The following is a 47,708-nucleotide window of genomic DNA, read 5'->3' as shown; positions in this document are numbered from 1 at the left end:
ATATAAGAGAGTTAAATAATCAAATAAAAAATCCCACTTAAGTGGGAAATGCAGGAGCACAAAAGTTTGACTTAATTCTCTTTTCTTTCAACGGTTTTTCTAACATTATATACAGAAGAAAAGTGTTGAATACCATTAAAAATATCAAATCAATGATGCATCATAATTCAAAATTCATCTTCACTCTACATAATATGTTTTCTACAAAAGAATATACGCAATTTTGAATGAGAAAACATATATATAAATTACCCTTATTTTCAAAAGAGAAAATATTAACTAACATTCATTATGACACTAAAATTAAAAATCGTTTTTATACTCCCGATGATATTAAAACCTTAATGAATCAAAATGGATTTATAATTAACGAATTATTTAACAGAGATGATAGATTAGAACCGAGATGGGTTTTAAATATATCAACAAATTGTACATTCTATATCTGCTCATTATCTTATGAACAAACAACAAATCCAATCCTTATTTGATAAGCATTTTAAATCAATTGGTAGTTATTTTACATCAAAAATAACTACCAATCAGATAAAACAAGATATTTATCATTGTCCAAATGATATTTATGAATATGTTTATGGATGTATAAGTAATACTAAAAACATCAGATATGGGTATTTTCTTGAAGATGTTATCAATTTTTTCTTATTTGAAAATGGAGCAACTTTAAACAAAAATGATCAAACATCAAATATTGATTTAGTCTTTGAGATGAATAATACTATTTATATCGGTGAAATCAAAATCAGAGATAATCATGATAGCACCAAAAAACGTGGACAAATTCAAAATTTAATGTCAAAAGTAACTAATTATTCAAGTTCTTATTCAAACATTGTTGTTTTGCTTTATTTTATAGATCCAAGTCAGAACAAAAATTATAATTTTTATAAAAATGAACTAAATAAACTCCAAGATCATTTAAATCTTAAAGATGCAAAGGTTTTATACGGTGATCAATTATTTGAATATTTAAACTTATCAAAACATTGAAATACTTTAAAGCAACAAATTGTTGAATTTAATCATGAAATAGTGAGCAATAACTATATAAACACTCTTATCTTTGAACACATTATCAATACAGGTGATTTAGTTAAAAAAATCGATCAAAGAATTTTAAAAATTTTAAAATATAGACAAGATTAATTTTCTTGTCTATATTTTTCGCGAAGCGAAGATAATTTTTCTCCTTGATAACTTATATTCTCTCATGCATTTGTTGGTTTATTAAACAACTTTTTACAAAGCGCATTTGGGGTATATCAAACATTATTATATAAAATTTGTCCTTGGTTATTAAAATATAAATCCTGTTGGAAATTATAAATTCTTATCGGAATTTTTATATCAAGATAACCATTTGAAATTAACTCTTTAAAAGTAACTTTGTTAGGTTTATGATCATATATTGCAAATTTTAAATCATTGTGATCATTATCTTCTGTTACAGATGCAAGTCTATCGACACTTGCTTGATAATATTTTGGATCTTGCTCAAAAGCAATATAATTTCTACCAAGTTTTTTGGCAGCATGTGCTGTGGTCCCGGTTCCCGAAAAAGGATCTAAAATAACATCACCCACATTAGAAGTGGCTAAAATAATTCGTTCTAATAACACAAGTGGTTTTTGAGTCGAATGAATTTTTTTACCATTTACATCTTTTAAGCGTTCATTACCATTACATATTGGAAAACGTCATATGGATTTCATCTGTAAATTACCATTTAGATGTTTCATTGTTTTATAATTAAAGGTATACTTAGCATTTTTAGTTTTAGTAACTCATAATAAAGTTTCTTGTGCATTAACAAATCTTGTTCCAGCAAAGTTTGGTACAGGATTACTTTTTTCTCAAACAATTTCTTTAATTATTCATGCCCCTAAATCTTGTAATAAGTATCCTAAACGATGAATATTTTGATATGAACCAATAACTCATAGAGAACCACTATCTTTTAAAACTCTTAAACTTTCTATTAGTCATTTTTTAGTTTCAGTATCATAATGTTCTAATGACTCATATTTATCTCAAGCATCATTAACTCCATCAAAAACACTTCCATCATATCGATATAATTGTTTTTGCAAATTCATATTATAAGGAGGATCAGCAAAGATTAAGTCAATACTTTTATCTGGTATTTGTTTAAACAAGTCAAGGTTATTTCCTAGATGAATTTTATTTATAATTTTTTCTAATGAATTCATATTTATATATTATAAACTATAAATAATGAATAAATAATTAACTTATTAAATGTCTGAAAAAATTAAAAATTTATATGAAAAATTATTATTTTCTTGTTTTTGATTTGATATTGTTATAATAAAAATATAGTGATAAGAAATTATAAAGCAGAAAAAAAGATTAACATAATTAGTTGTTAATCTTTTATTCCTACTTTAAAACGGTATTAATGTTATTTCATTATTCTACTGAAACTTCTGCACCAGCAGCAACTAATGTTGCTTTAATTGATTCAGCTTCATCTGAGTTAACATTTTCTTTAACTACAGCAGGAAGTGCATCAACAACTTTTTTAGCATCCATAAGTCCAACACCTAAAACTGATTGAACAGCTTTAATAACTTGAACTTTCTTTCCACCATCTGATTTTAATACAACTTTGAAACTTGTTTTTTCTTCAACTGCAGCTTCTGCTGGGGCAGCAGCTACTGCCATAGCGGCCATTGGATCAATTCCGAATGCTTCTTTCATTGCTTCTACAAGTTCCATTACTTCTTTAATAGACATTTCTTTTAATGATTCTACAAATGTTTCTTTAGTTAATTTTGCCATAATATATTCCTTTCGTTTATTTGATATTTTATTTATTATATTATTCTGTAGCAGGTAAATTTTCTGCATACATTTTAAGTGCCATACCTAGTTGTTGTAATGGTGACATCAATGATCTTGCAAGAATAGCAAGTGCTTCATCGTATGTAGGTAATGTCGCAACATCTTTAACACCTTTAGCATCAACAACTTTACCATCGAAGGTTCCGGCTTTAATTACCATTAATTTATGTTTTTTAGCAAATGCTGTAAGTAATTTTGCTGCTGACATTTCATCGTTTTTTGAAAAAACAAAGATGTTTGGACCTACAAGAAATTGGTCTAAATCACCTAAACCTGCTGCTTTTGCTGCAAGTTTAAATAAGCGATTTTTATATACTTTAACTTCAACACCTAATTTAGTAGCTTCATTTCTTAAATTTTCTAATTCAGAAACTGACAAACCACGGTATTCAGCAAAAGCAAGTGCTTGTGATTCTTGAATCTTTTGTGAGATTTCTAGAACAACTTCTCTTTTAGCTAACTTAAATTTTGATTCTGACATAATGCCCCCTTTCGCATAATTAAGCAATACAAGAGCAATCTTAAGGATACACTCGGTAACATAATTAAGCAATTTTGCCGTTACTGTCTTGATGTATTGCTAAGTAATTATATTAAAATAGTAAAATTATGTAAATTTTTTTATTTTCTTTTTTTTGCTTATATATAGTATAAAAAATTAATATTTTAAAAATCACCCAATTGATGATTTTAAAATTGACTTATTTTGCTTTATTTTGAGTTGTTTCATTTGCTTTCTTATTAGGATCTCAAGTAAATGGTTTTAAAGCTTCATAAATAGCTTTTTGAGCATCATTTGGTTTTGTTGCAACATTTTTATAGTAATCTTTCATTATACCACTTTCAAAACCTCCATATGATGAATTACCACCGATTAAAACATATGACTCTGATCATGCTTCATTTGATGCAACCGGATTTCCATTGTCGTCTTTGGTAAACATAACACCTTTAACATTTGCATCAAAGTTACCAAATAATTTACCTGTTTGTTCTAAAACACCTTTACGATCTTGTTTTTTATCATTTTCTTTATTTTGATTGATGTTTAAAAGTCCATGACTAGCAATATCGTTAAAATCATCAAAGTTATCCCCAATACGCATTACAGTTTTTAAAGCAACATTATTTCCGAAACTACCATTATCAGAGTTTTCACCTGATAAATCTCATCCTTTACTATTTACAAGGTTCATTCTTGCTTCTTTATTAGAGTTAACAACTTTTTCTTTATCAACTTCTTTTTCAACTGTTTTTTCACTTCCGTCTGCTTGTTTTTCAGTAACAGTTACTTTTTCTTTTACAACATTACCTTTTGAATCTTTAACTTTAGTTTTGTCAATTGCTGTTCAAGGTTTAGCATTAGATAAGTCTACCCCTTGCATTCAGAATGCTCATTTAGGTAGGTATTTAGCATCTAATCCTGCTTTTTCAAGATTTGAAATAGTTGCATCTAATTCAGTTGCTTGGTCACGATTAGAATTATACATTACAACTCCACCGTGATTTCATACATATTTAATAAAATCAATTGCGCCAGCAATTGCTGTTGATACTTCATCAGTAACAAATTGATGTCATGTTTTAGGACTAAATGAAAGTCCATTAGCAGTTAAATAATTTTGATATCCAAAATTATTTAAAATGGTTTCATCGATATCCATAAATACAACCGGAATTGCTTTACCTGTTTCTGGATTAGTAACAGTTACTGATTTATCTGTTACCTTTACTTTATCAGTATCAAATAATGTTTTTTGTCCTTGCACCATAGCATCAAATTGTTTTTGTGCCGAACGGTATTGTCCTAATGTCATTGCATCTTTTTCAGCCGAAATGCTATTTCAAATGTTTGAATTTACTCTGATGCTTTTAAAATCAATTTTAGCATTTTCGTGAGTTTCTGGATGACAAGCAACAGCAACAGTTACTGATGCAACCGTTGCTGAAACTGCTCCTAAACTTAAGAATATTTTTTTAAATTTCATTAAATCTCCTTTTAATGTTAATATTCTTAATTATATTATTTTTTTATAAAAAACACAGCTGTTTGCTGTATTTTATTGGGATATTATATTATTTTGATAAATTACGTGTGCGAACGATTGTATAAGGCATTAAGGCCATAAATCTGGCTCTTTTAATTGCATTAGCAACCTTTCTTTGGTGTTTTGCACAAGTTCCGGTCATTGATTTTGATTTAATTGATCCAGTTCCAGAAATATATTTGAATAATAATTCAACATTTTTAAAATCTACATAATTAACTTTTTCTTCACAGAAAGCACATACTTTTTTTCTATTTGAGAAGTTCTTTTTACGTTTAATGTAAGCCATAAATCTCCTTGGTTTAACTAAAATATATCAATATCATCATTAACATCTGATTCTAAATCACCTAAATCGTGTAATTTTTCTTCAATTGGTTTTTTATTTGGGTACTCTTCAACTACAGGATTTGGTGAAAATGACTGTGATGATATTGGTTCAACTTTTTCCGGTGAATAAGTATTTTTTGGATATGAACTGGTACCAGTAAATGGACTAGTGCCAATAAAATCATCAGAAGAACGATTTTTAGCACGTTCATCAGTAACACGTTTTGATTCTAAGAAGTAAAAAGTATCTAAATGCACATCCAAACTTCTGATTGTTTGATTCGATGTACGTGACTGATAAGAACTTGATTGTAAATTACCTTCTACAGCAATTAAGGTTCCTTTTGGAACTGAATTTTTTAACAAAATTGCTGAATGTGAAAATGCAACAATAGGAATAAAATCAGTTATTTCATTGCGACTTTGGCTTCTGCGTGTTACTGCAAGTGTAAATCTTACTCAAGCAACACCTGATGATGTAGTATTTAATTCAATATTTGTAGTTGTTCTTCCGATTAAAATTACTCTGTTCATAATTACCTTTTACTTATTTATAGATGTTTCAGCTGGTTTACTAACTCTTGGACGTCTTCTAGGTTTTTCACTTTCCTCGTTAACTTTAACTTCTCTTTTTACATATGTTCTTTTTGGTTTAGATTGTTTTACTTCTTTTTTTGGATGCATCCCTCTTTCAGTATCTAAGTTAATTAACAATGTTCTTCAAATATCTTTAATAATATTTGCCCGACGGGTAAATTCTGCAGGTGCTTTGGCATCTGCCTCTACATGTGCTAAAACATATTGTGCATGTTTTGATTTATTGATTTCATATGCTAATTCGTGTCTTTCTAGTTTTTCAGCTTTTTTTATACCCTTGCCGAAAACTTCTGAAAGCAAGTCAAAAGCAACTTTTACATCCGCTTTTGGATTCACGATCATCATAATTTCGTATTTAAACATTTTTCTCCTTATGGTCTTTACTGGGCTAAATTTGCCAAGGAGTATCTAATATAATACTCATAATTAATTTTATCATTTTCTTGTGTTTTGTTACTATAATATAAATTAAATTTATAGACAGGTTGCTTTATACTTTATATTCTTATAATCCTGTATCAAAGGGATAAAAGTTCTGTAATTTAGTGTTATTTGTAAATTTAAATTTTACTCAAATAAAAAATTTACAAATAATTGTCATTAAAATATTAAATTGTAATATTTATTATTGCATAAATCAACAAAAATTTATAGAAAGTGATTATATAAATTTCTATAAATTTTTAAATTTTTCTTGCAAAATATTGTATTATTATTGAATATGAAAAATTTAGTAATAGTCGAGTCCCCTAATAAAGTTCAAACCATCCAAAAATATTTGGGTGATGAATATAAAGTAGTTGCTTCAGTTGGACATTTTTTGAAAATGAAAACCGAAGGTATTTATGGACTTGGAATTGATTTTGAAAATTGAGAACCAAAATATTCATTAGATTCAACTAAGAAAAAGGTAGTAAAAGATATTAACGAGTTAGTTAAGCAAGCAGAACATATTTATATTGCAACTGACCCAGACCGCGAAGGAGAAGCAATCGGAAGTCATTTGATTTCCTATTTTAAACTTGAAAACAAATATTCAAGAATAAAATATAATGAAATTACCAAGGATGCTATAAAACATGCGATTCAAAAACCAAACTCACTTGATAATGATTTAGTTGCTGCACAAAAATCACGTCGTATGCTTGATCGCATTATCGGTTTTAGAGTAACTAATTTAATTAAAAATAAGTTTAAAAATTCTCCCGGCACACCTACTGCAGGACGTGTGCAGTCAATTGCTCTAAAATTAGTTGTAGACCGTGAACGAGAAATACAAGCTTTTATCCCTGAAAAATACTATAAATTAAATGCAAAACTTGTTAATAATGAAGTTTTAGCAAATTATTTCAATCCAAAAAATGATTCAGAACATCGTGATTGAATTTATCCGAGTCAAATTGATCAATATAAAGCTGATATTAAAAAAACTAAGAAAATTTTAACGGTTACTGATATTAATGTTTCCAAACGTAAAATCGGTGCTATTACCCCACTAAAACAATCTGTTTTATATAAAAAGAGTCCGTTTAGTGCTGCAACAACCCAGGCTATTGTGCAAAGATTATATGAAGGTTTTGGTGACGGTGGATTAATTTCTTATCCAAGAACCGATTCAACCCGTATGTCTGCTTCATTTGTATCAAATGCACAAAGTTATATAACTACAAAATGAAGCAAAGACTATGTAGCTAGTGAAATAAAAGGATTTAGTGGTGACCAAGATGCTCATGAAGCGATTCGACCAACTGATGTATCTATGACACCGCAACTACTAAAACAAACATATCCTAATATCAGTGAATCGGAGTTAAGAATTTATAAGTTGATTTACGAAACCACCTTGCAGGCACTAATAAAACAACCAATTCGTGAATCAAAAGCATATACATTTGATAACAACGGATATCAATTTCGACAAACTTATTCAAAAGTTATTTTCGATGGATATTATGTAGTTTCTGGTTATGAAAATGATAACAAAGATCCAAATTATAAACTTCATCAGCAAGTAGATGTTGAAAGTTTTAATTTTGAAGATCATGAAACTAAGCCTGCTCCGAGATATAATGATGGTAGTTTAATTGAAATGCTTGATATTATCAAAGTTGGGCGACCTTCAACATTTGCTTCAACTGTTAATATTATTAAAGATCGTGGATTTGTTGAAACAAATTCAACACAACTTATCCCGACTGATTTTGGAATGAAAGTCAATGATACATTAATTAAAGCTTTTCCAGATATTTTTAACGAAAAATACACCGCAGCAATTGAAGAAGATCTTGATAAGGTAGCCGAATCACAACTAAACAAGAATCAATTAATGCAATCTTTTTGAGATAATTTTCAAAAAGAAATTGTTAAAGCAGAGGGTAAAATTGATGTTGTGCAATTTAAATTAGAAGAACTAAAACGTCCTTGTCCACTTTGCAGCGGAACCTTGCTGATTCGTAATAATAAAAAAGGTCAAAAATTCATCGGTTGCAAAAACTTCCCTAAATGCAAACATGCAGAAAGTTGCACCGATGAATGTAATCCTATCGAACAATCACAGTAATGTGATTTTTTTATCCCGGGACCAAAGGGATAAAAAAAACTAACTTTCGTTAGTTTATGCTTTATTGTTTGAACCAAATTCATAAATTTTATCACGAACTGTTTGACACATTGCATCATAACCTGGTTTGTATAATTTACGTGGATCAAAGTTTTTACCTTTTAAATCTTCTCCAGATATGATGAATTCACGAATTGCTTTATGATTTGCTTGTTGTAGTTCGGTATTAACATTAATTTTAGTTACACCTAAAGAAATAGCTTTTTTAATTTGTTCACTTGGAATTCCACTGCCTCCATGTAATACAATCCCTATTCCTGCTGCTGATGAAATTTTAGTTAAAGTTTCAAAACTAAGTGATTTTCAACTTGCTGGATATGGTCCGTGAATATTTCCGATTCCGGCTGCTAAGACATCGATTCCGAGTGTTGCCATCTTACGAGCTTGTTCAGGATCAGCGAATTCTCCGTTTCCTACAATCCCATCTTCTTCACCCCCGATGGTTCCTACTTCAGCTTCAAATGACATATTTTTTTCTTTTGCTAATTCAACTAATTCCTTGGTTTTTGAGTAGTTTTCTTCAAAATCAAGATGCGATCCATCAAACATTAATGAAGTGTATGCTTCGGTAGCAATTGCTTTTTTTGCTCCTTCAAATGTTCCATGATCTAAATGTAATGCGACTGGAACACTAATATTTAAATCCTGAACCAATCCTAACATCATTCCTGAAACAACATTAAATCCACCCATATATTTAATTGCTCCTTCAGAAGTTGCAATAATCACTGGTGATTTTTCAGCCTCAGCTGTTAAAAGCACAGCTTTTGCTCATTCAAGGTTGTTAATATTTATATGTGGAATCGCATATTTTCCTTCTTTTGCTTTATGTAGCATTTCCTTTGCATTTACTAATGGCATAATTCTCCTTAATTTGCAGCTCTTCAGCTACCATCTATGTTTCTGTGAAATCTTTTATCTACTGTTAACAAACGATAAAGCTCACCCATTTTGGTTTCACGAACTTTTTCATAAGGTAAATTAGGTTCACCTTTGACAAATCTAAAGTATCAGTTATCCTTTAATTCTTTTTCAACTGCATCAAAAAGTTCTGCGAATGTGAATGAATAAAGTGGATTAGAGTTAACTTTTTCAATCGCTACTTCTAACATTGTAGTATTTTTCATAATTTCTCCTTTTTTATTTTATATATTTATTTGTTTTTTTTAAATATTTAATCACTTTGATTATAACAAAATATGGAATCAATTACATTTGCTCAGGTGCATTTACACCCATTAAATCTAAAGCAATTTTCATTACAATTCTTATTGATTCAATCATTGCTGCATATGATTCTTCTTGTTCATTTGTTTGAATATATGTTTGTTCATAAAAACTGTTAAATAATTTTACCAAATTAAGCAAATATTGACTTAATAAATTTACTTTTGATGTCACAGAAATCGTTTTAATTAAATCTGAAAATAAATCAAGTGTTATAATGATTTTTTTAGCCTTATCAGTAAATTTGGCAGTGTTATTTAAATGTGGTTTTTTAATCTTCTTAAGTAACGAAACAATGCGTGAATAAGTGTATTGGACTAAAAATACAGGGTTATTTGTATCATTTGAATTAGCATAATCTATATCAAAATCAAATTTATTTGATATTTCTCTAGTTAGCATCATAAAACGAATCGCATCAGATGAACTTACATCTAAAAGGTCTGCTAAAGTAACTGATGTCCCTGCTCTTTTAGACATTTTAAATTCACTACCATCTTTTATCAATCTAACTAGTTGAATAATTAGCACTTCTAGATTTTTCGGATTATATCCTAAACACTGAAAAGCGATTTTCATCCGAGCAACATAACCAGAATGATCTGCACCTCAGATGTTTATTAAACGACTTGCTTTTTTTATTTTAGTCAAATGATATGCAATATCAGGTAATAAATAAGTATTACTTGCATCTGATTTAACTAACACACGATCTTTATCATCACCAAAATCACTAGTTTTTAAAAATAATGCACCATCTTTTAAATATGTATATGAAGCTAATTTTTCCAATACTGGTTTAATCATATCTTGCTCATATAGAGAATTTTCAGATGTAAAAGTATCAATATGAATGTTAAGTTTTGCTAAATCATCTTTTATTTTATTCAACAATATCTCAACAGCAAGGTTTTCAAGTTCACTACGTTTATTTGTATTAAGATCCAAAAAGTAATCATTATAACTTTCTTTAACCTGCTGTGCTACTCATATGATATCATTACCTTGATAGCATTCATCTGAGATTTTAAGATTTTTACCAAACAATGCTGCATAACGCACATATAATGAATCAACTAAGATATTAATTTGATTTCCGGCATCATTTATATAATATTCAGATTCAACATTATATCCAATATGCCTTAAAACATTAATTAAAGTACTTCCAAAAACCGCACCACGCACATGACCAACATGCAAAAAACCTGTCGGGTTAGCAGAGACATATTCTACATTTATCTTTTGTCCATCTACTTGATTTTTTGCATACAAAGATTTTTGCTCTAAGATATTTGATATTATATAAATAAAAGCAGAATCATTTAAAACAATATTTAAAAAACCTGGTGGAGCTATATCAACTTGATAAATAAATTTAAATGAATTTGCTAACTTTTCAACGAGACATTCTGCTATTTTCATTGGATTTATTTTTTTATATGCTTTTAAAACAAATGCTAAATTAGTTGATAAATCATATCTTTTTGCAACCGAACTTGTTTTTACAGGTAAATTAGGTTCACCTAAGATAAAATTTAAATCATCTGCATTAAAATCTACATCAAAATAATGTGATTCTTGTAGTTTTTTAACAATATTAATTAATTCTGCTTTTATAAGTTGTGTTAATGTCATTTATTTTCCTTTATATATTTAAATTTTAACAAATAAAATTATTTTTATATGGATTTGGTAAAATATTTAGATATTAGAAATTATTGATGTTATGAATTCTGTATGAATAATGTTGCTTATATAATTAAAAAAGATTTTTATATTATCTAAAGACTCTAATGACTGTGTACACCTTAATAAAAATGGTTCTGCAAAATTTCCATATTATTTATATTTTCTTTTTGTGCTATATACTAGGTAAATATGTTATTTTAAGAATATTAACTTAATTTATTATTATATATTATTAAAACTTATTTATCTATATCATAGGTATAAAAATTTTTATACATTTTTATAAACAAGTTATCTAATTAACCAAAAATCAAAAAATATAATAAATAAATAACAGAATTTATTTTATATATATAATATTAAAACACTATTTTATTAAAAGGAGAATGATGAGAAAACATACCATAGTTTTAATTAACGGAAAAAGAAGAAGTGGAAAAGGATTGCTAACACAAGCATTATCTAAAAAGTTAGCTAAAAAATTTGATAACAATGTACATATTTTATCCTTTGCAGAACCTATAAAAAGTATTACTAAACCGATTTTAGATGAAATAAAATGAGATGGAATAAATAAAGAAATTGTACGTCCGTTATGAATTGCAATGGGTGAAGTAGGTCGAAACATCGATAGCAACATCTGATGCGCACGTGTCTTCGATAAAATAAAAGCAACTGTGAAACAATCAATTAAGGGCAGCAAAAGCACCTTATTTATAATAGATGATTTGCGCTTTCCAAACGAATTAGACTTCTTTAAAAAGAATGTTAAGGATTTAGAAGCAACTTTGAAAAAAAGTGATGACGAATGTCGTGTGATATCAATTCGAATTGAAAAGTTTATGGATGCTAATAAGTTTGTGGTGGGTGTTGATGATAATTCAACAGAAACAAGTTTTGATAAATTGGTAAATATATGTTTTGACCATATTGTCCCACAAAACACTATGATTAATGAAGAATGGGAAGCAGATTTTAAAGGAGTAGAAATTTCAGCAAATACTATTGTGAAAAATTTCTTTAAATAAATGGCAAGAAAATATTTTAACAAACAACATTATATTATCGATAAGGAAAATAGGGTAATTAAGTTGCTACCCGAATTTTATTCAGAATTAAAAACTTTTGATAAATTCAGAGGGTATAAAAAGATTGGAGGAAGCAGTGTTGGTGATATTTTAATTGAAAATAAATATAAATCACAATTTAATGCTTTCTGTCATATCACAAGACTTAAATTACCTGTATTAAGTAAAAAATACATTAATGCCGGAACTATTTTAGAACCTAAAATCTTTGATCTTTTAAGAGCAAAATCACCAAATTTGTATATAGAAAACTATGAAGCAAAAAACTTCAATTATGATTATTTTGCAGGTGTTGATGATGTTTTAAGTGGTGTTCCAGATGGATATATTCCATCACTAAATAGAATTTTAGAAATTAAAACAGCTGGTGAAAGTAAAAAAGATAAATGAGAAATTGAGGGTGTTGATGCATCATATCGCAAGCAAGCACAATTATATGCATATTTAATGTCTAAAAAGTTAAATAAACCGATAACAACTTATTCAATTATTGCTGCTTTTTTAATCGATGCTCAAGGTGATTATTTAAACCCACAAGCAGTAGATTTAAATAAACGTAAAATCAAATCATATACTTTTAATGTTAATAATGCTGAAGTTGAAGAAGATATTCGATTGGTTAAAGAATGATATTATAAATATACCAGTACCGATACATCTCCACAATTTGATTTTAGTAATGATGCTGATCAACTTGAATATTTAGAATGTGAAAATTATGAACAATATAACCAATTAATTGTAAGATGAAAAGCCAACGGGAAAGCAGATAAGGATTTTTATGATTAAATTAATTGTCGCAGTTGATGAGAAAAACTGCATTGGATATAAAAACCATCTTCCTTGAAAGACAAAAAGCGAATTAAAAGTTTTTAATAAGATAACTCAAAATAGTGTTTTGGTTTTTGGTGCAAGAACTTTTTTTTCTTTGCCAGATGATTTTGATACATCAAATCGGGAAATTTGAGTTTTAACCTATTATCAACCTTTTGAGATACCAGAAAACAAAAAATTACGACCACATCGTGTTTTCTTTGATTCAGGCCCAGCAACTGCTGCGATGCTTAAATGTGATAAGGATATTTTTATTTGTGGTGGAAGATTTTTATATTTAGATTATTGACAAATAACTAAGGAAGTATATGTTTCAGTGATTAATGGTACTTATAAATGTGATACATATTTTGAATACATTGATAAAAGCCAATTGATACCAGAAAATATTATCCATCAAGAAGCAGAATTCACTACATATAAATATGAACATATTAACCATGAGAGATAAAAAAAAGATACGGTTAGTATCTTTTTTTACTTTCTGACAATTCCGACTATTTCAGTTGTGGTGTCAGCTTTAGAATTATTATAAACTTCGAAGTTTGACATACTTCCTTCATGCAGCACAACGACAATAACATCGCTGCGAAGGTTTTGTGATTTAATAAATTCTAAGTCTACACTTGCAAGCTTATCACCAATTTTTACTTTATCACCAACTTTAACTAAGTCTTTAAATCCTTGTCCATTCAATTTAACGGTATCAAGACCAATATGAACTAGCAATTTAACACCCTCATCTGTTGTGATTCCGTATGCATGCTTGGTGTCTGCTACTAAATCAATAGTTCCAGCAGCAGGTGTATAAACATTTCCTTCAGTAGTTGAATCAAATTTAACTACAAAACCATTACCAAGCATCTTTTCAGAAAAGATACCGTCTTTTAAATCTTCTAATGGCAAGATTTTTCCACGAGCAGCAGTATGTAATTCAAGCGATTTAGCCGAAGTAATTATTTTTGGCTGTGATTGTGATGTTGTAGGAGCAACAAATTCTAGTCCTTTATGTTCTGCTTCATATTTAGCAATTAATTCTCTTTGCGATTTTATTTTAGCATTAAGTTGCTCAGAAACAGGACCCATAATTGCTTGTGCATGGTTATTTCCTTCAATTTTTACACCAAATGCACCAGCAGCCTTTAGTTTATCAACATCAACCTTACTTGCATCTTTAACATCATATCTAAGTCTAGAAGCACAGTTATTAAAAGCTGTAATATTTTCTAAACCACCATATGCTTCAACCACTGCTAAGGCAGTAGGATCTATTTCGCTTGCTGCTTCATCATTTACTTGAGCATTTTTATTTTGAAAATCTGCTTTTGTAAATAGTTTAGTATTCCCTCCACGTCCTGGAGTAGCAAGATCGAATTTCTTAATTACAAAGTAGAAGACAAAGTAGTATACTGGTGCATAAGCAGCACCTATAACAAGTGTTCATCAGAAATGAGTTCCTTTTGCTACATTTATTACTCCATAAATAAAGAAGTCTAACAATCCACCTGAGAATGCTTGTGGAATATGCACACCAGCTAAGTTAGCAAACATAAATGACAATCCAGCCATAAATGCATGGAAACCTCAGAATAGATATGGTGCTAAAAATAAGAAGGTAAATTCGATTGGTTCAGTTACACCTGTAAGCATTGCTGTAAATCCGGCTGGTAGCACTGTTCCTAAGGCAACTTTACGATTTTCTTTTGGAGCAGCCATAATCATAGCGGCTGCAGCTGCAGGAAGGGCTATAATCATAAATCCAAACTTACCATCAGTAAAGCGTCCTATCTTTGTTCCTAATTCATCTGCGACAAAGACAAATAATTGTTTAGATATATGCAAATCAGGTTTACCTGCTTGCTGCAAGGTATAATCAATATTGTTTGGCATCCCAACAAGCGATAATGCAGCAGTTGAATCACCTTGGTATTTATCAGGGTCCTTAGTAATAGCTTTTATTAATGTAGTTAATGTATCACCTGGAATTAATGTAATATTTTCTTTTTGTAATCCTTGTTGTCAATTAACAAGTGATGTATTTAAATCTCCACCAACACTTGAATATCATAATGGAGCATAGAATACATGGTGTAATCCAAATGGAATTAACGATCTTTCGATGATACCAAAAACAAGTGATTCTATACCATATGGAGCTTTTCCAAGTGCTGTTCCAAAAACATTTAATCCAACCCCAATCCATGGTCAAAAAATTAAGAAGATGATTGCAACAATAAATGCAGCAGGGATTGCAACTATTGAAACAAATCTTTTACCACCAAAGAAAGAAATAACTTGTGGGAGTTGTATGGTGTGAAAACGATTATATAATCATTGCACTAATAATCCGATTGTTATCCCACCAAATACTGAAGTTTGCATTGACTTAATCCCTAAGGTAGTTCCAACTAATTTAACTAAGTTTTGCGGATTACGTCCTGCTCCTTGAAAGAATATTGTATAACCAGTTATTTTTGTTTTTACAGAATCTCGTAATGCACCATTAAATCACTCCTTACCCATATACTTTACTGTATGATCAAAAATAAAGACACTCTGAACAGCAGTAAAGATTAAAAAGGCAATTATCGTAGCAAACACTCCGACTCCTGCTTCATCCGTGAATGCAATCACAAAGGCAGTTGCAAATAACAATGGTAATGCACCAAAAACTGGGTCTCCTAGTTGTTTAACTAAATTACCTATTATATTTGCAGTGCTTCCTTCATCAGCACCAGTTGCAATTGCTGCACCGATTCCTAAAAATAAACCAGCAATAGACATAACGGAGATCGGTAACATAAAAGCACCAGAAATTTTTGATAACACTTTACGAACCTTACCAGATCCAGAGTTATTTAATTTCTTCTTTTGTGTCGATCTCTGAAACATTAATTTAATTGATTTCATTTTTTTTCCTTATATAGTTTTGTTTTCTTATAACTTATAAATTATAACACATAGCAAATTTATTTAATTTTTTTATAAAAATAAGGAAACGAATCCTTATTAATATGTAATACCATATTCTTTTTTTTCATATTGCTTCTTCATTATAGATAACGGAAGCAGGATAATATATAGAATAAAAACATAAATTGGAATTGATATCAGTGATCTAATTACAATTGGTGTCATAAATATTAAATAGTGTTGTGATAATGTGTATTTACGACCTAAGAAGTAGTTAGCAAAACGAATGAATGCAAATGGTCCTCAAATTCAACGGGCTACAACAATTAATGCAACTGTTAAAAAGAATGATAGAACTAAAAAGCCAATTCTATTTTTGCTTTGTGAATCATTTTTAGTTTTTAAATAATAAATAGTTAAGGCTATCATAATAAATATAAATGCAGCAGCAAAAACTAATAAAATTATCCCAGCTGCAAGTGATATTTTTGAAACTCCAAAGGTTTTAGAAATTCTTATTCCTTTAGGATTATTAACTTGTGATAAAAATACAACTAGCAAAATAACAAAAATAACAACCAATGCAATATTCATCACAATCATAGATGTTTGTTTATGTTTTTTAAATAAATCAATAAATCATCCAATCAATACTGTTGCAATAATCGGAACGATGGCATAAACTCAATGATAGAAACCGATTCTTCCTGAAAACAGCAATCCAAAAAAATCAGCCATAAATGATAATAAAGCACCTTTGAATTTACCTAAAAAATAAGCAAAGAGAATATAAAAAGCAAATTCAAAATCTAAATTGATTATTCTTGCTGCTGTAAAGTTTTTAATTAAAGTTAATGTCAAAAATAATGCAAATAAAATTCCTGAAAATGAAATATCTTGAATTGAAAAACCATATTTTTTGCGTCTGGCATATTTAAACATAAAATGATATTTACCATCTTCAAAAAATAATGAAATTAATAAATATGCTCGATACAATGGTCCTGATAAATATGTATAAAAAGAGATGTTTAATAGTTTTAAAAACCTATTTGTTTGATATTTATCATCCAAATGCTTATAAAGTAGTTTTTTTCAGTAAAATTGCTCATAATATCCAAAAAAGATGCTTAAAATAAACAAAATTACATCAAATAAAAATAAAAAAGCAAGATCTGAGTCTTGCTTGATTTTGATATCAACTAAATTAAGACTCGGAATGATAACGATGCTAAATACTAGCAAACCTATAAATAAGAGTTTAATGAATGTATTGGTAAATCAATACCTTCATAACTTTTTTTCAATCGTTAAAATATTCATGTCAAAATTTTAGCAGAAACTCTTAATTAGCAATACTTTTATTTTCAGTTTTTTTCGGATAAATATATGTTAATTTAGTATCAGCATCTAAACTTGTAAAACAGTATTTTAATTTATCTAAAATATTTAACTCATTGACTTCACTAACATGTCCTAATGAAATGGTTTGCTCATCTTCATAAATATATTCTTTTAAGATTTTTGAGTTCATCCGATAGAAATTTTTATAATATAAAGCAACATCCCACATTTTCTCATGGTTATATAAATCAGTTGTCTCAATATTTTCAGTTTTATCCTGTGCTCGCACTTCACCAAAAATAATATCATCACCTATATATAAAATCGGAAGCAAATGCTCAGTTTGCTGCTCAGTAAATTTACTTATAGATTTACTGAGTTTCTCGCTCATTTTGTATAACCTAAAAAGTTTGATATTGCTGGTTAGTTTAAATTTTTCATCTAGTTTCATTCTTACCTCGTTATATATATAAGAAAATGTATATTTAAGAACTAAAAAAGAACAAAAATAATTGGATAGTTTGGATAGGATAAAAATATTTTTATATTTTTGTTAAAAAGGTTTATAATATTCCTGCATCGTTAGCTCAGTCGGTAGAGCAGCTGGCTCTTAACCAGCGAGTCGCAGGTTCGAACCCTGTACGATGTACCATTTCATTTTTATGATCAAACCTACTAATACAATTAGTAGGTTTTTGTTACCCAAGGATAAAAATAACACCAAAGGTGTTATTTATTGAATAAATTATATGTATCAACTCGAAACAAAGCTTTTTTAAGTTTCGTTTCTAATAAGGCTAAATCAACTGTATCTTTATTACTTTTAATTGCCTCAGTTAATGATGCAGCATCCTTTTTAGCTCGTTCTATATCGATTTTTTTAACATCAATAATATCATCGGTTATAATATTGATTTTATGTTGGTCTGCATAAACTATTCCACCACCAATATAATATGTTAAAGTATCAGATTTAGATGTTTCAATCTTCAAGGTTCCAATTTCGATACTTGAAAACAATGGAGATCGGTTTGGTTGCAATCCAATGTAACCTTTAGGTGTTTTTAAGGTAACAATATATACTTTACCTTCATAAACAATTCCATTTGGTGCAGTAATTTTAAGATATGATGTATTAGCCATTATTCTTTTGGTATCTTTCGATTACATCTTCAATGCTTCCTGCATATCTAAAGATATCTTCAGGATATGAATCATAATCACCATTTAAAATTGCTTTAAAACTGCGTATGGTGTTTGAAAGAGGTACATATTGTCCTTTGATTCCTGAGAACTTTTCAGCGACAGTAAAAGGTTGTGATAAAAAGTTACGGATTCTACGGGCACGTGCAACGATTTTTTTATCTTCTTCAGAAAGTTCACCCATTCCTAAAATTGCAATGATATCTTGTAGTTCTTTGAAGCGTTGTAAAATCGAAATTACACTTTGTGCAACATTATAATGCTCCGCTCCAACTACCAGAGGATCAAGTAATCTTGATGCGGAGTTAAGTGGATCGATAGCAGGATAAATTCCTAAGGATGCAATTCCACGGTCTAAAACAGTTTTAGCATCCAAGTGGGTAAATGTTGTTGCAGGAGCTGGATCAGTTAAATCATCGGCAGGAACATAAACAGCTTGAACTGATGTAATTGATCCACGACGTGTTGAAGTAATCCGTTCTTGTAAAGCACCCATTTCAGTTGCTAAGGTAGGTTGATAACCAACTGCAGAAGGCATACGTCCTAAAAGTGCTGATACTTCTGAACCTGCTTGGGTGAATCTGAAGATGTTATCAATAAACAATAACACATCTTGATTTTGTTTATCACGAAAGTATTCAGCCATAGTTAAACCACTTAGAGCAACACGCATACGAGCTCCAGGTGATTCGTTCATTTGTCCAAAGACTAAGGCGGTTTTATCGAGCACACCAGCTGCTTTCATTTCGTGGTATAAATCATTACCTTCACGGGTACGTTCACCGACACCAGCAAACACTGAAAGACCATTATGTTGGGTAGCAATGTTATTGATTAACTCTTGTACTAAAACTGTTTTTCCGACTCCTGCACCACCAAATAAACCTATTTTTCCACCTTTTGCATATGGGATTAATAAGTCAATAACTTTAATCCCGGTTTCTAAAATTTCAGAAGATGTTTTTTGTTCTTCATATGATGGAGAAGGAGCATGAATTGGAGCACGGATTATTTCACCTTCAAGCGGTAACTCATCAATCGGGTTACCTAAAACATCAAAAATACGACCTAAAACAATATTTCCAACCGGAACCGAAATAGGTGCTTTGGTATCAACAACTGTCATTCCACGTTGCAACCCATTTGTGCTACCCATCGCAATGGTTCGAGCAGTATCGTCACCAATATGTTGCGCTACTTCTAATGTATAAACTTGTCCATTATCAGTTGTTATAGTTAAAGCATTAAGAAGTTTTGGAAGTTTTCCTTCACTAAAACGCACATCAACAACAGGTCCTAAAATTTGAACAATTGTTCCATTATGTTGTTTCATATTCTCTCCTTATTAAGTTGCATCAGCACCAGCAACAATCTCGGTAATTTCTTGAGTAATTTTTCCTTGACGTTGTCTGTTGAACTCTAATCTAAGTTCTTTAATTAAATCTTCAGCATTATTGGTTGCATTTTCCATTGCATTTCGACGTGATGCCATTTCTGAAATTTTTGATTCACCTGATAAAGCATATATCATACTTGCAATATACATCGGAACTGAATCGGAAAGCACTTCTTCAGCAGAGGGTTCAAATTCAATAATTTGTGCATTATGTTGTTTTTGAATACTAAAATCTAGTGGAAAAAGTGTTTTTAATCGTGGTTCTTGATTAATATTATTGATAAATTTAGTATAAATTAATTTCACTTGCGAAACTAGTTTTTTACTATATAACTCGAATGCGATTTTAGTGATATCATTGCAAATTTTATATGTAATTTTATCTCCGTTATTAATGTAATATTTAATCATTTGTGCTTTAATTGTCGCAGAATTTATCATACTAAATCCTTTGGTACCAATTACAACAATTTTATCTTGTGGTTTAAGATTTTCATTTAACATTTTATATATATTAGAATTATATGAACCACATAAACCTAAATCACTTGTGATTACAATATATACGCTACCATCAATTCCTTCGTTTTTAGGAAAAATTTCATAAAATTGACGAGAACTAACATGTGAAATTAATTCATTGAAAGTATCTTCTAATGTTTCTTTATATGCTTGTATTCGGGTGTATTCATTGCGCAAACGTCTTAATTTGGAAGTTGAAACCAATTCCATCGCATTGGTAATTTTTTGAGTATTAGAAACTACTGAAATGCGATTTTTTAAGCTATTTAAACTCGGCATTATGCAACCTTATATTTTGATGGCATTTCTTTGTACATACGTCTATCATAGTTCGGAATAGTCGCAATGATACCTTCAATGATGCTTGCTAATTTTTTAGCAATTACTTGATAATCTGTTTCTGAAATCTTTCCACTTGCAGTGATGTTTTTAAATACTTGCATTCCTTCACTATCATTAGTAACTCAATTAATTACTTGATCACGGTATTCGTGCATATAATCAAGAGGAAGCGGGTTGATAAGACGTTCTTTGACACCTAACAAAATAATCGCTTGGGTTTGTTGTTGGATAGGAAAGTATTGTTCTTGCTTCAAAAGTTGATATACCTTTGCTCCATGATCCAAAATAGTTTTAGTTGAATCATCTAAATCTGAACCAAATTGTGCAAAAGCTTGCATTTCATTGTATTGTGCAAGTTCTAATTTTAATGAACCTACAACTTGCTTTGTTGCCTTAGTTTGCGCTGCAGAACCTACCCGTGAAACACTAAAACCGATGTCAACTGCTGGCCGTTGTCCTGCATTAAATAAACTTTCTTTGGTAAAAATTTGTCCGTCTGTAATTGAAATTACATTAGTAGGTATATAAGCACTAATATCACCTTGTTGTGTTTCAATAATTGGCAATGCAGTAATTGAACCACCACCATATTCAGAATTTAAACGAGCAGCACGTTCAAGTAGTTGTGAGTGTAGATAGAAAACATCACCAGGATAAGCTTCACGACCAGGTGGACGTCTTAAAAGTAATGATAAGGTACGATATGCAATGGCATGTTTTGATAAATCATCGTAAATAATTAAAACATCTTGTCCTTTACTCATTCATTCTTCAGCAATTGTAACTCCTGTATATGGAGCAATATATTGTTGTGGCGCAAGTTCTGAAGCACCTGCAACCACAATTGTGGTATATTCAAGTGCCTGTGAATCAGAAAGTTTTTGAACTATTTGAGCAACGGTAGAATTTTTTTGTCCAATTGCAACATAAACACATTTAACATTTTTACCTTTTTGATTAATAATAGTATCAATTGCAATGGCTGTTTTTCCGGTTTGACGATCTCCAATAATTAACTCACGTTGTCCTTTACCAATTGGTATCATTGTATCGATTGCTAAAATACCTGTTTCAAGTGGTTGATTAACTTCTTGACGTGACATTACACCTGATGCTCTTTTAAAAATTTCTGAACGGTGAGTTCCAGCGATCTTACCTTTTCCATCAATTGGATTTCCTAAAGCATCGACTACACGACCCAAAAGAGCATCTCCTACTTCAACAGAGATAACTTTTCCGGTACGTTCAACATAATCACCTTCAGAAACTGAGTTAGCATTACCAAATAGTGCTACCCCAACGGTTTCTTCTTCTAAGTTTAATGCTAAACCATAGACACTTTTGTTAAAAATAACTATCTCGCTATTTTTAACCTTATCTAATCCGGTGACAACAGCAATTCCATCACCTACTGAAATTACACGTCCTATTTCAGAATAATCTACTTTAGATCCCATATTTTGAATGCGATCTTTAATAATTGCTGAAATATCATCTAATTTAATTGCCATTTACACCTCCTTTTCGTATTTTATAAGTTCATGTTTTAGTTTTTCTAAGTTGTTTTTGATATTCATTTCAACTGTTTCACTACGTGACACAATTTTTATCCCTGCAATTAAAGATGGATCAACATGATTGATCATCTCAATGGTACGACGAGTTTTATTTTGAATTTTGGTTTTTATTTTTTCAAGTTGCTCATTTGTTAGTGGAAAAGCTGAAATAACATCAATAAAACGAATTCTTAATTCACGGTTTGAAAGTTTTAGATATTCGATAATGATTTTACGAATATATTTGGCAACCTTTCGCATTATTATAACTTTTAAAGCATTAATAATAATTCAATCAAAGTCCTTGAATGCTAAATCAACAGTTTTCAAACGTTCTTCTTCAGGAACAAACTCATCTTTAAAGAAATCAACAAACTCAGGATGTTTGCTAAAAATTTCTTTGACTGCTTCAAATTGGGTATGTAATTGTTGAAATTTATCTGCTTCATGAACTAAATCAAATATAGCTACAGAATAAGCTTGAATGTTCTTTTTAATTTGCATTATAAGTCTTCAACTTCTTTATCTGTATTTAAAAATTGATTTACAATTTCATCTTGTGTTTGTTGACTAATTTCACGTCTAAGAATCTTTTGCGAAAGGTCTGTAGCTACTTCAACAATGTATTTTTTAGCATTTTGTTGAAATTCTTTTTGTTGTGCATTGATATCCAAAGCAGTTTCAGATAAAAGCCTTTTTGCTTCGGTTTGTGCTTTTATGATATAAAATTCAGCAACTTTTTCAGCTTTTATTTTAGCATTTGTAATGATGTTATCTGCTTGTGTGTGGGCATTTTTAAGATTTTCATTTGCTTTATTAAGAGCTAAAATACTTGCTTCTTTTTGTCTTACAGATTCATCGATATTGTTTTGAACAAAATCTCTGCGTGCTTTCATCATTTTTTTAATGGGTTTATAAAAGAAAATTCAGAGAATAATAGCAACAATTATAAATGCAATAATAGTTGCAATCATAATTGGGATGCTAGGAAATAATCCTTCAAATTTTCCTGCTACAGCTTGTCCTACATCTGAACTTGACTCAAACTTTACTGCTGCAGCAACTGATGTAGTAATCATTTTCTAGACTACTTTACTTGCGAAAACGAATAAGATAATAATCGCAGTAACGAAAGCATAAATCGCAGCTGTTTCAGCAATACCAACACCGATAATTAACATAGTTCTTATTTTGCTTTCAGCCTCCGGATTACGTCCAACTGCTTCAGCTGCTTTACCAGCAGCATATCCTTGTCCAACTCCAGTACCAAGAACCCCGATTGCTGCTAATCCAGCACCAACTGCTACTAAACCTAAACCAATGTGTGTTCCTGCCTTAGATCCCATATCACTGGCAGAATTTGATATGGCTGTTTTTGCTGCAGCTGCAGCATTTGAAGCAGGTGCTGTAGTAGAGGTTGTTCCATCGGCTAATTTTGTAAGTAAATCTAAAATCATTTTATCTCCTTATTAATAAATCGATTGTATCTTTCTTTTGGTAAATTTCTTAAAGAATCTACTTTCAGAATTCTTTGTTTTTTTAGCTGGTTCTGTAGATTGCGATTCTATTGTTCAATATACAGCAGTCAGCATTGTGAAAATTAATGCCTGCAATATTCCATCAAATAAATCAAAGTACATATGTAGCAATGGTGTGAAATATATGGCAAAAATATTTTGAAATGCACTATTATCTGTGCCTAAAGCAACCTTAAATAAATATCCAAACATTGCATAAATTAAAACAATAATGGTTGATCCACCAACTAAATTCCCATACATACGAGCACTTAAGGAAATAAGTGGGGAAAACTTACCAAAAATATCTCAAGGTGCTTTAATAATGGATCAATAATATCTTCAGCGACGGTATATAGTCCCTGAAAGAATAATTCCTAATCAAGTAGCAACTGCTAAGGTAATTGGAACACTAAATGCAGTTCCAATTGGTTCTAAACCGATAATTGAAACTCAGTTACCAACAAGTAAAAAAGTTGCTAAGGTAAAAATATAAAAACGCGAACCTGGCAGTTGATCACCAACTGTTTCTTGATACGAATTATCTATATATCCTAAATATCCTTCAGCAAGCTGAGTGATACCTTTAGGAGCTTGATCAGCACGTTGTTTGCGAACTTTGAAAAAGATAATTAATGAGAATATCGCGATAATTATCACTGTTACAATCAGTGAAAATAACTGAGGTAAATCAAACTTTCAAAGTCTTTGTTTAATTTCGTCCAATTTTGCCTCCTTTGTATTTTGAATAAATAAATGTTGCTATAATCACAAAAAAATTAAATCCTACGCTCCCAAAAAACACAAACATATTAATTGGTAGAGTAAATTCAGATAATCCAGTATATTTTTTTAATGCATATATTTTTAAATTAATATGATATATACTTAAAATTACTGCAGTTAAATAAATAAAAAAGACAAACATCTTTAAAATATTTAAAAATATTAGTGATTTTCGTTTTTTTAATGGTATCATCCCGAAAATTCTTGTGATCATAAAAAGCAAATATGAGCTTAGCGCTCCAATCGCAAAACCAAAAAAACTACCTTTAAATCATATTGATAAGATACTAAAAATAACTGATAAAAACCCAAAAAGACTTCAAAATACTATTTCATAATCTCTTTGGAATTTATGCATTTTTCTCCTTGTTTTGCTGTTAGTTATTTTATACCTTTTTTAAAATAAAAACAAAAAAATTTTTATTTTTAATTTTAAATAGATAAAATAATTATATGAAACATCGTATTGAAAAAATGGTTGCTAATAATACTAATTATTCTCGTTTGATGATAAATAAAATGCTTAAAAAAGGTAAAATAAAGGTGAATGATATAGTTGTCTATAAAAGTTGTTATGTAAATGTTGATGATATCATCACAGTTGATAATCAGAACATTAATACAAAGTTGTTTTATTTAGCACTGAATAAGCCTAAAGGATATATTTGTGCAAATGCGGATGCTAAGTATCCAAGTGTTTTGCATCTTATTTCAGATTTATATAGGTTTGCCAAAAATATCCATACCGTAGGTAGACTTGATGTAGATACACACGGTTTGCTAATTATTACAAATGATGGTGCTTTTACTCATCGGGTGTTATCACCAAAAAACCATATTCAAAAAGTTTATTTAGTGCAAGTTGATAAAGAACTTGATGTATATATGATAGAAGTTTTTAAGCAAGGTATCGATATTGGTGAAGCAAAGGTATGTCAAAGTGCTAAACTAGAGATTATTGATCGATATAACTGCTATTTAACTATAAATGAGGGTAAATACCATCAAGTCAAAAGGATGTTTAATAAACTTGGTTATAAGGTAATCGATTTAAAGAGAGTTGCTTTTGGTAAGTTTATATTGCCAGATGATTTATCACCAAGAGAATACATAAGCATTAATAAAGATCAAATAATTTAAAAATAACCCATTCTTGGGTTATTTTTAGTAAATTAAGCCGCTTGTTTAGCAAGTGTACTTGAAGCTTCGGATGATTGTCCTTGTGATTGTGCAGATGCTTGTGGTGTTACTGCCTGTGAATCAGTTGAAGTTGCTCCTTGTGGACTTGATCCTGATGCTTGTGAAGCTTGAGTTGTTGTGGAAGTTCCTTGCTCTGTATGTTGTTCAGAACCACTATTTTCTGTATGAGTGGCTGAAGCAGTTTGTCCTGATGATGTTTGTGAACTATCCGAACTAGATGCATCTGTTTGTCCTTGAGAAGTTGTAGTTCCAGTAGTCGATGAACTAGCTGTTGATGATGGATTTGTTGCAGTTTGTGCTGATTCGCTTGATTCACTTTGTCCAGGTTGTGCAGCAGGAGTATTACTTGTTTGGTTGCTTGAAGCAGTTGAACCACCTGAGTTTGGAACTTGTGCAGTGGTATTATGACTGTTGTCCCCCCCTGTTGAACCAGACGCACCACCTTCACTAGATTTTGGTGCAGTTTGGGTTTGTTGTTGACCTGCTGATTCGCCATTACCAGAAAGTGTGTTTTTTGATTCAGTTAGAGTTTTAGGGTTATTTTCGGTGTTTTCGGTTTGTGATGACTTTGTTTGCTCACCATGTCCACTAGCATTATTTGGTGTTTTTGCATCTTGGTTATTTTCTACCGGTGAACTAGGCTGATCAGTTGACATTGGGTTTGCAGGAGGTGTTTGTTCTTTTGGTTTCTGTGTTTCTATTTGAGTATCTACTTTTGTTTTTAATTCTGTCAATTTAGTTAAATTAGTAGCAGAATTTAGTTCATTGGTAAATTCTGTTTTTTTGTTATCATCTTTAACTTGTGCAATTAGTGTTTGCAATAATGTAGTAAATTTGATTTCTTGAACTACATCAAAAAGATTTTGTGCAGTTTGATTATTAAGTTGACTAAGGAATTTTTCTTTATTTGGATTTTGATCGTTTCAAGTTAATAATTCATCTAAAGCAGAATTTTTTTGCTCATTTAAAGCGCTTTGCACATCTGAATTAATTTGTATCAACTTACTTTGATCAAAGTTTCTTGATTTTTGCATTTGATCAAGTTCTTTTTTGTTTGTTTCATAATTTGCATAACCAGTTGGTTGTAATGATTTACCTAATTCCAGTAATTTTGCTGTTTGTTTTGCTAAGTCAAAGTTTGAAAGCAACATTTCAAAAACTTGGTTATATCCTAAGTTAGAATGCACTAAATTATCTTTATCTGCATCAAAGTATTTTGAAATACTTTGGTAGTAATCTAATTTAAATTGACTATCATCTTTTAAAGTATCTGAAACAACTGATAATGCTGCGATTAAGAATACTTTTGATAAATTATTTCGATTAACTAATGAAGCATAAGAATCAATAAGAGATTTGATACTATCAAGTGTTAATAAATTATCTACATTTTTATCACGAATTAATGCCATAATCTTGCTTCGATCAGAAGCAAATTGCAATTGGGCTATTTGTGGTTTTAAATATGCTCATACACTACTACGATACATATTATCATATGCAAGTTTATCAACTTGGAATTTTAATGTCATTACATTATCTAAATATGAATTAACAAAGACTTTGTCTTCTGTTTTATCTGATGCTAAGGCAGTCTTATATTTATTTGTACTATTTGTATCACTAAGAGTAGTATATGTGTTTTTAAGAATTGCTGCTTGATTCTTAGTGGTTACATCTTGAATAGATGCTAAAGCAGAAAGTATATCATTAATTTCTCTTAATATAATTTCTACATATTTAACTTTGTTTGCTATAACATCTGTATTTGCTGATGCATTAGTTTGATCTTCATCTGCTGACTGTGTTGCTTGAGTTGGTTGCTGATTTTGCTGATTTTGTGTGTTTTCAGAAGTAGTATTTGTTGCAGGTGATGTAGAGGTTTGAGAGTTTTTTTGTTCATTATTACCTTGTCCTGCCCCAGCATTATTTGTAGCAGGCGTACTTGTAGCACCTTGTTTATCTTTAGTTTCGGTACTTGCTGCACCAGATTCAGTCATGTCTGATGGTTGTTTTGCATTTTCTGGTTGAGTTTTGTCTGCATTTATCTGTTTTTGTGAATTATCACTAGTTGTTTCTTTTACTGCATCTTTTTTATCTGTTGAACCAGATGCTGCATTTGACCCTGCTGCTTGATCTTTTGTATTTTTAGTTGCATCAGTTTTGTTTTCAGTTGTTTTATTATTAGTTTTATCTTCTGATGAATTATGTTCATCTTTTGTAATAAATCCAGGTGTGCCTAATTTATTATAAAATAGCATATATTGAACTTTATCAATATTATGACGAATTGTGTATAAATCGGGTTCGTCTTCTAATTTTCCATCGACTGTTTTCTTATCAACTTTATTAACTTCATCAATTGCTGCTTGACCAAAAAGTTGTGCTAATTTTAAAAGGTATTCTTTTTGTGAATTTAAGAGTGCTTTTAAGGCTGCTGTTTGTGAAGTCGATTCGGTTGCTTGTGCAATTTGATATTGTAATTTAGCATAAGAACCAAAATTTACTATGGTTAAATCGTTTGCACTTGCTTTTGGAGCATTATTTTGTGATAATGATGCTTCATAAATTGTTGCAAGTTGAGTCAATCTACTTACAGCTGCTTGGATGCTAGATAAATTATCAGTGCTAATTTGTTTGATTCTATCAAACTCAACTTGCATCTTTGTTTTATCCGCATCGGATAGTTTATTAATTGATTCTTGTAATTGTGTCCTAATTTTGCTTTCAGTTTCTTTTAGTCTTAAAACTGATTGATATTTTGTTAGATTAACATAAGTAAAATTCTCTGGTAATTTTATCGCATTAGCAAAATTGGTTTTAAAATCATTTGATAAACCTGAATCATTTGCTTCTTTAATAATTTGGCCTTGATAAGTTTGCAATGATAAATGATATATTACTTTTTGATGTAAGTTTTTAAAGTCATTTATAGTTGTTTTTGAATCAGTTGATGTAAGTTGGTTTAATTCAGTTGTATATAAGTTTTTAACTTTTTCATCTGTAATTTTATTAATATCATCGGTTAAGGATTGCTTTTGTGCATCAAAACTGTTTTGTAAAGTAGTAAATAATGCTTGTTGTTTTGCTAAGGTATCTGCATAAAGAGCATTAAATTGGGTTTTTATAAAACTTGATTCATATGCATCTCCATCATACATTTTATAGGTTGCATCAACTAAATCTGTACGACGGTATACAACTAAATCTGCTTCATCAAAGTTTGCTAAACGTGAAGCGATCAATCCTGTATGAGTCGCTACAAATAAATCAATGTATTTAGACATTACATTATTGTATAAAGTATTGTAATCATCATCGTAGCTGATTGTTGGAATATTCAATGAATCTAATGAAAGTGAAGGTAAGTATTTTTTAATGAAGTTGGTTAAACCTGCTTTTTTAGCAGCTAATCTTTTTGCTTCAAAGTCAGCAAGTGGTAATGATCTTAAATCATTTTCCATATGTGCTACGATAGAATTGAGTTCTTGTAAGTATGAAGCACCTGTTTTTTCATCAAAATCTGATCCTAATTTACTTTCAAAATCTGTAATTTGTGATTGATATGAACTCTTTTGATCGCTGGTAAAAGTAGTTGCTTCAGTTAATAATGCATGTGCATATGATAATAATGGATTAATCATTGATTCACTCAATGGTTGCACAAGTGCATTATATTTATTTTGATATTCTTTGTTTTTTGCACTATCTTTAATTTGTTTAACTACACTTAAAATTAAGTCAAGTTTTTGTTGATTCATAGACGCTTCTGATTTGCGTTTTTCTTCGATGTATTTTAATACATTAAGAAAATCATTGATTGATTCAGAATTTAAAATCATCGCACGAGCAGTATTCTTACTTGCTTGATCAAAAAGACTTTCAGTCATCTCAGTTGCTTCAAGTAAATATCTAGATTTTCAATATAAAACTTCTGCATCAGTTACATTAGATTTGGTTAAGGTATCTTTTTGTTGCATTTTAAGTTGTAATTTTTGTAAATCTAGTTTAAATTCAATAACTTTTTGATTAAAGTATGCTTGATTAGCATATTTTTGATTATTTAAATATTCACTTGATTTATCAAGGTTGAATTTAAAGTTAGCAAACTGTGTATCAATTGCAGTATTAATACGCGATAATACATCATCTAATGCTGATGAAGATGTAGTTAAAGCAGCAATTGTCTCATCTTTTACTTTGGTTAAATTGTTTTCATTTGTTGGTTTAAACTTAAGTACATCCAAATTGATAGTCTGTAACAATGCATCTAATAAAGTTGTTTTTCCTTCGATATTCAGCTTCTTATCATCAGCTTGTTTGGTAAAGTTTTCACTGTAAAACAATTTATCTAATAAATTAAGTGGTTGGTTGAACTTAGTAATAAAATTAGAAGTGTAAAGTCCTAATAATTTACCTTCGCTATAAATTCCATCTTTATGTAACAAACTTTCACTTAGGGTTTTAGAACTTTCAACTAACTGGTGTAATTTATCAACAACTGCTTTAGTTTCTTGTGCATCCTGATTTTTAACAGCATTAATTTGTGAGTTAACATTATCTAATTGAAACTTAATTTTAGCATCAAATTCTGCCTGAATAAAATCGTTGGCTTGCTTAAATAAATCTAATACTTTACGATATGAAGCATCAGAATATTGTAATGGGATTTTATGAAATTCTTCAACTAATAAATTACGATTAGCAACAGTTTGGATCTTTGGTACTACTGCTAAAAAATCATTAACTGCTTTTTCATACTTCGCTTGTGCTTCCTTGTTAGTTTTAACACCTGATGTAGCAACAGCAATTGTTAATGCTGCAGTAGCAGTTGCAGCAGCAAAAGCAACTATAAATGCTTGTTTTCCTACACGATGCTTTCTTTCTTTTTCACTGTGAGTATTTTTTTCACTCATATAAACTCCTATATAACTACCAATAAGGTATATTTAATATTTTAATATCTTAAATTATATTATTATATGTAAAAAAATACAATAAATAATCTGTGTTTTTAAATGTTGTGTTTTATCTGTTTTTGTATTTATATTTTTTGCGAAAATATGATTTTTATAAATTTGCAATTAGTAAATTTATAAAAATACCAAAAAATACAACTACTACTCTTTGATTACAGCATTATCGCCGTTTGAAACTAAAATACCTTTATCATTAAATGTGTCTGGCATTGCACCAAAAAGATTTGCAGGAAGGTTTGGATAATCTATAAATGGATTTCTAAATTGGTATTTTTTGAAAATTTCATTATTTCGGTTAATATCTACAGCATCAACTGGATCTTGCATATCTCACTTTAAAAGTGTATGTAAAAAATCATCTTTGATATAAGGAAAATTACTTATAAATAAATTATTAGATGCATCTGAATAAATATTTTTTTCATAATACATTAAAATAAAATATAACACACTACGAGCCACATCACCTTTAAATTTATCAATCACTTCAAACACCATTTGTCCTTTGTTATTTGTTCCAAGTTTTGACCCGTTCTTAAAGGTAAAAGTTACATTTTTTACTTCTCCAAAAGGAAAATTACCCCTTTTAGAGTTTACAAATGTATCTAATGGTCAAGTTACAAATGGATCGGGTTGCATCGGATCATCGCTTGAGTATCATTTTTCTGGTATTAAATGTCCACGCATTTGTGCAGTATTTTCAGATGATGAGTTAGCATTTTCTACAAAAGTTTGTTTTGAAGCAAAATTAGTTTTATCTGGTTGGGCTGTAAAAATATCTAAAATACTTTTATCTTTTTTATAATATAAATCTTTATATGCATTAGATTCATTATAAAAAGTTTTTAATGCTTCATATATAACTGAACCGTGTAAAATACCAGCCCGAATTCCGTGATGATGCATTTCTAATGCTCTTCATAAATCCATACCTTTTTTACCATCTGCAGATGCATAATAATTAGATGGTTTATAAACTAAATTACTTGTATCCGTCAAATTAATTGGACTTCTATCTTCTTCTGTTGTCACTGGGTTTGTTTTAGAACCTGGATTTGTTGTTTTATCAGCAGATTGTCCTGATGTAGTATTTTGATTATCGTCTTTATCACCAGACTTTTTATCCACCTTACTCGGATGTGATGCACAACTGGTTGCTATTGCAGCTGCAGCAGGGATAAAAAATGATAATGATAATAATTTCTTATTAAATTTCATATACTTCCTTTATGAATTTAGTATCTCGGATGAACCATTTGATACTAAAATTCCTTTGTTTATAAATGGTTTAGGATTTTTTGAAAATAAATTTTCAAAAAGGTTGGGATAATCGATAAAAGGATTTCTTAATCCATAAACTCGATATGTTTCGTTATTTCGATTGATATCAAAAGCATCGACAGGGTCTTTAGTATCTCAATTTAAATAAGTTTGCAAAAAGTGTGCTTTAATATTAGGAAATGTTTGAGTGAATATATTAGTTTCTTTATGATAAATACTGTTATCATGGTAAATTGTAATAAAATATAAATAACTTCGTGCTACATCACCTTTAAAAGCATCAATTACTTCAAAAACTTTTTGGCCCAGAATGTTTGTTCCTAATTTTGAACCATTTTTAGTTGTTAATTCTACATTTTTTACATTATCATGTGGAAAATCAGCACGCTCTGAATTTACTTTGATATCAGTTGGTCATACAAAATTCGGATCAGAACGCATTGGTAGGTTTTTATTAAACCAACTTTGTGGAATTAAATGCTCACGATTTGTACCTTTTCCTTCGGTATTAGCAGAGTCTCCACCTTGATAACTTTTATATTCATAAGGATCTTTACCGTTTGGATTTTCTGAATAAATATCCAATAAAGAATTATCTTTTTCATAATATAAATCTATGAATGCTTTTGAATCCTTATAAAATTCAGGTAATTTCTTATATGAATCTTTATTTTTTAATTCATTTAAATGTGTTTTTTGCAGTTTGCTTAGGGCTTCTCAAAGTGCTTTTCCACTTTTTCCATTTGCTGCTTGATAATAATTATCTGATTTATATTTTAAATTTGATATATCAACTGGATTTGGGATTTGGATATTAATTTCTTGTTTTGGTTGTATCTGAACTGGTGTTGAAACTGTTTGAGTAGTTTGTTTTTGCACTTCAAAAACTATAGAAAAAGTATTATCTGAAAGTAATGTAACTTTTCCTTTGGAAATTTTAGCAACTTTAAAAAATAATTTAAATTGATTATTTTCAGCTGTATATCTTAAATAATCATTTGGTTTTTCGTTATTTTCTTGCTTTGGTTGTTGATCATTTACCATATTATATGTTTTATCTATATTGACATCAAAAATATTCCTTAAACTACGATTCCCAAGGTTTTTTCAGTTTAATGACTCATCTTTATTAAGTTTGATAATTTTCTTATTTTTCCAATCATAAACAATTTTTAAATCACTCGTAGCAACTTCATTTAATAAATCTTGCTTAAGCAATGAAACCATATCTAAATGACTTGAAACAAAGTTATCTAATTCATTTCCACTAAAATTTCCTGATTCAGATTGGACCTTAGGAATCTTATTTTCTGTCTTTGGTTGCTGTTTATTCATGGGATTTTGAGGGGTTTGTTGTTTTTGGCCTCCTGATTCCTTAGGGATGCTTATTTCAGATGGTTTTTGTGAATTTTTGTCTGTTTTTTCTTGTGTAGAATTGCTTTGACTATTGCAACTTGTTGCTATTAGGGTAGCAACTGACGCAATAGTTAAAAAAGGTAATAAAAATTTCTTCATAATTCTCCTTATTACATCTTAATTATAAACTTTTATAAGCAGATGTGATTGTTTTGATTAATTTTCCATATTATTTCGCATTTTAGTTAAATAATATAGACCGATTAATGCAGAATCATCACCGTGTTGATCAAAGATAAGTTTGACATCTTTAAAATGATTAGGATCACTAATTAATTTTGCTTTTTCAAATGCATCTGTTACAAAATCTTTTTGAGCAAGTGCTAAACTTCCACCAACATAAAAATCATGTGGAGCCAACAAAGCAGCACAAGTAGCAAAAATATTAGTTAATACATCAGACGCTTCTTTAATTAAATTCATGGCTTTAGCATCGTTATTTTTAGCTAATTCAAACACCTCTTTTGCTGAATTTGCTATTGATAATGCTTTTGCCTTGGTTTCAATACCGCTACCTGAACAATGTAACTCTAATGCATAAGGATTTTTAAGACGATGTTCTTGATAAAAACCGATTTTGCTTGCAGGTAGTTGGGCAATTTCTTGTGCATAATAATCACGTCCATGATAAATTTTATTATCTATAATCAGTCCTGCACCAAAACCTGTACTGATAGTAAAAAATTGACTTATTTTATCTGAATTAAATCCGTTTGCTTTTACATGATTTGCTAAGGCCATAACATTTGCATCATTTTCAAAAACAATATCAGAAAGTGTGCTTGTTTGCATAAGATAACTTCTTACATCAAAATTTACTCAACTACCTGCTAAGTTAGGACTCTTTAAAACAATACCTTTTTGATAATCAGATGGTCCCGGAATGCATAAAGCAAGATATTTAATTTCATATTTTTTGATTTGTTCGATTATTCAATCACAAGTTCTTTCCGCTGATCGATAATCAGTTTGTGTTTTGTTCTTTTTGATAATGTTTCCATATTTATCAAATAGAGCAAAGCGAGTATTGGTTCCGCCAATATCAACAGCAGCATATTCAGAATTTTGTAAATGTTCTTTCATATTTTAATTTTACTTCATTTATTTTAGATATTTAAAAGTTTCTTTTAAATATCATAAAATTCTTTATTTGCTTAAAAATATGTGAAAAACTGCATTGTAAATTAATAGTGTTCATAAGAAAAATAAATAAAATAAAAATTATGTTATTATTCTTTTGTGCTATAATTTATAAGCAATTAACGAATTGCCCAGGTGGCGGAATGGTAGACGCAAGGGACTTAAAATCCCTCGGTCGCAAGACCGTGCTGGTTCAAGTCCAGTCTTGGGCACCAGGATTGTGCGTCCTTAGCTCAGCAGGTAGAGCAAATGGCTTTTAACCATTGGGTCAGAGGTTCGAATCCTCTAGGACGTACCATTTCAAGTAATTGACCAAAGGCCTTTGGTCTTTTTTTATACAAAAATATGTCTAAACCTATATTCTAGACTTAAACATATTTATTTAGATGCGATAATATTATTTTTTTAATTTTAGGTATACTTTCAAATCATTGTTCATCAATGAATATATATGAATATTTAATATGTTTTAAAAGACGTTTTAAAAGTCTACCAACCTTTTGCTGATCTAAATAATTTTTATTTATTAAGTTCATAAATTCAGTATTTATTAGTTCGTTTTGTCTTTTTTGACTTTGCTGTATATCTTTACTATTAATAACATTCAAACGGTTATTTTTAATAAATTCTGGATTTTTAAGAATAATAAAAGCTAAAGTTGTTTTGGGTTGTGAATTTAGAATAAAATTCATCAGTGGTTTATACCATATGTATCATAAAAATTTTTGTTTTTGGTTAAAAAACTGCATTTTTTCAAGCACATTATGAGCAATAAGTTCTTCAATTAAATGTCGATCAATTACAGAACAATCATATTTTTGCATCATCTGCTGTTGTCTAAGTCGATCAGTAAAAAAAGTTCATTGATATTTAAAAGCATTATCTTTTAAATCTTTTAAACATTCATTATATGGTTTTATTATTTTACTGCGATCATTTAGAATTTTAAAATTATTAGGAATTCAAAAATCATCTAATTTTGCTATTAAAGTTGATTTTCCTGAAGCCCCCATACCGATAAATGCTATTGAAAGTTGCTTGTTTTTACTGATAAAAAATAAATATAAATAAATAATTTGATATATTAAAATTAAAAGTATTTTTGATATATCTACTATTTTTAAAGAATAAAAAATAATTGCAAAAATACTAGATAAAAATGTTAATATATATGAAAATCTGATTCCAAAAATTAACATCAAAATAAAGACAATATAAATGCTTTCTGATATACTAAAAATTACTTTCGATGCTGTATCATAGGTAAAAAAGTAATTTTTTAAAGTATCTTTAAGTCAAAAACCTAAAAAATAAGTTAAATTAAAAATAAGAATAAATAAAATTATTAAAAATAAAATAGAAATAATATTTAACCGATAATATATAAATTTATTTCCTTTATTAGTTTTATTCCATCTTATTAATTGTTTTAACATTGATAAAGTTAGAATAATAAAAGTTATTAAAGTAGTAAATAAGTTAATATAATTTTTATAAATTAAATGGAAAATACAATTAATAACAAAATAAATAATAAAGTATATAAACGATAAAATATTCCTTTTAGCACTATTATATAGTGCTAAAAGATAAATGATACTACTTAGAGCATAAATTATTAAAATAATTAATTCATAACTGTTATTATATATTTGTATTTGTTTTAATATGATATTATATAGCATTAAAAACACTATAATTGGATAAAAAAACAAAATGATTCATAAATGTCTTTTCAACATAATAAAATTATAATAGTTTTAAAAAGTTGTATAAATAAAAGCAAGTTAATTTGCTTTTACCAGTTTATAATGCTCATTCGATATTTCTTCAAGTAGTTGGTTATCAATCATTTTATCGATTACTGATTTTATTTTATTTTTAGTGTTCACAGTTAATGCTTTATTGTTAGTTCGTGAAAGAATTTCAGTGCTAATACCTTTAAAATCAAACACATTAGCATATTTAAATAGTGTCAAAATTAAATGTTGAAGTTCACTATTATGAATTTCATTTATCGGTCTGCGTTCATCATCTTCATCTGATTGTCTAAAGATGAATTTAAAATTTTCTGAATCAGGATAAACAAATTCATCAGAATCTAAAATCAAATTATATCTATTTATTATAGACTGAGCAAAATCCTTTACTTTATTTGTTGTAGAATTTTCTTCTAATAAAATTTTTACGAAGGCAAGGAATTTATTGAATGTTAATGCTCCTGATTTTTCAAAAATTTTTAGCAATATTTCCTTACATTTTAATTTATTTCTCAAGCTAGAATGTAAATTAAATTCTACTTTATAGTGTCTTGCACTTTTTTGTATTGGTCAATATTTTTCAAAAATTTCAACATTAGGAATTTTATTTTCTTTTAAATATGTATTTACTAATGATTCTTGATGGACATTATTTGCTATTTTAGGTATACCTGTTTCTTGTTGCGATTGATTTGTTTTTGACATTTCTAATTCTTTTAATTTATTTAATATTTTTTGAACTTCACGATCCGGATTATTAAATCAATCAGTAGACCAGATGCGATGGATTATCCAACCACGTGTTTCTAAGACTTGTTGCCTTAAGCGATCTCTATCACGAGTTGATTTAGAAGAATGATATAAAGCCCCATCACATTCTATACCTAAAATAAACTTGTTTGTTTTAGGATTTACAATTCCTAAATCAATTCGATACCCTGAAACTCCGACTTGGGTGCGAACCATCAAGCCTTGCATTATTAGTTTATCATATACTTGTTTTTCAAAACCAGAATCAAAATGTATACTTACATCACCATTATTACTATCGTTATCACTTAGATTAGAAATACCAAATTCTGCATTTTTAATAAATTGCTCTAAGATTTTTATCCCACGACTTTCACTACGGAATCAGTCTATTTGCGAACTTGTGAAATTAGAAATTATATGCATTCCAATTTTAGAACGAGTTATTGCAACATTTAAACGTTTATAACCTGAATTACTTCGATTTATTGCACCAAAACTTGTTCCAAAACGATCCTTTGAAATTCTTTTTGCTTCAATTATGAAGATAACAATATCTCTTTCATCTCCTTGAACTCCATCAATGCTTTTAACAAAAAATGGTTCATCTTTATTTTTTTCATAGAAATAAGCTAATTCAGGATTGCTTTCTCTAAATTTTTCAATTTCTCTTTCAACTTTATCTAAGATATTAACATTAAATACAACAATACCTACAGAATACTTATCTCTATGAGTTTCAATAATATCTTTAAGAAGTTTTTTAGTTTCTTCAATTAATACAAAAATATCTTCTTTTATATTAAAAGTATCATTTTCTGCATAAATAAAGTTTAATCCCTCAAATTTTTTAGGGTTTCTTGAGTTAGGAAAGGTTATTAAATCTCTATAAATCATTTGATTTGATGTATGAATTAGTTCTTCGAATTTTGAACGGTAATGTCATTTTAGTCTTATCGAATCATATCTAGAAGCAACAAAATCAAGTAACGAGTCGTAACCAGATGAAATATCTTCACTTTCTTCATCAATATAAGTTTCGGATATGAGTTGTTTTTCAAAGAAGTCGGAAGCAGGCATTTGTTCTTGATCACCAACTATTATAGCTTGTTTAGCACGAAAAAGTGAACAAATTGCTTTTTCAGGTTTTATTTGAGAAGCTTCATCAAAAATCACTGTATCAAATTCAAAATCAATATCTTTAAATAAATTTGATACCATTAAGGGTGATAATAATAAACAGGGTTTTACATCTAATATAAAGTTATATGCTTTTTCAAAGATTTTCTTAAAAGGTAAAAAATTTCTCTTCTTTTGACTTTCTGCTTTAATTATTCTATATTCAGGGTTATTTCTAGATAAACTGAGTTTATAACTTAAATATTCATCATTTTTTTGTTTAACTTTTTGCTTTGAAAATGAAAGACATTCGATTTCTTTTTCACGTAATATATCAAGGTGTGTAGATAGAAATTGTGCTTGATTTGTTTTTACTTCATTTCATAATATACTTTGAATCAATATTTGATAATTTTTGCGTAAATAAATTTCTTGAAAATAATTTGTTATTTTGTTATTAATAATTGCATTTACAAATGAATCTAAGTTTATATATTTAAGTTCACTTATAGCTCAATTTAATTCAATATATGGTTCCAATGTATCATAAAAATTTTTTTGTAATGTTTGTATTTTTGATATTAATTGTTGGTAATCATAATTTGCATAATCAATTTGTTTTTTATCAAAAAATGAGATAAAGAGGTTCCAATTTGAATAAAATTTTTCAAAATCATTAATCATCTGATTAATATATGATAGGTTAGTCAAAAAAGAAATATAACCATTACTTTCTGTATCATTAAATTCAATAATTTTATCAAAGACATCAATTAATTCATTTAGTTTGTCAACATCATCTATAACAGATACACCTAACTTATTTCAAATTTCTTTTATATCTAAATTATTTTTTAAATATTGTGCAACCTTTTTGTATAAATTTGAAATCCCTTTATCTTGCTTAGATAAAACTTTAAACGATGACTTTTTAAGTAATTTTTTAGCGTATTTTCATGCTGATGAAAATATTCTAGTTCATGAGTTTTCTATGCTAGGTATTTTACTATTAATTTCTTGTATCTTAATTTGTTGTATTACATTAACATCAACAAAATGCTCAATAAATTCATCTAATAACTTGTTATTTTCACTTTTCTTATTAAATATGGTTTTTAAATTATCATTAATTTGTATAAATTCTGCATAGTTTGCAAATTTATATAATTGAATGTTATATTTTGTATATAAATTAAGTTGCATAAATATTTTTTGAAAATTGTTAATAAAAATATTTGAAGGTTTTAATAAAATATTATTAAAATATTCATTAATATTAGCAAAATTATTAATAAGGTTTCAAATACTCTCTTTTAATGACTGATATATTTGTTGGTTTTTTTGATTTATATTTAAACCATATCATACCGATGCTTGCATATCAAAATTTAATTCTTTATATGCTTTATAAAAACTATCTATTTTTTCAAGAATATTCTCATGTTCATTAAGTGACAATTCTGAGAAATTTCCTGTATAAAATTCTATATCAGGATAGTTTTCTAACTTATAATATTCAGAAATATATTCATATAAATTTAAGTTTTGTGGTTTTCTTTTTTTAATAAGTATTTCACCATATGCATCTAAAATGTCTTTGCTATTATTATGTTTTGCTAATAATGCATCAGTTTTTTCACTATCTAATTCATAAAATTTTGAATCTTCTATCGATGTTATTATATCATTAAGTATTTTCCTTTTATCAAGATCGCCATCGTGAATTGCAACTACATATTTTTCTAAACCTATTTTTTTAAGATTATTAAATACAACCTGCAATGCTGTATTCTTTTCTGCTACAAATAGTACTTTTTTATTTCTTGCAATTAACTCAGTAATAATGTTAGTAATTGTTTGTGATTTTCCCGTCCCAGGAGGTCCTTGTAAAACAAATGATTTACCTTTAATAGCATTTTGAATTGCTATTTCTTGAGATGAATCTGCATCTAGTCCACGATATTCTGTATTAACATCAATATGTGAATTAATGTTGTCAGAATTAATGGAACTAATATCATAATTACTTAAATCTCCTTTACCTTGAAATCCTTTGTAGAAATTGCTTTCAATAATTTTTTGACTATTCTTTTGGATATCTTCATATATAACAATCTTAGTGAAATCAAATGTAGAAATATAGCAATAATCAATAATTTTTCATCTTGTATCGTTAGGATATGAATTCAATATTTTAGAACTGAGTTCTTGGTATTGGGTATATAAATCTAAATTCTCATCAAGATTTCACTCCACAAAGATACCAAAATCTTCTTTCAATTTTAATAAAAGTGATTCATTTATTATTACATTACTTGTGTCTGTAAATTCAATCTTTAAGATATTTTCTTGTTTTTTTAATGTAATTGGAATAAATAAAAGCGGTGAATAATGGAATACATCAGAGTTTGAATCTTCATATCATTTTAATAACCCAATAGTAAAATAAAGAATATCAATAGAATATTCGTTTTTAAAGGTTTCGACTTTTTTATAAATGTTTTTTAATCTTGCATCAATTTCTTCGGTTTCTGAATTTGTATAAAAAATATTCGACTTAGTGTTATATTGTATTTGTGAAGATTCGTCAATTGTTTTTATTTTGAATACTTTATTTTCTGTGTTTTGAAAAATGGATAAAATTTCTTGAAAGGTCGGATTAATAATTTGAATTTGTTGTTTATTTTTAGTTTTAAAATTTGTGCTTTCACCTAGTGGATCAACTTTAAAAGTTATTGCGTTATTTCTGTTCGATAAATCCAATAATTTTTGTTTTCATTTCCTAAGATTAACATCAATATTAGTTTGATTTTTCATAAATATTATTATAGTTTTTTTTTTTTTTTTTGCGAAATAGAAAATAACCTATCTAAGTGATAGGTTATTTATCCTCTCTTTGGCTGGTAAATAAATCAAAATCATTTGCCTCATTTTCAACACCATCAACATAATTGAAATCATCTAGTTTTGGTAAATCACGTAAAGTAGAAATTTTAAAGTGATCATAGAATTTATTTGTTATCCCATATAATATTGGTCTACCAGGAGTTGGCGAAATACCAACCTCTTCAATCACACCTTTAACTAATAAAGTATTAATTACCTGATCAGATGCAGTTCCTCGCACTTTGTTAATTTGACTACGGGTTATTGGTTGTTTATAAGCTACAATTCCTGCTACTTCAATAGCAGCATTTGATAAACGATGTGGACGCACAACTGATACCATCTTAGTTATATATTCTTTAACACTTTCACGGGTAGCTAATTTATATATTTCATTGAATACTACAACTTTTAAACCACGATCTTCAGAGTTGAAATCCTTATGAAAATCTGCCATTACTTTTTTTGCTTCGTGTAAGGTATTTAAGTTAAATATTTCTTTAACTTGTTCTAAAGTAAGTCCATCATCACCTTGAATATATAAAAGTGCCTCTAATATTTTATTCTTCATTGAATTTTTCTCCTCTGGTTATTGAAATTGCATCAAATTGATTATCTTGTTTGATTAGTAAATACTGTTGTCTTGCTAAATCTAAAACTGCAATTAAGGTAATAACAAAGTGATTTAAGGTTGGTTGATTAAATACCATTTCAAAAGTTAAGGTTTGGTGTTGTTTTAATAAATTCTTAATAAACGGAAATTGATCGGATGGTGTTAAATTAAACTTTTCAAGTTTGGTTTGTCTTAAATGCTGTGCATAAACTCTTTCAAACATCTTACGCAGAACATTAATTAATTTTATCGGATTTGAATGTCCATCAAGTTTTGCTGAATCACTGTCTTGAATGTATTCATCAATATTACTTGCTTTTTTAATATAAATATCAGCGCGCTGACTTTGAAATGTTTTTAAAGCTTCACGAACCTGACGAAACTGCTCATATTCAACTAAATCTTGAATAAACAATTTCTTTTCTTGTTCTATTTCTTCATCCACTTCATCAGTACCTTGTAGGATCATCTTTGCTTTTAGGTTGATTAAGGTTGTAGCCATTACTAAATAATCGCCAGCAATATCAATTTCTGCTTCTTTTAAATGATTAATGATTTGAATATATTGAGTTGCTAATTCGATTAAATTAACTTCCATGATGCTTATTTTCTTCGCTTTAATTAACTCTAACAACAAATCAAGTGGTCCATCAAAATCAGCTAATTTGAAATTATGCTCATAAGAATAGTTAAGATTTTTATTTTTTAATTTCATCAGTATATCCTAACTTTGCAGCAATCATATCTTTTGCTTTAGTTGCAATTATTGCTGGTTCCTTAGTAATATTAGTTTTGGCTTTTAAAGTAGTTAAAAATGAAACTGTAACTTTGATTCTGCCATGACGTTTGAGACTAAAAGCATCTAATGTATTTGAGATAGCAACAGGAATCACATCCATATATGTATTATTAGCCATTTTATAGATACCTGATTTAAAATCACCTAATTTCTCTTCTTTAATGCGGGTTCCTTCCGGAAAGACAATTCCAAAAGTTTTTTGATTTTTGACAAAATCAGTAAATTCATCTAATGTACGAAGACTATCGCGGATATTTTTGTTATCTATAAAAAATGAATCAAGTAGTTGCATTGATTTATAAATAGTTTTACTTTTTTTCAATCCTTCTTTACCAATAAATGTAGGGACACGAGGCTTATCAATAAATTCTTGATTTGTTTGTTCTAATGCAGCAATCAAAACTAAGGCATCAATATATGATTTATGGTTAGGGGTTAAAATAATTCCACCATTATTTGGAATATTTTCAATGCCTTCAATAGCCAAATCAATATTATAAATTTTAATTAATTTCTTAGCAATTTTTAGAATAAACTTATAGCGTTGTTCACGAGAAACTAATTCAGGTGTTTTTTTATACTTACGCAGCATTGAACCAAGTTTCAATCAACGACACAATCATGCTAAACATGTAGCAAGAAACTTAATTCTAGTATCTATTGTAAATTTCATTTATTCCCCCATATTAATTACAAAAGCAACCAATATATCTTTTTCATGCGAAATTGTAATAATAAAATCTTTAAAGATTCATCTATTATTTATTTTTTTTATATCAATTTCTTTAAATTTATAATATTGATTATCTGCTTTGAAAATAGCTTCCTTTATTGCTCAACTTCGTGCTAAAAATAATTGCTTTTGCTTTTGTTTAAGTTTATCAAATTTAACTAATTCATCTGCAGAAAGCAACCTATCAATAAAAGAATTACTTTTGTTTACAAACCTGGAAATATGTGTTATATCAACACCTATTTTCAATTTATTCATATCTTAAATTATATTATAAAATTAGGTTTTTTAGTGTATAAAAATAAGCTAATTTTAATATTTTTTGCTTTTAAATTTATGTGTTTTGTTATTAAAACACAACAATATTAATATTGTTGTGTATATTTTATACTCGATCACCATATTTTGTTAAAAGTGTTTTGTAAATATTTTTAGTTTGAGTTTTTGTTAAATTTTCATCTATAAAAATCTTTTTTTCTTTATTAAAAGTAATTACAGTTAATTTTACATCTTTGTATAAAAAGTCTTTTTCATATTGTGGTGAACTTTGATATAACCCAAAATCTTCCACATAATATAAGTCATTTGGACTAACTACATCAAATATTAAATGAGTATCTGATTGGTGTGTAGGATCTGGTATAAGATATTTTTGATTGTATTTGTTTTTATCGTTTGGATCATGTCAATATTGAGCTATAAGTAAATTATTTTCTTTAAAGAAAACTTCAAGGTTTTGGTTATTTAAAAAAATATTAGAAAATTTTTGTAAATTAAGTTCAAGAATATCTTTTTCATCTAATTTTCGAATATCAAAATCTAAACTATATTTTTTACTATTATATAGTTCCACAAATAATTTACGATCAAATTTATTAAGTATTTTTTCCTTTAGGTCATCTAGTGTCTCAATAATAAGGTATGGCTGCTTAAATAAAGGTATCTTATCTTTGTTTCAAAGATAACTTCAATACTTACCAAAGCGGTCTTGGTTAGATACTATTTTATTTTGATTTTGATATCACTCAAGTAAATTATTAAATTCATTTGTGGCATTAATCTCTGCTTTATTTTCCGTCGGTTTTTTTGTTTCAACATTTGAGCAAGCAATTAAAATAGGTGCAATCATTGATACAGAAACAAATAATATCAATCACTTATGATGCTTCATTTATTTTACCTCATATTTTTTTTCAAGAAATTCAAAGAGATCTATAACTTCTTGCTTAGTTAAGTGATCATTTACAATCGGATTAATTTTAATATTTTTATTTATTACAGCAGAATCCATAAATGATGCACCTCCACTTGCAGGTTGGTAATACCTCGCAGGTTGCAATTGTCCAGTATGTACTTTAATAAATGAGATTTCATCAGGATTACTTCTAGGATTATATATCAAGTAATCTATTTGGGAATAGTCAATACGATAGCGAGCATGTCAAGATGTAGAAAGAACCAAGTTTTTTGTCTTAAAAAATTCATCTATTTTTTGATTATATAAATATTGTTCTTCGAATTTTTGTTCATTATACTTATTTATTTGCTCTTGTGTCATATTATTAGGATTAATTTTTCAATAATCATTGATATTAAAATCCCTCTCTTTTTCATTTAACCTTAAAAACATATTGTATATTTTCTTATAAAAATCTAGTGAAAACCTACTTAAATAATCATTCCGAACTTGATTGGAACTTGTAAATATTGTAAAATTATTCTTTAATAAGGTTTCAACACCATACCCACCATTATTTTCACCAGATTCTCATTTTAACATAAAAAAATCATATGGATTTCTTTTTATATTAGTTTGGGTTTGGTAAAGATCAAGTAATTCAGCAAATCTTAAACGATAATCAATATTTTCATCGTCGTAATTTATAGAAACTTTGTTACTAGAGCATGACAAAGCTATTAAAGAAGTTGATAAAACAGAAGATGCTAATATAGTTTTAAATGTTCTTTTCATTTATCAAGATACCAAATATGTCATTGCAATATTATCATCAATAGAATTTTCAAATAATGAATCTTTATATTTTACTACCCTTGCTCGATATAAACCTGATATATTTGCATTATGGATTATAAGTTCATCTGTTGAATCTTCTGTAATTATTTTTTTAATTTGCTTTCAATTCCCATTTTTATCTTTATATTCTAAAATTAAATCATAATCAGAATATAATTTTTGTTCTTGTCTTTTTAGGGTTTCATGTAATTTAAGTTGGCTGTCGTTTTTATGTGTACCACTTCACACTAAATCTGCAATTCCTGTTCCGATTGCAAAAAATGGAATTAAATATAGATATCAACTAAAATTCGAACTTGGTTTATTTTCTTTATTTTTAAGCAATCCAGCATTGAATAATCACGAACTAGCTACTCTTATGTTTTGTCCTTTATAAGCATAAAATTCTTTTGTTGCTAACACAGTTCCGTTTGTTTTTTTATCAATATTAGCAATTGTTAGATTATCAAACGCTTTAAGCATCTTTTCAAAATTAGGAATACCAGCTCCATATTTTAGTGAGTACCCATTACTTTTATAAGCTATATCATTATTATTCGGAATTCAAGATGCCACAGCTAAAATTGCTTTAATTGCTTGAATTCTATAATTATCATTATTAATTAAACTTTTCTCTCTTAATAATGTAGATATCAACCCTGAAATAATTGGTGCTGCATAACTTGTACCAATTTTATTATATTGACTATCACCATAACCCAATATTTTTCTTTTATATAAATAACCTGGTGCAACAACATTAGGTTTTGCTAAGTTTTTATATTTATCAAATAATAGATAATTTGAATATCGGGCAATATTATCAGATGATATTCCACGATATGAATCATATTCTAATGCTCCGACTACAATATTGTTAATTGATAATGATTTTGAATTTATTCATTCATTTCCTTTGTCACGGTTATCATTATCATTCCCGGATGCAAATACATTTATAATTCCATATTTTCTTGAAATACTATCCAAAAGTAAGTTATTTTCATTATATTCGCTACCTAATAAATCATAAATCGATCCATAACTATGATTTATAACTTTTACACCATTTTTAACAAACCATTCAAGGGCGCCTTCTCATTCTTTATCAGTTTTAAAACTACTAAAATACATTTTAGCGTATCTGTCAAATCCCTGACTACCAGCTGCAATCAATGGAACCTCTTGAGAATGATGGTTTAATTCAAGATTTTTATTTGTTATTAGAACCTCATAACCTCTGTTTAAAAAGTCATTATCCATAGTTTCATCAAATTTTCCACCAACTTCTAAAATTCCAATTTTAGATGTGGGTATATAACTTCTATGATTTTCTCGCTCTTTTTGTTTAATAAAATCCATAAACAAATCATTATTATTATTTATTTTTCTATAAAGTTTATAATATGGATCATATTGATTACTATTGCTTAGTTGTACAACACTTTGATCAAAAAGAACAATTCCTAATATTGAATCAAGTTTTTGTATTTTTTCAACAAAATTTTTTCGTTGTTCTTCGTTTTCAAAATAAAATCAAACAAACGGTGCTAACGAAGAAGTTTTAACATCTTTAAAAATTAGATTTGATTTTTTGATTTTTTCAATGAAATCTTGGTTCTTGTTTTTTAACAAATCCTCCAAATCATTTTCGCTGTTTTTGTCAAATTCATGTTTTAAAATAATTTTCAACTCGAAATTTTTAAGTGAATTAATTATAGTCGGATCAGAAGAACTTGTCTTTATTCTAAAATTCCTCACTTGAAATTTATTATTATGATAATTTTCAAATCATTTAATATCAGATTTTCCTTTTTCTTTAACTGAAAAAATCACTGTAGATGCTAAAACTAATGCAGTCGTAGGTAAAGCTCATAATAACATCTTTAATTTACTAAATCTTTTCATTATCAATTCCTTTCAGTTTTTATTATTAAAACAATATACTTATAATGTTCTAAATATAATTTCTATCATTATTTTAACATAAAAGCATATTTTTGTAGAAATATTCGTAAATTGAATAAAAAAATGCCCCTTAGGCATAGTTCTTTGAAAACTGAATAGTAATTATAATTCATTAAAATGTCTTGAATACATTTACTTTTAAACCTATC

At 28.5% G+C, this 47,708-nt stretch carries 42 protein-coding genes and 3 tRNA genes; 10 read left to right on the top strand and 35 right to left on the bottom strand.

The window, feature by feature from the left end:
• Positions 1–41: 41 nt before the first annotated feature.
• Positions 42–494 carry a hypothetical protein gene (locus ACXYRQ_RS03465; RefSeq protein ID WP_458614827.1) on the top strand — a complete coding sequence of 151 codons (453 nt, stop codon included), beginning with the start codon at positions 42–44 and terminating at the stop codon, positions 492–494.
• Positions 460–1,167 (top strand): hypothetical protein, encoded by a 708-nt coding sequence (locus ACXYRQ_RS03460; protein ID WP_458607547.1) that lies wholly within the window; start codon positions 460–462, stop codon positions 1,165–1,167. The genes ACXYRQ_RS03465 and ACXYRQ_RS03460 overlap by 35 nt, the downstream gene beginning before the upstream one ends.
• Here ACXYRQ_RS03460 and ACXYRQ_RS03455 read toward each other — a convergent pair.
• The 7 genes from ACXYRQ_RS03455 to rpsF form a co-directional block, all read right to left on the bottom strand.
• Positions 1,164–2,231, bottom strand: a complete 1,068-nt coding sequence (locus tag ACXYRQ_RS03455) for a DNA-methyltransferase (protein WP_458614826.1) — start codon at positions 2,229–2,231, stop codon at positions 1,164–1,166. The two genes, ACXYRQ_RS03460 and ACXYRQ_RS03455, sit on opposite strands and share 4 nt — an antisense overlap.
• A gap of 220 nt (positions 2,232–2,451) precedes the next feature.
• Positions 2,452–2,823 (bottom strand): 50S ribosomal protein L7/L12, encoded by a 372-nt coding sequence (gene rplL / locus ACXYRQ_RS03450; RefSeq protein ID WP_458597510.1) that lies wholly within the window; start codon positions 2,821–2,823, stop codon positions 2,452–2,454.
• 40 nt (positions 2,824–2,863) lie between these two features.
• Positions 2,864–3,367 (bottom strand): 50S ribosomal protein L10, encoded by a 504-nt coding sequence (gene rplJ / locus ACXYRQ_RS03445; protein ID WP_435129389.1) that lies wholly within the window; start codon positions 3,365–3,367, stop codon positions 2,864–2,866.
• Between the two features lie 220 nt (positions 3,368–3,587).
• Positions 3,588–4,874, bottom strand: a complete 1,287-nt coding sequence (locus ACXYRQ_RS03440) for an HAD family acid phosphatase (RefSeq protein WP_458614825.1) — start codon at positions 4,872–4,874, stop codon at positions 3,588–3,590.
• Positions 4,875–4,962: 88 nt separating this feature from the next.
• Positions 4,963–5,223: a 30S ribosomal protein S18 gene (gene rpsR / locus ACXYRQ_RS03435; protein ID WP_458597513.1), complete on the bottom strand. Its 261-nt coding sequence runs from the start codon at positions 5,221–5,223 to the stop codon at positions 4,963–4,965.
• A gap of 17 nt (positions 5,224–5,240) precedes the next feature.
• Entirely contained in the window at positions 5,241–5,798 is a 558-nt protein-coding gene (locus tag ACXYRQ_RS03430) for a single-stranded DNA-binding protein (protein WP_458607551.1), read from the bottom strand.
• A gap of 9 nt (positions 5,799–5,807) precedes the next feature.
• The gene (gene rpsF, locus ACXYRQ_RS03425; RefSeq protein ID WP_458597515.1) at positions 5,808–6,224 is read right to left on the bottom strand and encodes a 30S ribosomal protein S6; all 417 of its coding nucleotides are present in this window, start codon (positions 6,222–6,224) and stop codon (positions 5,808–5,810) included.
• Positions 6,225–6,582: 358 nt separating this feature from the next.
• On the opposite strand from rpsF, the gene topA reads away from it, so the two are divergent.
• Complete coding sequence (topA, locus tag ACXYRQ_RS03420) at positions 6,583–8,421, top strand: type I DNA topoisomerase (RefSeq protein ID WP_458614824.1); 1,839 nt, start codon at positions 6,583–6,585, stop codon at positions 8,419–8,421.
• 54 nt (positions 8,422–8,475) lie between these two features.
• Here the strand turns inward: topA and fba are convergent, their stop codons facing one another.
• The 3 genes from fba to argS all read right to left on the bottom strand — a co-directional run bounded on the left by fba (position 8,476) and on the right by argS (position 11,346).
• Entirely contained in the window at positions 8,476–9,342 is an 867-nt protein-coding gene (gene fba, locus ACXYRQ_RS03415) for a class II fructose-1,6-bisphosphate aldolase (RefSeq protein ID WP_458597517.1), read from the bottom strand.
• An 8-nt stretch (positions 9,343–9,350) separates the two neighbouring features.
• Positions 9,351–9,608: a DNA-directed RNA polymerase subunit delta gene (gene rpoE, locus ACXYRQ_RS03410; protein WP_435129364.1), complete on the bottom strand. Its 258-nt coding sequence runs from the start codon at positions 9,606–9,608 to the stop codon at positions 9,351–9,353.
• Positions 9,609–9,690: 82 nt separating this feature from the next.
• Positions 9,691–11,346: an arginine--tRNA ligase gene (gene argS, locus ACXYRQ_RS03405; protein WP_458614823.1), complete on the bottom strand. Its 1,656-nt coding sequence runs from the start codon at positions 11,344–11,346 to the stop codon at positions 9,691–9,693.
• A 443-nt stretch (positions 11,347–11,789) separates the two neighbouring features.
• Between argS and ACXYRQ_RS03400 the strand changes: the two genes are divergently transcribed.
• The 3 genes from ACXYRQ_RS03400 to ACXYRQ_RS03390 are packed head-to-tail and all read left to right on the top strand — an operon-like array spanning position 11,790 to position 13,773.
• Complete coding sequence (locus ACXYRQ_RS03400; RefSeq protein WP_458597519.1) at positions 11,790–12,428, top strand: hypothetical protein; 639 nt, start codon at positions 11,790–11,792, stop codon at positions 12,426–12,428.
• On the top strand, positions 12,429–13,277 hold the full coding sequence (locus ACXYRQ_RS03395) for an MAGa7180 family putative nuclease (RefSeq protein ID WP_458597520.1): 849 nt from the start codon (positions 12,429–12,431) through the stop codon (positions 13,275–13,277).
• A complete protein-coding gene (locus ACXYRQ_RS03390; RefSeq protein ID WP_458597521.1) occupies positions 13,270–13,773 on the top strand; it encodes a dihydrofolate reductase in 504 nt (167 codons plus the stop codon). Before ACXYRQ_RS03395 ends, ACXYRQ_RS03390 begins: the two co-directional genes overlap by 8 nt.
• 26 nt (positions 13,774–13,799) lie before the next feature.
• Here ACXYRQ_RS03390 and ACXYRQ_RS03385 read toward each other — a convergent pair whose 3' ends face one another.
• From ACXYRQ_RS03385 to ACXYRQ_RS03375, 3 genes are all read right to left on the bottom strand, one after another.
• The gene (locus ACXYRQ_RS03385; RefSeq protein WP_458614128.1) at positions 13,800–16,232 is read right to left on the bottom strand and encodes a PTS transporter subunit IIABC; all 2,433 of its coding nucleotides are present in this window, start codon (positions 16,230–16,232) and stop codon (positions 13,800–13,802) included.
• A gap of 99 nt (positions 16,233–16,331) precedes the next feature.
• The gene (locus ACXYRQ_RS03380) at positions 16,332–17,558 is read right to left on the bottom strand and encodes a hypothetical protein (RefSeq protein ID WP_458614822.1); all 1,227 of its coding nucleotides are present in this window, start codon (positions 17,556–17,558) and stop codon (positions 16,332–16,334) included.
• A gap of 22 nt (positions 17,559–17,580) precedes the next feature.
• Positions 17,581–18,030, bottom strand: a complete 450-nt coding sequence (locus tag ACXYRQ_RS03375; RefSeq protein ID WP_458607558.1) for a hypothetical protein — start codon at positions 18,028–18,030, stop codon at positions 17,581–17,583.
• A gap of 125 nt (positions 18,031–18,155) precedes the next feature.
• On the opposite strand from ACXYRQ_RS03375, the gene ACXYRQ_RS03370 reads away from it, so the two are divergent.
• Positions 18,156–18,231: transfer RNA gene (locus tag ACXYRQ_RS03370), tRNA-Lys, on the top strand.
• Between the two features lie 77 nt (positions 18,232–18,308).
• Here the strand turns inward: ACXYRQ_RS03370 and atpC are convergent.
• From atpC to ACXYRQ_RS03325, 9 genes are read right to left on the bottom strand one after another with little or no spacing between them, the layout of a single operon-like run.
• Positions 18,309–18,722: an ATP synthase F1 subunit epsilon gene (gene atpC, locus ACXYRQ_RS03365; RefSeq protein WP_435129342.1), complete on the bottom strand. Its 414-nt coding sequence runs from the start codon at positions 18,720–18,722 to the stop codon at positions 18,309–18,311.
• The gene (gene atpD, locus ACXYRQ_RS03360) at positions 18,715–20,115 is read right to left on the bottom strand and encodes a F0F1 ATP synthase subunit beta (RefSeq protein WP_458597525.1); all 1,401 of its coding nucleotides are present in this window, start codon (positions 20,113–20,115) and stop codon (positions 18,715–18,717) included. Before atpD ends, atpC begins: the two co-directional genes overlap by 8 nt.
• 12 nt (positions 20,116–20,127) lie before the next feature.
• The gene (gene atpG / locus ACXYRQ_RS03355; protein WP_458597526.1) at positions 20,128–20,979 is read right to left on the bottom strand and encodes an ATP synthase F1 subunit gamma; all 852 of its coding nucleotides are present in this window, start codon (positions 20,977–20,979) and stop codon (positions 20,128–20,130) included.
• Positions 20,979–22,553, bottom strand: a complete 1,575-nt coding sequence (gene atpA, locus ACXYRQ_RS03350; protein ID WP_435129333.1) for a F0F1 ATP synthase subunit alpha — start codon at positions 22,551–22,553, stop codon at positions 20,979–20,981. The genes atpG and atpA overlap by 1 nt, the downstream gene beginning before the upstream one ends.
• Positions 22,554–23,102: an ATP synthase F1 subunit delta gene (gene atpH, locus ACXYRQ_RS03345; RefSeq protein WP_458614130.1), complete on the bottom strand. Its 549-nt coding sequence runs from the start codon at positions 23,100–23,102 to the stop codon at positions 22,554–22,556.
• Complete coding sequence (gene atpF, locus ACXYRQ_RS03340) at positions 23,102–23,677, bottom strand: F0F1 ATP synthase subunit B (protein ID WP_458614821.1); 576 nt, start codon at positions 23,675–23,677, stop codon at positions 23,102–23,104. The genes atpH and atpF overlap by 1 nt, the downstream gene beginning before the upstream one ends.
• Before the next feature lie 3 nt (positions 23,678–23,680).
• Positions 23,681–24,055 carry an ATP synthase F0 subunit C gene (gene atpE, locus ACXYRQ_RS03335; RefSeq protein WP_458597529.1) on the bottom strand — a complete coding sequence of 125 codons (375 nt, stop codon included), beginning with the start codon at positions 24,053–24,055 and terminating at the stop codon, positions 23,681–23,683.
• Between the two features lie 12 nt (positions 24,056–24,067).
• The gene (locus ACXYRQ_RS03330; RefSeq protein ID WP_458597530.1) at positions 24,068–24,841 is read right to left on the bottom strand and encodes a F0F1 ATP synthase subunit A; all 774 of its coding nucleotides are present in this window, start codon (positions 24,839–24,841) and stop codon (positions 24,068–24,070) included.
• The gene (locus ACXYRQ_RS03325; protein ID WP_458597531.1) at positions 24,828–25,259 is read right to left on the bottom strand and encodes a hypothetical protein; all 432 of its coding nucleotides are present in this window, start codon (positions 25,257–25,259) and stop codon (positions 24,828–24,830) included. Before ACXYRQ_RS03325 ends, ACXYRQ_RS03330 begins: the two co-directional genes overlap by 14 nt.
• A 95-nt stretch (positions 25,260–25,354) precedes the next feature.
• Between ACXYRQ_RS03325 and ACXYRQ_RS03320 the strand changes: the two genes are divergently transcribed.
• Positions 25,355–26,041: a pseudouridine synthase gene (locus ACXYRQ_RS03320; protein ID WP_458607564.1), complete on the top strand. Its 687-nt coding sequence runs from the start codon at positions 25,355–25,357 to the stop codon at positions 26,039–26,041.
• A 32-nt stretch (positions 26,042–26,073) separates the two neighbouring features.
• Here ACXYRQ_RS03320 and ACXYRQ_RS03315 read toward each other — a convergent pair whose 3' ends face one another.
• The 4 genes from ACXYRQ_RS03315 to ACXYRQ_RS03300 all read right to left on the bottom strand — a co-directional run bounded on the left by ACXYRQ_RS03315 (position 26,074) and on the right by ACXYRQ_RS03300 (position 34,860).
• The gene (locus ACXYRQ_RS03315) at positions 26,074–31,017 is read right to left on the bottom strand and encodes a hypothetical protein (protein ID WP_458614820.1); all 4,944 of its coding nucleotides are present in this window, start codon (positions 31,015–31,017) and stop codon (positions 26,074–26,076) included.
• A 204-nt stretch (positions 31,018–31,221) separates the two neighbouring features.
• A complete protein-coding gene (locus ACXYRQ_RS03310; RefSeq protein WP_458614819.1) occupies positions 31,222–32,298 on the bottom strand; it encodes an endonuclease in 1,077 nt (358 codons plus the stop codon).
• 9 nt (positions 32,299–32,307) lie between these two features.
• Positions 32,308–33,876: an endonuclease gene (locus tag ACXYRQ_RS03305; protein WP_458614818.1), complete on the bottom strand. Its 1,569-nt coding sequence runs from the start codon at positions 33,874–33,876 to the stop codon at positions 32,308–32,310.
• A 57-nt stretch (positions 33,877–33,933) separates the two neighbouring features.
• The gene (locus tag ACXYRQ_RS03300) at positions 33,934–34,860 is read right to left on the bottom strand and encodes an ROK family protein (RefSeq protein WP_458614134.1); all 927 of its coding nucleotides are present in this window, start codon (positions 34,858–34,860) and stop codon (positions 33,934–33,936) included.
• 186 nt (positions 34,861–35,046) lie between these two features.
• On the opposite strand from ACXYRQ_RS03300, the gene ACXYRQ_RS03295 reads away from it, so the two are divergent.
• Positions 35,047–35,132: transfer RNA gene (locus tag ACXYRQ_RS03295), tRNA-Leu, on the top strand.
• Positions 35,133–35,139: 7 nt separating this feature from the next.
• Positions 35,140–35,215: transfer RNA gene (locus ACXYRQ_RS03290), tRNA-Lys, on the top strand.
• Between the two features lie 70 nt (positions 35,216–35,285).
• On the opposite strand, the gene ACXYRQ_RS03285 is transcribed toward ACXYRQ_RS03290, so the two are convergent.
• From ACXYRQ_RS03285 to ACXYRQ_RS03245, 9 genes are all read right to left on the bottom strand, one after another.
• Entirely contained in the window at positions 35,286–36,353 is a 1,068-nt protein-coding gene (locus ACXYRQ_RS03285) for a hypothetical protein (protein WP_458597537.1), read from the bottom strand.
• A gap of 351 nt (positions 36,354–36,704) precedes the next feature.
• Positions 36,705–41,363: a DUF4011 domain-containing protein gene (locus tag ACXYRQ_RS03280; protein WP_458614817.1), complete on the bottom strand. Its 4,659-nt coding sequence runs from the start codon at positions 41,361–41,363 to the stop codon at positions 36,705–36,707.
• A 64-nt stretch (positions 41,364–41,427) separates the two neighbouring features.
• Entirely contained in the window at positions 41,428–42,003 is a 576-nt protein-coding gene (scpB, locus tag ACXYRQ_RS03275; RefSeq protein WP_458614816.1) for an SMC-Scp complex subunit ScpB, read from the bottom strand.
• Entirely contained in the window at positions 41,993–42,760 is a 768-nt protein-coding gene (locus tag ACXYRQ_RS03270; RefSeq protein WP_458614815.1) for a segregation/condensation protein A, read from the bottom strand. Before ACXYRQ_RS03270 ends, scpB begins: the two co-directional genes overlap by 11 nt.
• Positions 42,744–43,517 carry a lysophospholipid acyltransferase family protein gene (locus ACXYRQ_RS03265; protein WP_458614138.1) on the bottom strand — a complete coding sequence of 258 codons (774 nt, stop codon included), beginning with the start codon at positions 43,515–43,517 and terminating at the stop codon, positions 42,744–42,746. The genes ACXYRQ_RS03270 and ACXYRQ_RS03265 overlap by 17 nt, the downstream gene beginning before the upstream one ends.
• Positions 43,518–43,835, bottom strand: coding sequence for a 4'-phosphopantetheinyl transferase superfamily protein (locus ACXYRQ_RS03260; RefSeq protein WP_458597541.1), 318 nt, complete (start codon positions 43,833–43,835; stop codon positions 43,518–43,520).
• A 127-nt stretch (positions 43,836–43,962) separates the two neighbouring features.
• Entirely contained in the window at positions 43,963–44,748 is a 786-nt protein-coding gene (locus tag ACXYRQ_RS03255) for a hypothetical protein (protein ID WP_458614814.1), read from the bottom strand.
• Complete coding sequence (locus ACXYRQ_RS03250; protein ID WP_458614813.1) at positions 44,749–45,549, bottom strand: hypothetical protein; 801 nt, start codon at positions 45,547–45,549, stop codon at positions 44,749–44,751.
• A complete protein-coding gene (locus ACXYRQ_RS03245) occupies positions 45,550–47,499 on the bottom strand; it encodes a S8 family serine peptidase (protein ID WP_458597544.1) in 1,950 nt (649 codons plus the stop codon).
• Positions 47,500–47,708 lie beyond the last annotated feature (209 nt).

It is taken from the genome of Mycoplasma sp. 394, assembly GCF_054353895.1.
The sequence above is the reverse complement of the archived record's forward strand: the minus strand, read 5'-3'. Positions and strand labels throughout refer to the sequence as shown.